The organism is Flammeovirga sp. EKP202, from assembly GCF_014534745.1.
Lineage (GTDB): Bacteria > Bacteroidota > Bacteroidia > Cytophagales > Flammeovirgaceae > Flammeovirga.
This window is the reverse complement of record NZ_JACVVP010000054.1, coordinates 1-52,491: the sequence shown is the minus strand read 5'-3', so window position 1 is coordinate 52,491 and position 52,491 is coordinate 1. Positions and strand designations below refer to the sequence as shown.

General features: G+C 32.4%; 40 protein-coding genes and 1 pseudogene. 14 read left to right on the top strand and 27 right to left on the bottom strand.

The window, feature by feature from the left end; genetic code table 11:
* Window positions 1-86 precede the first annotated feature (86 nt).
* The 15 genes from IC221_RS23995 to IC221_RS23925 are packed head-to-tail and all read right to left on the bottom strand — an operon-like array spanning window position 87 to window position 14,466.
* Window positions 87-518 (bottom strand): DUF2061 domain-containing protein, encoded by a 432-nt coding sequence (locus IC221_RS23995; RefSeq protein WP_188171380.1) that lies wholly within the window; start codon window positions 516-518, stop codon window positions 87-89.
* 46 nt (window positions 519-564) lie between these two features.
* Complete coding sequence (locus IC221_RS23990) at window positions 565-1,635, bottom strand: DUF1972 domain-containing protein (protein WP_188171379.1); 1,071 nt, start codon at window positions 1,633-1,635, stop codon at window positions 565-567.
* A gap of 5 nt (window positions 1,636-1,640) precedes the next feature.
* A complete protein-coding gene (locus tag IC221_RS23985; protein ID WP_188171378.1) occupies window positions 1,641-2,630 on the bottom strand; it encodes a sulfotransferase in 990 nt (329 codons plus the stop codon).
* A gap of 2 nt (window positions 2,631-2,632) precedes the next feature.
* Entirely contained in the window at window positions 2,633-3,625 is a 993-nt protein-coding gene (locus IC221_RS23980) for a sulfotransferase (protein WP_188171377.1), read from the bottom strand.
* A 1-nt stretch (window position 3,626) separates the two neighbouring features.
* Window positions 3,627-4,856 (bottom strand): glycosyltransferase family 4 protein, encoded by a 1,230-nt coding sequence (locus IC221_RS23975; RefSeq protein ID WP_188171376.1) that lies wholly within the window; start codon window positions 4,854-4,856, stop codon window positions 3,627-3,629.
* 2 nt (window positions 4,857-4,858) lie between these two features.
* Entirely contained in the window at window positions 4,859-5,947 is a 1,089-nt protein-coding gene (locus IC221_RS23970) for a glycosyltransferase (RefSeq protein ID WP_188171375.1), read from the bottom strand.
* Entirely contained in the window at window positions 5,944-7,125 is a 1,182-nt protein-coding gene (locus IC221_RS23965; protein ID WP_188171374.1) for a glycosyltransferase, read from the bottom strand. The genes IC221_RS23970 and IC221_RS23965 overlap by 4 nt, the downstream gene beginning before the upstream one ends.
* Complete coding sequence (locus IC221_RS23960) at window positions 7,112-8,347, bottom strand: hypothetical protein (protein WP_188171373.1); 1,236 nt, start codon at window positions 8,345-8,347, stop codon at window positions 7,112-7,114. Before IC221_RS23960 ends, IC221_RS23965 begins: the two co-directional genes overlap by 14 nt.
* A complete protein-coding gene (locus IC221_RS23955) occupies window positions 8,331-9,632 on the bottom strand; it encodes a lipopolysaccharide biosynthesis protein (RefSeq protein WP_188171372.1) in 1,302 nt (433 codons plus the stop codon). The genes IC221_RS23960 and IC221_RS23955 overlap by 17 nt, the downstream gene beginning before the upstream one ends.
* Complete coding sequence (locus IC221_RS23950) at window positions 9,610-10,599, bottom strand: sulfotransferase (RefSeq protein ID WP_188171371.1); 990 nt, start codon at window positions 10,597-10,599, stop codon at window positions 9,610-9,612. The genes IC221_RS23955 and IC221_RS23950 overlap by 23 nt, the downstream gene beginning before the upstream one ends.
* Window positions 10,589-11,134 carry a dTDP-4-dehydrorhamnose 3,5-epimerase gene (gene rfbC, locus IC221_RS23945; protein ID WP_188171370.1) on the bottom strand — a complete coding sequence of 182 codons (546 nt, stop codon included), beginning with the start codon at window positions 11,132-11,134 and terminating at the stop codon, window positions 10,589-10,591. Before rfbC ends, IC221_RS23950 begins: the two co-directional genes overlap by 11 nt.
* The gene (gene rfbA, locus IC221_RS23940; RefSeq protein WP_188171369.1) at window positions 11,131-12,030 is read right to left on the bottom strand and encodes a glucose-1-phosphate thymidylyltransferase RfbA; all 900 of its coding nucleotides are present in this window, start codon (window positions 12,028-12,030) and stop codon (window positions 11,131-11,133) included. The genes rfbC and rfbA overlap by 4 nt, the downstream gene beginning before the upstream one ends.
* 11 nt (window positions 12,031-12,041) lie before the next feature.
* Window positions 12,042-13,091, bottom strand: a complete 1,050-nt coding sequence (gene rfbB / locus IC221_RS23935; RefSeq protein WP_188171368.1) for a dTDP-glucose 4,6-dehydratase — start codon at window positions 13,089-13,091, stop codon at window positions 12,042-12,044.
* A gap of 2 nt (window positions 13,092-13,093) precedes the next feature.
* Window positions 13,094-13,948: a dTDP-4-dehydrorhamnose reductase gene (rfbD, locus tag IC221_RS23930; RefSeq protein WP_188171367.1), complete on the bottom strand. Its 855-nt coding sequence runs from the start codon at window positions 13,946-13,948 to the stop codon at window positions 13,094-13,096.
* A complete protein-coding gene (locus IC221_RS23925) occupies window positions 13,945-14,466 on the bottom strand; it encodes an ArsR family transcriptional regulator (RefSeq protein WP_188171366.1) in 522 nt (173 codons plus the stop codon). The genes rfbD and IC221_RS23925 overlap by 4 nt, the downstream gene beginning before the upstream one ends.
* Window positions 14,467-14,944: 478 nt before the next feature.
* On the opposite strand from IC221_RS23925, the gene IC221_RS23920 reads away from it, so the two are divergent.
* Complete coding sequence (locus IC221_RS23920; protein ID WP_188171365.1) at window positions 14,945-15,157, top strand: helix-turn-helix domain-containing protein; 213 nt, start codon at window positions 14,945-14,947, stop codon at window positions 15,155-15,157.
* A 110-nt stretch (window positions 15,158-15,267) separates the two neighbouring features.
* Window positions 15,268-15,966, top strand: a pseudogene (locus IC221_RS23915) (IS630 family transposase); the annotation flags it as partial.
* Between the two features lie 49 nt (window positions 15,967-16,015).
* Here the strand turns inward: IC221_RS23915 and IC221_RS23910 are convergent.
* The 4 genes from IC221_RS23910 to IC221_RS23895 all read right to left on the bottom strand — a co-directional run bounded on the left by IC221_RS23910 (window position 16,016) and on the right by IC221_RS23895 (window position 20,580).
* The gene (locus tag IC221_RS23910; protein WP_188171364.1) at window positions 16,016-16,516 is read right to left on the bottom strand and encodes a UpxY family transcription antiterminator; all 501 of its coding nucleotides are present in this window, start codon (window positions 16,514-16,516) and stop codon (window positions 16,016-16,018) included.
* A 121-nt stretch (window positions 16,517-16,637) separates the two neighbouring features.
* A complete protein-coding gene (locus IC221_RS23905; protein ID WP_188171363.1) occupies window positions 16,638-17,339 on the bottom strand; it encodes a hypothetical protein in 702 nt (233 codons plus the stop codon).
* 44 nt (window positions 17,340-17,383) lie between these two features.
* A complete protein-coding gene (locus tag IC221_RS23900; RefSeq protein ID WP_188171362.1) occupies window positions 17,384-19,756 on the bottom strand; it encodes a polysaccharide biosynthesis tyrosine autokinase in 2,373 nt (790 codons plus the stop codon).
* A gap of 5 nt (window positions 19,757-19,761) precedes the next feature.
* Entirely contained in the window at window positions 19,762-20,580 is an 819-nt protein-coding gene (locus IC221_RS23895; protein WP_188171361.1) for a polysaccharide biosynthesis/export family protein, read from the bottom strand.
* A 710-nt stretch (window positions 20,581-21,290) separates the two neighbouring features.
* On the opposite strand from IC221_RS23895, the gene IC221_RS23890 reads away from it, so the two are divergent.
* The 3 genes from IC221_RS23890 (at window position 21,291) to eat (ending at window position 27,875) form a co-directional block, all read left to right on the top strand.
* The gene (locus tag IC221_RS23890; RefSeq protein WP_188171360.1) at window positions 21,291-24,692 is read left to right on the top strand and encodes a hypothetical protein; all 3,402 of its coding nucleotides are present in this window, start codon (window positions 21,291-21,293) and stop codon (window positions 24,690-24,692) included.
* Between the two features lie 128 nt (window positions 24,693-24,820).
* Window positions 24,821-26,461 (top strand): AMP-binding protein, encoded by a 1,641-nt coding sequence (locus IC221_RS23885; RefSeq protein ID WP_188171359.1) that lies wholly within the window; start codon window positions 24,821-24,823, stop codon window positions 26,459-26,461.
* 79 nt (window positions 26,462-26,540) lie between these two features.
* Window positions 26,541-27,875 carry an ethanolamine permease gene (gene eat / locus IC221_RS23880; protein ID WP_188171358.1) on the top strand — a complete coding sequence of 445 codons (1,335 nt, stop codon included), beginning with the start codon at window positions 26,541-26,543 and terminating at the stop codon, window positions 27,873-27,875.
* A 63-nt stretch (window positions 27,876-27,938) separates the two neighbouring features.
* On the opposite strand, the gene IC221_RS23875 is transcribed toward eat, so the two are convergent.
* Complete coding sequence (locus IC221_RS23875; RefSeq protein WP_188171357.1) at window positions 27,939-28,430, bottom strand: hypothetical protein; 492 nt, start codon at window positions 28,428-28,430, stop codon at window positions 27,939-27,941.
* A 239-nt stretch (window positions 28,431-28,669) separates the two neighbouring features.
* Between IC221_RS23875 and IC221_RS23870 the strand changes: the two genes are divergently transcribed.
* Together IC221_RS23870 and IC221_RS23865 are read left to right on the top strand one after the other, a co-directional pair.
* A complete protein-coding gene (locus tag IC221_RS23870) occupies window positions 28,670-29,251 on the top strand; it encodes an NUDIX domain-containing protein (protein ID WP_188171356.1) in 582 nt (193 codons plus the stop codon).
* Window positions 29,252-29,347: 96 nt separating this feature from the next.
* Complete coding sequence (locus IC221_RS23865; protein WP_188171355.1) at window positions 29,348-30,712, top strand: MATE family efflux transporter; 1,365 nt, start codon at window positions 29,348-29,350, stop codon at window positions 30,710-30,712.
* 172 nt (window positions 30,713-30,884) lie between these two features.
* On the opposite strand, the gene IC221_RS23860 is transcribed toward IC221_RS23865, so the two are convergent.
* Window positions 30,885-31,790, bottom strand: a complete 906-nt coding sequence (locus tag IC221_RS23860; protein ID WP_188171354.1) for a hypothetical protein — start codon at window positions 31,788-31,790, stop codon at window positions 30,885-30,887.
* 229 nt (window positions 31,791-32,019) lie between these two features.
* Here IC221_RS23860 and IC221_RS23855 point away from each other — a divergent pair, with 229 nt between their 5' ends.
* Window positions 32,020-32,475: a TspO/MBR family protein gene (locus IC221_RS23855; protein WP_188171353.1), complete on the top strand. Its 456-nt coding sequence runs from the start codon at window positions 32,020-32,022 to the stop codon at window positions 32,473-32,475.
* A 55-nt stretch (window positions 32,476-32,530) separates the two neighbouring features.
* Here IC221_RS23855 and IC221_RS23850 read toward each other — a convergent pair whose 3' ends face one another.
* Genes IC221_RS23850 through IC221_RS23840 form a run of 3 tightly spaced genes read right to left on the bottom strand, consistent with a single transcriptional unit; the run spans window position 32,531 to window position 38,280 of the window.
* Window positions 32,531-33,856: a TolC family protein gene (locus tag IC221_RS23850; RefSeq protein WP_188171352.1), complete on the bottom strand. Its 1,326-nt coding sequence runs from the start codon at window positions 33,854-33,856 to the stop codon at window positions 32,531-32,533.
* A 58-nt stretch (window positions 33,857-33,914) separates the two neighbouring features.
* On the bottom strand, window positions 33,915-37,130 hold the full coding sequence (locus IC221_RS23845; protein ID WP_188171351.1) for an efflux RND transporter permease subunit: 3,216 nt from the start codon (window positions 37,128-37,130) through the stop codon (window positions 33,915-33,917).
* A gap of 22 nt (window positions 37,131-37,152) precedes the next feature.
* On the bottom strand, window positions 37,153-38,280 hold the full coding sequence (locus IC221_RS23840; protein ID WP_188171350.1) for an efflux RND transporter periplasmic adaptor subunit: 1,128 nt from the start codon (window positions 38,278-38,280) through the stop codon (window positions 37,153-37,155).
* A 236-nt stretch (window positions 38,281-38,516) separates the two neighbouring features.
* Between IC221_RS23840 and IC221_RS23835 the strand changes: the two genes are divergently transcribed.
* From IC221_RS23835 to cydB, 5 genes are all read left to right on the top strand, one after another.
* Complete coding sequence (locus IC221_RS23835; protein ID WP_188171349.1) at window positions 38,517-39,587, top strand: sensor histidine kinase; 1,071 nt, start codon at window positions 38,517-38,519, stop codon at window positions 39,585-39,587.
* Window positions 39,588-39,594: 7 nt separating this feature from the next.
* Window positions 39,595-40,338, top strand: a complete 744-nt coding sequence (locus IC221_RS23830) for a LytTR family DNA-binding domain-containing protein (protein ID WP_188171348.1) — start codon at window positions 39,595-39,597, stop codon at window positions 40,336-40,338.
* Window positions 40,339-40,514: 176 nt separating this feature from the next.
* On the top strand, window positions 40,515-40,970 hold the full coding sequence (locus IC221_RS23825; protein ID WP_188171347.1) for a CBS domain-containing protein: 456 nt from the start codon (window positions 40,515-40,517) through the stop codon (window positions 40,968-40,970).
* Between the two features lie 301 nt (window positions 40,971-41,271).
* Window positions 41,272-42,648 carry a cytochrome ubiquinol oxidase subunit I gene (locus IC221_RS23820; protein ID WP_188171346.1) on the top strand — a complete coding sequence of 459 codons (1,377 nt, stop codon included), beginning with the start codon at window positions 41,272-41,274 and terminating at the stop codon, window positions 42,646-42,648.
* Between the two features lie 12 nt (window positions 42,649-42,660).
* Complete coding sequence (gene cydB / locus IC221_RS23815; protein WP_188171345.1) at window positions 42,661-43,698, top strand: cytochrome d ubiquinol oxidase subunit II; 1,038 nt, start codon at window positions 42,661-42,663, stop codon at window positions 43,696-43,698.
* A gap of 77 nt (window positions 43,699-43,775) precedes the next feature.
* Here the strand turns inward: cydB and rfaD are convergent, their stop codons facing one another.
* Window positions 43,776-44,747 carry an ADP-glyceromanno-heptose 6-epimerase gene (gene rfaD, locus IC221_RS23810; RefSeq protein WP_188171344.1) on the bottom strand — a complete coding sequence of 324 codons (972 nt, stop codon included), beginning with the start codon at window positions 44,745-44,747 and terminating at the stop codon, window positions 43,776-43,778.
* 67 nt (window positions 44,748-44,814) lie between these two features.
* Window positions 44,815-46,734, bottom strand: a complete 1,920-nt coding sequence (locus tag IC221_RS23805; protein ID WP_188171343.1) for an OmpA family protein — start codon at window positions 46,732-46,734, stop codon at window positions 44,815-44,817.
* Window positions 46,735-47,088: 354 nt separating this feature from the next.
* On the opposite strand from IC221_RS23805, the gene IC221_RS23800 reads away from it, so the two are divergent.
* Window positions 47,089-47,229, top strand: coding sequence for a hypothetical protein (locus IC221_RS23800; protein WP_156152415.1), 141 nt, complete (start codon window positions 47,089-47,091; stop codon window positions 47,227-47,229).
* 150 nt (window positions 47,230-47,379) lie between these two features.
* On the opposite strand, the gene IC221_RS23795 is transcribed toward IC221_RS23800, so the two are convergent.
* Window positions 47,380-52,491 (bottom strand): T9SS type A sorting domain-containing protein (locus IC221_RS23795; RefSeq protein ID WP_188171342.1); only part of this gene is annotated, 5,112 nt, incomplete at its 5' end.

The following is a 52,491-nucleotide window of genomic DNA, read 5'->3' as shown; positions in this document are numbered from 1 at the left end:
AATGATTCTTGTTTTTTCTCTCTTGATAAAAGAGAATTAAAAATCGGATGTATATTTGTTGCTTCGCTCATACGTTTGTTTATTACTCAATTACTAACAAGGGCTTCATTAACATCTTCTTTTTTAATGAATAAATGCCAAACTCTTTCATGCAGATAAAAAAGTGCAATCTTTGTTACAACTTCAGCAATACCAACTTTTATTCCAACTAATGGATTACCAGATATGACCCATGTAAGAATCATAGTATCAAGAGTACCTATTGCTCTCCAACTTATGGCCTTTGTCAAATGTCGAATACTATTCTTTTTGTCTCTCCAAAAGTCATTTCTCGACCATTTTTCCCAGACCCATTCATGACAGTAATAAAGAGTGATTTTTGTTATTAATTCAAAGCCACCAACACTCAAACCAACAATAGAATCTCCAGAGATTAACCATCCCCAAAGAATTGTATCTAATGTACCCCAAAGGCGCCATGAGATAGCTTTAGCTAGTTTTCTATTTATTATTTTCATTTATTTAGAATTTCTGTTGAAAGTATTCAGAGGGTAAAGCTTATAATTAAAACAATGAAGCGTAATCATTACTTATTTTATTCCATGTGTAATACTTTTTTGAATAGTGACTATTTATCTGAGCCATCTTTTCTAAATCAGATGATTCTATTGAGTTTAAGAGTTGAACTAATTCTTCCTGAGTGTCAAAATATTTTGCTTGAAGGAAAGTAGTCTCTTTGTTATAGTTAACACCAAAAGCTAAAATTGGTAACGATAAGTACATTGCTTCGACTAAAGATGGGTTAGTACCCCCTGCACTATGTCCATGTATGTATATATAGCAATTTGACCTTATTTGATTTAAAATTTTTTGATCGTATATTGGTTGTATAAGATGAATATTATTTATATTTCGATACTTTTCAAGAAGTTTAACTCCGTAAGCACTATTGTTCCAATTGCCAATAATAACTAATGGAATATTTTTTTGATCCTTGAATGCTTCTAAAATTAGATGAATATTATTTTCAGGCTCAATTCTACATACTTTGAAAGCATAATTTTCCTTTAAAAAAGAATACTGTTCAATTGTTTCTTGATTTAATTTTTCAGGAAAAGAGTGATCAGCTCCATAAGTTATTAAATGGGCATCTTTTCCATATTCTTCTTTAACATATTGCTGTATAACCTTATTATCTGCAATAATTTCATCAGCATGTAGACAAGCAATTTTTTCTGAATATTTTAAGAACCATTTCGCATATTTATTCCATTTTGCTCTTTTCCATTCTAAACCATCTATATTTACTAAAAAACGTTTTTTAGTAAATAATTTAAAAAATGGTATCGTAATACAACCAGATACACCAAGTATTAATAAAGTATCACTGAATAATAATGCATGAAAAATTGAAATTATATCATAAGGTATACTTTGAATTCCATTTGCATTTAGAGGAATATAAAAAAGCTTACTTTTATTATGAGATGGTATTTTTTTTTGCGTATTCTTAGAACTACAATAAACTGTTATATCAAATTTATCTCCTAAGTATTTTGTGAGATATTCTGTTAGTGTTTCAAAACCGCCGTATTTTGCAGGAATACCTGCAGAGCCTATTATTGCAACTTTCATTTCTTTTAATATCCTAGTTTTTTATTAGTTTCTATGAATAAATTTTTAACTTCTTCGTGCATTGTGAAGTCTGATTTGGCCGGGTTTTCTTTCAAGATAGAAGACCCGTATTCAGTAGTTCTTTGATCACTTTCTAGTTCACAAAAACTAAATATGTTATTTAATTCTTTTACAGGGTCTTTCGTTAGGTTTTCGTATTTAACTCTATAAATAGAGTTTGGATATAATTTTTCAAACTTAAGTCCATAATTCATAGAAACAATCCATTCAATAGCCGCCATTTCTTTATGATTATTTACCTGATCAATGATAGGTAACAATGAGGAATAATCAGGGTCTTGCTTGATTATTTGGTCTTTCAAAAGGATCCATTTTCTATTATCTCTACCCCACCAATCATGTATTTCATTCTCATTTTGCTTGCCGAGTCTTTTAGACCATAAATCAATTGAGTTACATGTGTCATTTCCATTTCTAACAAGAAATAAAAATTTTGCATCTGGGACTAGCTTTAGCACATAAGGGACTCTGAATACAAGTTCAGGATACTTATCCAAAACTCTGCTATTTAAAGAAAATTTTAAATACGAATTATATATTCTATTTAAACTTCTACTTTGTTTCTTACTTGCATGACTTTCATCAAGAATAAAGGAAGCTTGTTTTTTTGAATAAGAACCAATAACATCTTCATTAGGGTTTATCGAATTCCAAATTATTTTAGGTTCATTTAAAAAACCAATTTGTTTGTGCATAGACATAATAACTCCTAAAATAGTAGTGCCACTACGACCTGTACCTATAATATAGATTGGAGCATCTACTTTTTTCAACGGAAGATACTTGAAAAAATTATGCAATGTCTTTATTATTGGATTAATCCACTGTCCTTTTGTTGTAAGAGGCCTTCCCTCAAACATAAAATAGCTTATTAATCTAGAGTAAGTTCTTCGTTTACTAAATTTTATATATAGATCATTTAATTGTGCAATCATAATTATAGACGTCTTGAAATTGAGTTTACAATATTTTTCATCCTTGATAAATTTAAAAGGACAGCAAAAAAAGTTTTTACAGGGAAGCTAACAAAATAATAAAGCATAGTGAAAGGATTAGGCTTTTCATTAGAGAATTGATAGCCTAACTTTACTAAGTTTTTATTAGTAACTTTTTCACAAATGTAAATTTCAGAATTATTTAGACCTCCGTAGCTAGATAATGCTTTCGTAGAATCGATACCAATATTTTTGGAGTCATTACCATGAGATGAACCAATTTGTTCCACATTTAATAAGTTTTCATTAAATGGTATGTTGATAAACTCACAAATTTTTTTTAGATTTTTTTTAGGGTCTGTAACAAGATCTTCAAAAGATACCGATATGAGTGAAGCATTATTTTGATTCTCATAATATGAATCAATACTTTTGTTCCAGAGTTTAGAAATAGTGAAAGGGTGATAGTTAATAAAAGATCTAACTGCTTCTTTCAATGGTATATTATTAGCTCCTAAAAAACGTCTCTTCCATTTTTTCTTTTGAGATATAAGTACATTTCGAGGATCTCTTGTAATATTAATAAATTTGGCTTGGGGGAATAATTTTGAAATTTCCTTTATGAATAAAACATTCCTTGGTGTTTGCTCACAAGGAATAATTTTATTTTTTAGGGTTGTTTCATAAATTAGAAAATCTTGAAAAACGTTATGCTTATAAAATTTATCTCTACTATCTTTTGAATAAAAGATTTTAGCTTCACTTAGATTGATATCTGTTTTGTTTTTTGCCAAATAACCAATTCTTTGTATGTTGAGAAGTTTAGAAAAAAGTTCTATTGCTTCATCTTTTGAAATAGGGTTATCGGTATCTTGATCCTCCCATAATTGTTCAAAAAAATGAATTTCTTTGAAAGTGAACACTTTTTCACTATTATTTAAAATACGGCCTAGCATAGTAGTACCGCTTCTACTGTTTCCAATAATAAAAATCATATTATAACAAACTTCGATAAGTTGTGATTAGTTTTTTGTAATGTACTTGTTCAGTGCAATTTTCTTTAAAAAAGTTAAAGCAGTTGTTTTTTAAATCATTGTAACGGTCTGTCTTACTATAATTTAATGCCATAATTAGTGTTTTATTAAGGTCAGCTTCATTCTTACTTTCGAATAAGAAACCAGTTTCTGAATCTTGAACTAGTTCTGGTATTCCACCAATAGTTGCACCTATCACAGGAGTTTTGAGAGCAAAAGACTCAATGACACTCAAAGGGTTATTTTCATACCATTCAGACGGCGTTATAGAGTAAAGAGCATTTGTTACTAAATTTTTTAACTCACTACCAGATTTAAACCCTAACAGTTGAATATTTTTATGATTAGCAATAAGTTTCTTTATTCTTTCTCCTTGATCACCTGTTCCAACTATTTTCAAATTAATTCCAACTGAAATGGCACTTTTGATCAAAGTAATGATACCTTTCTCTTTTGATAACCTTCCAAAATAAATAAAATAATCTCCGTCATTATTCTTTTGTCGTTCGAACTTTGAAAAGTCTTCGTAATTAAGAAAATTATACAATACAGATGTTTTGTTTTTTAATTCTTTTTTATATTTAAGATGAATATTATTAATAAAATTACTTACCATTATAAAATGTGTAATTTTCTTTTCATATGGAGTAAAGTAATCTCTGTAATAACATTCTAGTGCTGCAACTGAACTAAATGCTAGATTTTCCTTAACACATTTTTTTTTAATCGCATTTAAATAATTTCCATTACAACAATCATGACAAATTGATTTGTTATCCAATAATGTATACGCAGGGCAAAGCATTTTATATTCATGCACTGACATTACTGAAGGAATTTTAGATTTCTCAATAACGTTTAATATTGAGTTGGATAAAACATTATAAAAAATGTGTAAATGTATGATATCAGGTTTGATGTTTTGTATAACGTCATAAAGTTTATTTGCTACCTTCTTATTGTAAATGAAATCTTTTGTGTTAGTGATTTTTTGTAAAAGTGGAAGGTTTTTTTTGTCTTCGTATTTTATAAGAAAACCATCTTCACTTTCATAATATTCTTCTTCTATTTCAGCAGTACTGAAAAAATAGACTTCATGATTATTTTTTTTAAGTAGCTTGATTGTTTCATGATATACTTTTTCAGATCCACCTCTCAGTTTATGATGGTTATTTATTTGTAGTATTTTCATAATTAAACTAAAGATTCATAGAATTCTAAATATTTTTTTGAGCAATTTCTGATATCATATTCTTCAATTAATGCCTTTCTTGAGTTCTGAATGGTCTCTTTTGTGGGGGTAGTATTTAAACTTTCCATAATTTTATTATGAAACTGATCTAGTACAAACCTTTCAGGGATATAACAATAAGGGATGTCCTGTATAACATCTTTATGTTGAATGATTGGAGATGCTACTATCTTAATATTTGATCTTAATGCCTCTAATAAAGATATAGGCAATCCTTCAAATTTTGATACACTTAAATAAATTTCTGAGTAGGAAAGAAGTTCATTGATATATTCTGTTTTTCCAATAAAATGTAAATTAGATATTTTGTTTGTGTTTATATAATCTTCTCCTTCTTCATATCCGCCACATACTAAAAAATGAATGGATTTTTCTTTAGAAAAATAACTTTTCACAAGATCGACTAAGAAAGGATAATTTTTTTGATTTCTAAGTGCTCCGATCAATAAAATTATTTTAGAGTTCTCAGGTATCTCATACATTTTAAACACCTCACTTTTCGATAGTGCTAAACTACTACTTTGTTCTAAAGTAATACCATTATTAACAATAGCATTTTTACATTCAGGGTATTTATTCAGTTCATAAGAACTTTTAGAACAATAAATTTTTGGTGTTTTTTTATTTAATATTTTACTTAATATATTGATTCTTTCTGGTGCATTATGAATTGTCATTATATGACTTTTTCTCTTTTTTTGAGAAGTAAATAGTAATAAAGAAGTGAAAAAGTGAGCAAAAGGCAAGTGTGTATTTATAAAATCATACTTATTTTTTAATAAGAAAATAAAACCTTTGGTATAAGCCTTTATAACATTAAGACTTTTTCTTTTTCTACCTAAGCATTGAATTTCTATACCTAAATCTAAATACTTATTGTATAATTTGAGGTTATAATCATTACTTAAATCAATTTTATTAATGATTACTAAAGTTATTTGATTTTTTTTAGATTGTTCTTTTATCAAATCTAAAAGAAAAGTTTGTGCTCCTCCAGCCGTTAGTATAGGTATAATATGGCAGATTTTCATAGTTCGAGATACTTAGTGATTTGAATATTACAATTGTCGCTATTAAAGTTTTTAAACCCTATTTCATAACTTTTTAGGCCAACTTTTCTGTTATCATTATTAATTGCCTCATTGATACTTTTTGAGAAGTCAAGTTCAGTATATGTTTCTGATATAAATGCTGAATTATTATTTTCGAAATAATGATTAATTATACCATTATTTGTAGTTATAATAGGTGTCTTAGAGGCGGTATATTCACAAATTTTAAAAGGAAACCTAGCCATATCTTGTACGTTATCGCTTAAAGGAATTAACAAAGCTTTTGCTGATTTATAACTTGATATTAAATCTTCGTACGAAAGATTATTAAGAATTTCAATTTTATAATCAGAGTAATCATTATTGATAAATTGTTTTAATTTTAATATTTCATTTTTCTTGCCATGGGTAATAATTTTTAACGAGATATCCTTCTGTTTAGCCTTAGATGACTTGTAAGCTTTAAGAATAAATTTTATTACATGAATGTAAGCTATACCGCCACAGTATAAAATATAAGGTTCTGTTTCTTTCGACTTTATCTTATCCATTTCATTAAAACTGACAGATGGAGGGAGTTGTAAAGTTGGGATATGTGGTGCTTTTTTATTGATATGCGTATTCAGGTAAGGGCTTATTGTGATACAATAGTCTATGTAATTATAGAATTGATGATCAAAACCATTAGTAATATCGATATCTCTCTCTTCTCTTTTTTTTAAAGAATCAACATATTCGATATAATCATATACAATTTTGTAATTAAGAATTTTAGCTAATCTAGCATAATATTTTAGGGTTTGGAGTTTGGTAGAATAAACTATTAGAATTTTTGTACCTTTAAAAAACCTTTTATATATCAGATATATAATTTCTAATACATATCCTATAAGTTTGAAAATATTTCTAAAGATAAAATTATCATGACGAAATGAGACTAAAGAAGTATGTATATAACTTATATTATTTTCAATCTCATCTGCTACCTTTATATTTTCTTCAGTAGTAATTGCTCGAGAGTGTAAAGGAAAACGATTAACGATTGTACACCTCTCATTGTTTTGAGTAAATACCCTGCTTAATTGTAAAATTCTATATGTATCAGCAGAACCAAAAGGAAATCCGAGACTACCAACAATAAGACTATTCTTTTTCATGTATAGGTTCTTTTAAAAATGCAAAAAATATAAATGATAACAATAATGGACCTTCTATAATTGAGTAACTTATTGATATTAAAGCTATTACAATGAAAAATAAGTATTTATTTTGATATTTGAAATGTTTTGAAAATTCAATGGATGATTTTATTAACAATGAGTAAAAAAATATAAACCCAATAATTCCATATTTTGCCAAAATTTTTCCTATTCCAGATATTGAATATAAAGTAGCTCCAATCTGATTAATCCATTTAGCATTTATATGACCACCATAACCAAGAATTGGGTTATTAGTGAAGTCTTTCCAATCGATCATAAAGGATTCAAACCTTTGAGGGCTATAAACGTAGCCATATTTAACAGAATTGTAGGCTGAAGTTTCAATATCAAACTCCATTAATTCTTGGAACTTCTCTTGCATTATTGGAAGGGAAATAACACCAATTACAATTAAAATAAAGAATGGTAAAGATAGAAGTACAATTTTTCGATTACTTCGTAATAGTTTTGCACCATAAATCACTAATGCAATTCCATAACCTGTTGAAGAAATTGTAGTAATAAGAGTAAGTAATAAAACTAAATTTTTAAAACTTTTTATTCTATTATTATAAACTACTTGATTGATATAAATTCCTATAGATATTAATGATGCAAATACTCCTGGTTCCCAAGCAAAGCCTGAGTTCCGAAAAATGGATAATCCATCTTTACCTATGTTAACATTGAAAATTATAATATTTCCAAGGCCATTTCTAAAAGCGGGTTCTAATAATGAAAAGCTTTTTAAAATAATGACTAGATATTCATATGCTACTAGTTGAATTAGGTAAAACGGCAAACAAACACAACAGAGTGTTACGATAGTTCTTTCATATACTTTAAATAAATCATAGCGAAATACATTTACCAAAGTGTAAGCTATACCTATAGTTATTATCCAAATAGCAATATACCTAGGGTGAAATGCAGAAAATTTTACTGTTTGAAGGGTGAAGAAGAAAGCAAAAAATATAAAAATATTTTTTGCTTTCTTTCCAGGGAAAATTCCTTTGTACCTCGCGAAGATAATAAAAATTATTAACAAAAAACATATTCCGAATGGAGGTGCCCATGTGTAATATGAATTTGTAAATGTAGATGCATTACCAGTGAAAATTAGTAGAATAAAGAAAATGAATTTTGAAAAACTATCAATTTTATGAATTGATTCCATTGTATACTAATTTTAATTCTTTGTGTGCAAAAAATGACTTTATGATTCTAAATAGAATGGGGCATATCAATATTGCTCCAATTCCAAAAATATTAGTTTTGATTAATAAAATAGAACAAGGGAAAGTTAGTAGAATAATTAAAAATGATAATATCACTTGATTTTTAATACGTCCTATTCCATTTATAAACGTCATTGATGGTTGAGTAAATGTAAATACTGAAATATAAATTGTAACCCAAATCAATGTAGATGTAGTAATCTCTATGTTAATGAATAAAGGAATAATAAATGGAAATAGAAAAGAAGTCATGCTAATCAGTAAACACCCTAAAATTGAAAATTTATAAACTTTAAAATAAGATTTCTTGATCCATGATAATTCATTTAACTTATATTTATGAGTGACAGCAGACCAATATGGATTAATCACAATGAAAACTAAACTTTGTATGGCATTTAGATATTTTGTTATAATATTATATTCAGTTGTTGTTTCAAATCCTATATATTTTGAAATCATGACAGGTATTAAACTTGATAAAAATACTACTGATAACTGTATTACTAAGAAGTTAACACCTAATGACAAAGACGATTTGGCATACTTTATTTTAATTTGAGTGAAAGAAAATCTTAACATTTTATTTTGATAGAAAAATAAAATGTTAAATGCAAAGAGAATAACAATTGGAGTAATGGCAAATATGTAAGTTACATTTTTAAGATTTACATAATCATCTTTTTGTTTACTAATCAATAAAAGGAAAGCCAATGTCGTAACCTGAGTAACAGTATTTATAATTATATTTATAGAAGGTTTTTGTGTTGCATAATATAAATTATTGATTAATTTAAAGGTAAAGTTGAGACAAAAGCTCATTAATGTAATTGAAATTATATAATTTAACTCCTCTAGATTATATTTAGATATATTGAATAATTTCTGAGTGTCAACGTAAAAAACCGTTGTGTAAAGTATAATAAATAGTATACTAAAGATTAGAAATGATGTGAGATATGTGGCTCCGATCAGCTTTTTCCCCTCATCAAACTTTTTCTTTGATATTAATTCGGTTAATTTATTTCTTAATCCTAAACCTATTCCAAAGTCTAACATATTAAACCATTGTAGGAATGAAGTTATAGTAACCCAAATACCATAATCATATTTGTTCAGTATATTCAAGGTTATGGGGATTGAAATGACTGGTATTCCTAAGCTAATTATCTTAAAAACTAAAGAAATGTATGTTTGTGTATTAAGATTTTTGTTGAAGTCCATTTATTATTTTTTTTAACTGTCTTACTTTTTTTCTGCGATAATAAATAAGAGTTAATACTTTTCTTGAAAATTTGTTAAAGTAAAAAGAAAGGCTGAATGTAAAAAAAAGTTTAAGTTTTGAAGGTTTAATTTTAGCAACATCATCAATAGTTTTATCTAAATCATATCCTAATTTTATGAATGCTTCCTGATCTAGACTATGAATATAAGCATTCAGTAACCTCCATTCTTGAGGTGATAAAGAATTTTTCCATTTTTTTGTATTACTGTTGTCAATTACCTTCTTCTTATTCATGTTCGGATCTCCCAATCTCCATTTTTTATCTTGAGAAATATCAAGAATTTCTTTTTCAAATGAAATGCCTAAGAAATTACAAATGCGATTAACTTCAGTATTTGTTTCTTGTAAGAGATCTTCGTAAGATACTCTTAATATATTCTCAGCACTCTTTATTTTTTTTAAATAGGTTAGAGCTTTGAATAAATCATCTTGATATCTTGATAGTAAAAAATAATTTCCTTTTACCCATGTTTTTAATATTGAGTAAAATACATCTAAGGGGTTTCTTGTTAGTATAATAAATTTTGACTTTGGAAATTCTTTTACTAATGAATCAATGATATAGTAATAACGAGGAGTTTTATCTATAAAAATGAATTTATCGTTTTTTAAAGCTAAATCAGTAGTTATTTTTTTATATAATCCTAAATAATGCTGTTTCAGTATACATTGTATATCTTTATGTTCTTCTAAAAATGAGTTAATAGCAAGATTAGCCCAAGTAGCATTATAGAATTTTCGATTGTGTACTTGTAAATCAAAGTCGTTATAAATAATTGGTAATAAAAACCAAGGTTCTCCAACAGTATGGATTTTTGAATGATTTGATAATATCCTTTGCAAAAAAGTAGATCCTGCTCTGGGTTGTGATATTACAAAGACATGTTGGACTTCTTTATTCTTCATTACTGTTATAAAAATTGTTTAATAACATGTCTTTTTTAGAAAGTTTGATGTCATCCTGTTGTAATAACCAATCAATATTAAGATTAGAATCATTCCATAATATCCCTGAATCATGATCTGGAGCATAAGGATTATCTACCTTATAAGAGAATATGGCAGATTCACTTAAAACGATAAATCCATGAGCAAATCCTCTCGGGACTAAAAATTGTTTTTTATTATCACTACTTAGTATGATTGATTCATGTTGACCATAGGTAGGAGAGTTTTTTCTTAAGTCAACTGCAACATCAAGAACTTCTCCTTGTATTACTCTTACCAACTTTGTTTGCTCAAATGGAGGTTTTTGAAAATGTAAGCCTCGTAAAACACCATAGTTTGATTTAGATTCGTTTTCTTGAATAAATTTAATATGAGGGAAGTTCTCTTCAAACCAACCTTGTTTAAAAGACTCCATAAAATAACCTCTGTCATCTTCAAAAACTTTAGGTTCGATGATGACTAAATCTTTTATTTTTGTTTCTGTGATTTTCATTGATTGGAAGTAATAAGTTGTTTATTGTTTACCTTATTAATCAGATATTGACCGTAGCCTGTCTTTGCAAGAGGTTTAGCAAGCTCTATAACTTGGTCTGCATTTATAAATCCTTGATCAAAAGCAATTTCTTCAAGGCAAGCTACTTTAAGACCTTGTCTTTTTTCAATGGTTTGAATAAAACTACTAGCCTCAATCAATGAATCATGAGTACCGGTATCTAACCAAGCATAGCCACGTCCCATTAATTCAACCTTTAATTGCTTTTTATTTAGAAATTCTTCATTTACAGAAGTAATTTCTAATTCGCCTCTTTCAGATGGTTTAATATTTTGAGATATATTTACAACTTCATTGGTATAGAAATATAATCCAACAACTGCATAATTTGATTTAGGATTTGTTGGTTTTTCTTCTATGCTAATAACTTCACCTTTTTCATCAAACTCAGCAACACCATAGCGTTCAGGGTCATTGACATAATATCCAAAAACAGTTGATTTTTTATTGATAACTACATTATTTTTGGCTTTATGCAATAATTCAGTCATTCCATGACCATAAAAAATGTTATCACCTAAAACTAAACAAACGTCATCATCTCCGATAAACTCTTTTCCTAGTATGAATGCTTGAGCTAGTCCATCAGGAGAAGGTTGTTCTATATATGTAAATTTGACTCCAATCTCTTCTCCTGTACTTAATAGTTTTTGGAAATTTGGCAAATCGTGTGGTGTAGAAATAATCAAGATCTCTTTAATACCAGCTAGCATTAATACTGAAACTGGATAATATATCATAGGCTTGTCATAAATAGGCATTAATTGTTTTGAAACACCTTTTGTTATTGGGTATAATCTAGTACCTGACCCACCTGCTAAAACAATTCCTTTCATTTTACCAATCTTTATTTTTGATACTGAAGTTTATAATAATTCTGGTAGTTTCCAGAGGTAACACTCTCTAACCAAACTTTATTGTTAAGATACCAATCAATGGTAATACTTAGTCCTTGTTCGAAATTTACAGACGGTTCCCATCCAAGTTCTTTATTAATTTTTGAGGCATCTATAGCGTACCTAAGATCATGTCCTGGTCGGTCTTTCACATAGGTAATAAGTTGAGCAGATGTGCCTTTTTCTTTACCTAACTTCTCATCCATCTGTTCACACAGAACCTTTACTAAATCGATATTTTTCCATTCATTGAAGCCTCCAATATTGTATGTTTCATGATTGACACCTTCATGAAATACAAGATCTATTGCTCTTGCATGATCTACAACATATAACCAATCTCTTGTATAATTTCCATCCCCATACACTGGTAAAGGCTGATTTGTTAAGATATTATTGATAAATAGTGGAATCAATTTCTCTGGGAATTGATTTTGACCGTAATTATTAGAACAATTAGTGATCACATAAGGCATCTTATATGTTTCCCCATATGCTCTTACAAAATGATCTGAACTAGCTTTAGAAGCAGAGTATGGTGAATTTGGGTCATAAGGTGTAGTTTCTTCAAATAGACCAGTTTCACCTAAAGTTCCATATACTTCATCTGTGCTGACATGGTAAAAACGTTTGCCATCCCAATTGTTTTCCCAAGTAGTTTTAAAGGCATTAAGTAGAACCATTGTACCTAGAATATTTGTTTTAGCAAATGCTAGAGGATCGGTAATTGATCGGTCTACATGTGATTCTGCTGCAAGGTGAATTACACCTTCAAATTTGTGTTGTTCGAAAATTTTGTTTATGTAATCTTCGTCACAAATGTCACCTTTTAGAAAAGTATAGTTGTCTTTATCTTCAATGTCTTTTAAGTTTTCTAAATTACCAGCATAAGTCAATTTGTCAAGATTGAAGATCTGATATTCTGGATATTTATTTACCATTAGACGTACTACATGTGAACCAATAAAGCCAGCGCCTCCTGTAATTAATATTTTTTTCATTTTTATTTCGATAACATTTCTTCTAAAGCAACAGTCCAATGTTTTCCTTTAATGTTGAACTGTTTTTTAATTTTATTCTTATTGAGAACTGAATATGAAGGTCTTTTTGCCTTTGTTGGGTAATCTTCAGTTCCAATGGGGTTTATTGTGCATGAGATATTATTCTGTCTCATAATCTCAAAGGCAAAATCATACCAACTACATACACCATCATTTGAAAAATGGTATATTTCATTAGATTCACTCCAAAGCTGTTGGTTAGAAAGTAGAGTTAAACACACCTCAGCTAAATCTTTAGCATGAGTAGGTGTTCCAACCTGATCAGCTATAACTCCTAGTTCATCACGATCTTTTCCTAGACGCATCATAGTTTTAACAAAATTGTTACCAAATTTTGAATAAACCCATGATGTTCGAATTACAACACCTCTTGTAGATGAATTAATTACATGTTTTTCTCCATCTAATTTAGTCTGACCATATACTCCAATAGGAGAGGTTATTTCAGACTCTATATATGGGGAATGGTTGGTTCCATCAAAAACATAGTCAGTTGAAATATGTATAATGTAAGCATCATTAATTTCAGCCGCTCTGACAAGGTTGTTTACAGCATGATTATTGACTTTGTCTGCTATATCAAGTTCATCTTCAGCATTATCTACTGCAGTGTATGCAGCACAGTTAATGACCAATTTGATGTTATTCTCTTTAAAGTATGATAAAACACTAGATTTGTTTGTTATATCAAGCTCGCCAATATCAGTAAAGAAAAAGGTAAATTGCTGTAAATTATAACTCAGTTCTTGGATTTCGGAACCAAGTTGGCCGTTTTTACCTGTAACTAGAATATTCATTTTATTTTTTGAGAGTATATGATTAGAGATGGTTTGCTGATGGAACTACTATATTCAGGACTTATAGTATAATTAATTTTTCTTTCTAATGTTCCCTCTACTTTTTGTATTGCTTTTTTAAGGTATTCTTCATTAATGTTACCTTTGACTACTAAGTCAATGCTTTTACTATTTTTTCCTTCTGCTAAATTTCCAACAAGATGAACTTCTTCAAGGTTTCCTAGCTCATTGAGTACTTTATCAATAATTATATCTAATCCTACATATTTATGAACTATAGCTTGTAAGTCATTAAATAAAGGGTGAGAAGTATTAACCCTAAAAAATTTTTTATTTCCCTTGAAATTTGAAGCTAACATATTAGCTTTCTCTAAACGATTAAGCTCTACCCTTATAGAATTTGTAGATTCTGAAAGTTCAATTGCTAGACCTCTTAGGTAAGCAGAATTGTTAGGGTTTAGAAAAAATTTCAGCAATAGTTTTAATCTAGTTTTTGAAGTGATTAAGGCTTCTAGCATTATTTAAAGGTGCAATAATAATTTTGTTGAAAAAACATGGCTTCGCCACATCAGTCACATTTAATTTGTTATGACTGTATTAAAATGTATAACACTTGTAAATTAAAGGTGAGTAAAAAAATTATACAAATTTTCTGAGGTTAATTTATTTAATTGTGTTGTAAAATACTGGTAAACAGCGATAAATAAATAAGTGTCATTTGTACTTTATAAGTTTTATGTTTTAGATATAGGTAAAAGTTAATAAATAAAGAGATAGAATAATTAATTCATGAGTATAAGTACCAAGACAAAATTATTTAATACTAATTCTATTTATTGTTTTGCGATTACTTCCTTCAAAAAACTTTCAATAGAACCACTATTCATACGTTTTTTAGCGTTGTACTCACAAAAAATAAATTAGAATTAACTATGATATATTTTTGACTTAAGTATTAAGACAAATTAAAATATAAGCTATATTTATACCTAAATTATGGGTCGTAAATCAAAAGTTATAGAATTAACGGAAACAGCGAAGCACGAGCTTGAAGAAGGCTATAAATATTCTGAGTCCGTTCAATTTTCAAGAAGGTGCCATTATATTCTGTTGAAGAGTCAAGGCAAGACATCGGAAGAAATAGCCACTATTTTCGGTGTGACGATTCAACCTGTAAAAAAATGGTGTAAACAATATCAACAATATTGAATTAAGGGTTTACAGACAAAGTCTGGGCAAGGAAGAAAGACCATCTTCGACAAAGAAAAAGATGAAACCGTAGTCAAAGTCACCGTTCAGAAAGAGCGTCAAAGACTCAGGCAAGCCAAAGATCTCTTAGAAGAAGATCTAGGCAAGTCATTCAGCTTGAAAACTCTTCAGTGCTTTTTAAAAGCATTGGCTGCCGATGGAAACGAGTGAGGCGAAGGCTCAAGCATGAATGTTCACCAGAACTGTATCAAGTACGGAAAGAAATGCTGATATCTCTAGAAAAACAAGCTGAACAGGATCATATAGACGTTTTTTTTGGAGATGAGACCAAGTTTTCTGAGCAGGGGTACGTTCCTTACGCATGGCAATTTGATGATGAAGATGTTGCTGTCAAAGTTAGCAAAGGAAAGTCTATCAATTGCTTTGGACTCTTTTCAAGAACAAATCAGTTTCTATATCGGAATTCGGAAAAGAATATAGATGCTTCTTTTATTATTGAAACTCTAGATGAACTTTCTATCAAAATTAAAAAGCCTACAGTGGTCGTTTTAGACAATGCTCGTGTTCATACTGCACGTAAAGTCAAAGAACTTTTGAAAGTATGGCAAACAAGAGGCTTATATATCTTTTACTTGCCTCCTTATTCGCCACACTTAAATATTATTGAAAGACTTTGGAGAGAAATGAAACAATCTTGGATAAAGCCTGAAGATTATGTTTCTGTTGACAATCTTTTCTATGCCGTTGATAGAGTATGTTCAGGCATTGGCAAGCAGTTGTTTCTCCAATTTTCCAAAGCTCATTTTTAGTTATACTTTAATATGTTCCAGTACTTAGTATAATTAAATAGAATTAATTTTACAAAACTAAAACTTTACTTTGGTTGCATATTATTTTTAAGTTTAACTCTGCTAAAATTATTTTTATATTGCCTTTATGAATAGATTGGATAGTACCGCATTGTTTATCAAATCTATGATCCTTCAATATAACTCTATCACCTTCATTTAGGTTTTCTATTTTGATTAGAGAAGGATCGTGTGTATTGTTTATTAAATCTTTAAAAGCATTCAGCTGACTTTCTTGAATAACAGCAGGTTTTCCTTGCCAATAAATAAAGTTGACAATACCAGGGTCAGTCAAAACCTCCCATCGTTCAAATTCATTAAGTTGGATAAATATATAAGATGGGATTACAGGGACTGATACCTTCTTTTTGCGGTCTCTCCATTGTTTAATGCTAGTATAAGTAGGGCAATATGTGGAGAATCCTTTTCTATTTAAACGTTCAGTAACTTTTTTTTCAGACTTTGGTTTAGTATACACCACTAACCATTGTCTCGATTCTTTGATAGTCATTTAGAAGTTATTTTATTTAGTATTTATAATTGACAAAACATCATAGTCTTATATTTTCTTGTAATATAAGACTATGATGCTTATTATATGAGGGTGGTTGTGTTTGTTGAACTATTATTAGTTAACGCATGATACGCATACCTGGTATCCTGTAGGCAACACCTAGTTGACCTGTAATGTAAAGGTCTACTGGTAGTGCTTGAGATCTATAACCATCAATATCATTACTTGTACTCATCCTTCCTAAAGTTTCTGCGTTAAGTATCCAATTTTCTGAAATAGTATACCTGAACCCTATGCCTCCATTAAGTGTACCTCCAATTTTATTTGATGATATCCCGCCTAAGTTATTTTTAACGTTTGCAACAAATAACCCTGTTCCACCTACAAGGTACCAAGTAAATAATGAGCCTTTTCTTCTACTGTAAGGGGATCTTTTCCTGTTTTTCTTATTAACTCCTAAGTCATAAACAAAAAGCGGAGCAACATCAAAAAGATATGTTCTGAAAGCTTTTTGACCAGTTGTTTCAGAATCGGAACGTTTATCTTTTGCAGTGAGCATCATTAATGAACCTTGAGCTCTTATATGCCATCTTTTGGATATTTTAGTTTGAAGATAACCGGTTAAAGCAGGGCGAGCTGCAGTTATATCAATTTTACCTAAACTTTGATTTGCATAACCACCAGAGTGGTACGCAAGTCCTAGATTTCCCCCAATTAAGAAGTAATTTGTTTTCTCAATTAAGTTTAGCGATCGATGAGATTGTGCGAAAGCACCTATATTTAAGCAAAGTAGTATTGGAACTAGTAGTAAGGATTTCATTGTATATATCAATTAAATATTTTTTGTTCTAAAATGTATTAAAATTACTTTTCCAAGTAGGAAATATAGTCTTTTCCGTAGTAAGAGTATTGATATCCTCCTTTTCTACTCATATTTACATCCGTCATAAATAATGCCATTTTAATGTCTTTGGATGGTAAAAATGTTTGTAAAGCTCTTTCTAATTGGGATTTAGGTGTTCTTCCTTGTCGTGTAGCATAACATACAAGGTCCGCTTTTTCCATCATTTTTCTAGCATCTGAGACAATGCCAATTGGAGCGGTATCATAAATCACAATATCGTATTTTTCATTTAATTCAGCCATTAGATTGTTCATTTTCTCTCCTTGTAATAACTCTGTTGGGTTGGGTGGAATTGTTCCTGATAGTATCAGGTCAAGATTCTCATTGTCAGTTTTTTGAATGTAGTCTTCGATGTTTTTCCCGGAGCTTAGATAATTTGATAAACCAATATTTTCATTGTTTTTTGGGAAAAGTTTTTTAAATACAGGTTTCCTTAAATCTGCACCAATTAGGATTACTTTTTTGTTTAAAATAGTGTAAAAGTTGGAAAGATTAGCAGAAGTTACACTTTTACCTTCCCCACTAATCGAAGATGTGACCAAAATAGTAAATTTATCTTTATCACCTAGCATAAACTGCAAGTTAGTTCTGAAATTTCTATAACTTTCTGCTGCTAAAGAACGTGTAAGTGGGTCAAGTAAGTAAGTTGTGTCTTGTGTGATTATATTACCAATATATGGTTTATCACAAATTTCTTTTACATCCGCTTCATCTCGAACTTTTGTATCAAAAAGAACTATGATATAAAAAATACCTACAGGAAGTAAAAGACCTAAAGCTAAACCTATTAAAACATTTAATTTTCTTTTAGGAAAAACTGGAAATTCACTTACTTCTGGTACTGAAAGCATTGTATAGTCACTTATAGTACTAGCAGCTCTAATACTATATTCAGCCTGTTTTTCTAATAATAACCTGTAAAGTTGTTCATGTGTTTCAAAAAGGCGTTGGTAATCTTGTAAAGTCTTTTCCTCTGAAAGTAAAGTGTTGGTAGACTGAATTGACTTTTTTAATTCAGTATTCAATTCTTCTAATTGTATACTAAGTGCTTTCTTAGTACTTCCAATAGCATCAGTAATTTTTAAGCGCAAAGATTTAAGAGCTTTATCTCGTTCGATAGCTTCTTCTTGATATAAGATTGACTTTTTTAATCTTTGATTTGATAGCGCGTCTTCAAGTTTCATCTCTGAGTACTTACTTAACATATCAGTAAGTTGAGAACCAGTAATACCATATGCTTCAGGCATTAGGATTTCTTCTTGACTTCCTGAATTCATATTGTTAAGAAGATAGTCACAATATCGAATACTTAATTGAAGTTCATTACGTTTATCATCTAATCTATATATTTTTTCAAATACCAATTCTGCACCTCCCGCTAATTCAGTGTTTTCAGTTTTCAGTTTGTAAACCTGATTAGCAATTAATTGCATAGAGTCGGAGATGATTTGAAGCTGATCTTGTATGAACTTTGCTGATTGTTTAGTGGCGAAGTTTTTATCTTGTATGTCTTTTTTCTGTACTGTTGAAACTAATGTGATTAAGATATCTTTTTCTTTGTCTGGAATATTTCCTTCAGTTTTCATCTGAATTAGAGGGAGGTCCGTATTTTTTTCACCAAGAATATTAAATGATATTTTTTTTCTGAGTGTTAATGTCTCATCAGAATATGAATTTATAACAAATGATAAATCATTAAATTCTTCAACAGAATTTTCTTTAAATAATGTGAAGTTAAAACCATTTACTTTATATTCATTTCCAAATATGAATTTCTTATTTTCGAAATGAATTTGAGATGTATCATTGTCTAAAAATAGCTGATAAGCCTTGTTGTCTTCTGAGATAACAACTTCAACTTTTTCACCTTTAGGAATCCATGAAGATGATCTGTTGTATTCTATACGGAATGGTTTATTTTTATATAATTCAACTTCTTTTATTAGATTCTTATTGAAGTAGTGGACATTTAATTGTAGTTGGTCAATTAAACTGTAGAGTATTTCTCTAGAAGTAAAATATCTTTTTTCATATTCTATATTGATTTTGCTAAACTCTGCACCTAAAGCGTCAATAGGTAACATTGAAATAAAATCACTAGAACTACTACTGCTTGATTCAGTGCTTTTTTTTACAACTTCAGAAGTTATTTCCCACCTGTTACTTAAATATAAACTAAGAGAAACAGAAATGACTAAACCAATTGAAACTGATAATACAATCCATTTCCATTGTTCTATGCATAGATAAAACCACTTTTTTAGCTCTTTTATAGCTTTATCTTCGGGGTCGGATTGCACTTTAGAAAAATAATTATCTTTATCCTTTAGCATAACATTTAGCGATTAACAGTAATTAGGGTAACAATTGAAACTACAGCTGCGGTGATAGAAGCCACTATTGATACATTCTTTTGAACATACTCAAGTGTTGGTCTTCTTTTAAGTGGTAAAATTACCAAAACATCTTCTTGTTGAAGATAATAATATGGACTATTAATGAATGTTTCGTCATTTAAGTTTAGATAAACTGTTGTAATATTGGGTCCATTTTTTCTTAATAATTTTACTTTAGCTCTATCGCCAAATTCTTTAATACCTCCAGCTTTAGCAACTGCTTCCAGAATTGACATTTCTCTACTGTAAGTGCCATAAATCCCTGGTCTCATCACTTCACCAATGATTGAATATCTAAAGTTTAGATGTTTTATCCTTACGGCAGGATCATCCATCATATCATCTAATATTTCTTTGATTTTAAATTCTGCTTGAGAGAATGTTAAGCCAGCAAGTTTAATATTACCAATAAGTGGTAGGTCAACATCACCATCTTCATTAATAGTGTAACCTAATAAACTGCCTTGTTCAGGGTGCTGAATATTTGAAATGTTATTCATGCCACCAATAGTCTCAACATAAGCAAAAGGGTTATATTCAGGAGGAGTAACAGTCTTTACTTCAACTAAAATCTGATCAAAAGGTCGGATAGTATTTAATGCTAAAGGTACTGAAGGGGTAGTTCTGTAAACAGAATCGTATACTACCTCGTCCTTGAGTTCTCCTTCGTGTTTTAAGTAAGTTAATTTCTTGTTTGAAACACAGCTGCTTACACACAGGGTAAGTCCTATCAAAAAGTATAAAAGGTTCTTGGAATTCAAGTGTTTATTAATTTAAAAAGTTTATCCAAAAAAGTTTTTGTTTCTGAAAAGTGAAAAACAATATTGATAACTGAGAGCTTTTCAAGAACTATTCAAAGTTACAATAATCGGATATAAAAATCATATATTTTATCTTATAACAGATTACATTTAAAGTAATAGTAGAACAATTCAATTAATTGAAATGAAATATTAAGCTCGTTATCAGTCTCTTTAGTAAGAATTTTCAATCATCTGTAATATTTAAAGTTGCAATATATCCAAAAAAATTAATTTTGTTAAATACTTTGAAATAATGTTCATTTAAGTTTCACATTAAATTGCTGATTAAATAACGTGATTATTCAAAATCTATTATAAATCAAATTAGAGTCCATTTTAGTTTAAATACGATTCGTTTAAAAAAAATTAGCACTAACATCTTGTAGTATGTAATAAATAATGTTTTTTTAAGTCAATTTCTACGTCTTTTCAAGCCACTTTGAGTATAGGTTTTGATATTATATTTTACTTGTTTAAGATTGTGTTACATAAAGTTGATACTCATGGCTTATGTTTTAATTACTCTGGATGGCTTAAGTTATTAAACTTCATCTCTAAAATTCATCAAAAATCAATAAGGAAACTTGTCTAAATTTCTAATAGTCCTTTTCTTTTTTTTCATTTCAAACACCATAATCGCACAAACATCACTATTAAAAGAGAAATGGGTGGGAGTTCAAGGAGTGTACCTTGATTCGAATGCCATCTATTTATCTTCTATTAAAATCAAAAAGACATTTCCAGATGACTTAAATTTAACTTTTAAGTTAGGTGATTATAACTTTCTTGTGATACTGGATGAAAATGGTGATTCTATTTCAGATAAATCAATCAGAGCCTTAATTGAGTATAGAACTTATCCAGAGCATTTATCTAATATTTTGCACCATCGTTCTCAAGAGGTTTATGAATCGGGTGGGTATGGTGTGGATCATTCTAATGAAAGGTATATTTTAGAAATAGAGGAAAAACAAAAAAAAGAAGAATTATTTAGTGCTCCAAACATTGAGAAAACAGGTAGCATTTCAAGAGGAATTTCTATGGGTAATTCTCAGGATGTTTTTGTGAATTCAGCAATGAATCTTCAATTACAAGGTAATATTACTGACGATGTAAAACTCACGGCAATTTTAACGGATCAAGATTTACCTTTTCAACCAGAAGGAAATACACAACAAATTCAAGATTTTGATAAAGTATATATCGAACTGGAACATAAAAATGCACAATTAACTGCAGGAGACATTGTAATGAAAAATAGTCCTGGAGTATTTCTTCGTTACAACAAAAATGTTCAAGGGGGCCAAGCAAAGTTGATGTTGGGAAACGATTCTTCTAAAGTTAAAACAGTGACGAAAGGAGGTATTTCAATAGCAAAAGGACAGTTTTACTCTGCACAAGTAGCTGCATTAGATGGTGTTTTAGGTCCTTACAGGTTAAGAGGGCCCAATGGTGAATCCAATATTGTTGTCATTGCCAATTCAGAAAAAGTATATATTGATGGAGAATTATTAGAAAGAGGATTCGATGCCGATTATGTCATTGATTATAATTTAGCTGAAATCACCTTTACTGAGAAAATACTGATAACACAATATACTCGTATTAGAGTCGATTATGAATATGCCACCCAATTTTATAGTAGAACTATTACCGAAGCCAATCATTACATGACGAGTAAAAAGTGGGATGCTTACTTTAATTTCTATCAGGAGAAAGATGATAGAAATAGTAGTTTGTTTTACACTTTGTCAGATGATGAGAAAAGGGTTTTAGCAGGGATTGGTGATAGTTTACAAAATGCGGTGGTTCCTGCAATTGATACCGTTTTGGAGTTTGATCCCAATAGAATATTGTACACAACAGTGGATACTTTAACCATTGATGGACAAAACACACAATGTTTAAGAAGAGCAAATGCAGAAGACTCTCCGTTGTATAGTGCAGGTTTTTCAGATGTAGGTCAAGGGAATGGTGATTATATTTTAGATCAAGTAACCTCTTTTGGCCGATATTATAGATGGGTGTCACCAGAAAATGGTATCCGTCAAGGCCGTTACTTACCTGTCAGAAGGCTGATTGCTGCTAATAGTAAACAGATGATTACAGGTGGAGGAAGTTATAAAATAACAAGTCATGAGACTATTGCATTCGAAGGAGCTTTTTCAAATCAAGATGTTAATTTATTCTCATCAATTGATAATGAAAATAATCATGGAAGTGCAATTAATGTTAGCATAAAATCTGAAAACCGTCCGGTTGGCCAGAACTATCTGATATCATCCCATGCCACATTCATGCATATTGATAAAAATTTTAATAGCATAGACCGGTTTAGACCGATTGAGTTTGATCGCAGTTGGGCTTTAAATTATGATAACCTTCCTCAAGAAGAAGAAGTTTATTTTGAAGGAGGGGTGAGGCTGAATGATTTGAAGAAAAGGGGAGTATCTTATAATTATTCGAAAAGAGATAGAACCAATGTAATAGATGGGTACCAACAAGATGCAAATATAAATTATCATATCAGAAAGCTACATTTTAAAGGTGATGTGTTCAATATGCATTCCCAACTTTTAAATGAAGGTCAAGAGGCTAATTGGATGAAATGGAATGGAACTGTTTTCTATAAAGGTGACTATATTGTTCCTGGGTATAATTACAATTCGGATAAGCAAGCAACTATGATATCAAGAACCGATTCTGTTGTTTATTCTTGGATGAATTTCCATGAACATCAAGCTTACTTAAGAAGTGGAGATAGTTTAGATTGGAATTTTAATTTTAATTATTCTTACAGAGAAGATAATGCTCCTCGAGATGGTAAAATGGAGTTACAAACTATCGCCAATACTTATCAGTTAAATGTTGGAAAATCTGGAAAGAGGGGAAACATACAATTTGGAGCCACTTATAGAAAATGGTCAGATTATTTTACTACTACTCCGTCAAACGAAGAATCTGTACAAGGAAGATTGTTGGGGGGTATCAATTTCGGGCAAGGTATTGGGAAATTTAATGGTACTTATACTGTTTCTTCATCAAGAGAATTGTTAAGGGAGTTTGTTTATGTTCGAGTGGAAGACGGAAGGGGTACGCACACATGGAGAGATTTAAATGGGGATGGAATTCAGGATCAAAATGAATTCTTTTTGGCTCAGAACCCAGATGAAAGACAATTTGCTAGGTTTTATACACCAACAGATGACTACATTCCAGCGTATCGATCAACCCTTAACTTGAGATTAAATTTGAAAGCTCCTAAAAAATGGACTAAAAAAGATGCACTAAAAAAATTGGTATCGAAATTCTCTAATAATGCTTCAATACTTGTTGATAAAAAAAGTTTATCTGATGATATATGGGGTAGGTATTCACCATTTCCTGGAAGTGTGAATGAAGAAGAAATGTTGGCTTATAATTATGCTTTTCGAAATACCTTATTTTTTAATAGAAATAACCCTTTTTATGGAGCAGACTTTAGAGTTGTCTCTTTAGAAAATACGCAATTGCTTACGCAAGGAAGAGAACTAAGGCAAGATATCAGGTATACTCTAGGTGGTAGGGTAAATGTAAGTAAAATGTTGACATTGAAATTGGAAGGCTATCAAAGAAAGATTACTTCAGGTTCTGATTATTTAGAGGATCGGAATTATTCCATTGATGAGTTAGGAGTAACACCATCTATTTCATTTCAACCATCTATCTTTATGCGTTATTCTTTAGGTTATAGCGTAAAGAAAAAGTTAGGAGAGCTTAATTCAGAGACGCGACAGGAGGTATCCCAAATTCAAGAAACTTCGTTTGAAGCAAAATGGAATAAGGCTTCTCTCTTTTCAATTACAGGAAGATTTTCAGCTATTTTTCAAAATTATGATGGGGAGCCAAATTCAGCCATCGGCTATGAAATGTTAGATGCACTCAATGAGGGCGTTAATTTAAAGTGGAATATTTCCTGGACACAAAGTTTGTTTAATGGAATGCAATTAAGGGTGCAGTATGATGGACGAAAATCAGAAAATTCAAACAGTGTACACATCGGTAGTATGAATTTAATTGCATTGTTCTAACACTATTTTGTCTCTTTTTTTATGAAAAAGCCTTTAAATGATTTGTTAATGTTATTAAATATTAGCATTTTTAATTAAAACTTACTTTTCATAATACGTCCAAACTTACGTAAAATTAAATCATAACTATGAGTTTTATATCTGTATTAGATGCATTTCAGAAATGGGAAAGAGAGACACCCAACCAACCTTTTTTGCATCAAAATATTCATGGTAGAAAAATTACATTGTCCTTTCAAGAAGCCGGAGACCAAATCAGAAGAATGGCCACTGCATTGCAGGAGATGGGAATTGAAAAAGGAAATCATGTAGCGATCTTGTCCAAAAACTGTTCTCATTGGATAATGGCTGATCTAGCTATTTTAATGGCAGGTGGTGTCAGTATCCCAATTTATCCTACTACAGATAAAGCCACTATTCAATTGATTTTGGAGCATAGTGAGTCTAAAGCGATTTTTGTAGGTAAGTTGGATGATTATGCTTCTCAAAAAGGCGGCATACAAGGTATACCAAAAATTGGTATTGAGATGCATGGTGTAAATGAGGAATATGGATGGGATAAAATGGTAGAAGGTTCTTCTCCAATCCAAGACATTTACAAGCCAGCAAAAGACGATCTAATGACTATTTTGTACACTTCAGGTACAACTGGAAATCCGAAAGGGGTAATGCATAGTTATGGTAGTGTTGAATTTGCTGTTGCTGAATTTGAACATCATTTCACCTTACCAAGACATCCAAGGTTTTTCGCATTCTTATCTTTAGCACACATTGCAGAAAGAGCTGCTTATGAGTTTATTGGCCTTTATTTAGGAGGAAGTATTTCTTTTCCAGAATCATTAGAGTCATTCCCGGCAAATTTAGCAGAAGCAAAACCTCATATGTTCTTTGCAGTTCCAAGAATTTTCCAAAAATTCCAGGAAAGTATCTTGAAAAAGATGCCACAAAGTCGATTGGATTTACTGTTGAAAATTCCAATAATTAATAATGTAATTAAAAAGAAAATTACATCAGCTTTAGGTTTTCAAGAGGCAGTGTCGGTAATATCAGGAGCAGCACCAATTTCTCCAGATTTACAAGAATGGTTTAAGAAATTAGGTATTGATGTCAACCAAGGTTATGGTATGTCTGAAGATGTTTGTGTGTCACATATGAATTTCCCTGGCATGAATAAAATTGGTACCGTAGGTCAAAAATACGATCATATCAAAACGAAACTTTCAGCAGAAGGTGAAGTATGTTTATTAAGTGATTGTTTGACCTTAGGATACTTCAAAGATGAAGAAAAAACGAAAGAACTTTTTGATGATGAGGGGTATTTAAGAACGGGGGATCTAGGTGAATATGATCATGATGGTTACCTATCAATTGTTGGTAGAGTAAAAGATCAATTCAAAACAGATAAAGGAAAATATATTTCGCCAAATCACCTTGAATTACCACTTTCCGATAATGCTAATATTGAGCAAGTTTGTGTTGTTGGTACCGGAATTCCACAGCCTATTGCCTTGATTGTTCCTTCAGAAATAGGAAAAGAGCTTTCTCAAGATGCTTTGAGAACTTCCATTCAATCATCTTTAAAGAGTTTAAATGGAACACTTCCTAATTATGAAAAAGTAGCAAAAGCTATTGTGATGAAGGAAGATTGGACGATTGATAATGGTTTGTTGACTCCAACTTTAAAGTTGAAAAGAAATCATTTAGAAAAGATACATAGTCCTTATTACAGTCAATGGTTTGATAAATCTGAGACAGTAATATTCGAATAATACTTTATTATACATAATGAATCGCCCCATAGTTTTATGGGGCTTTTTTATTTTTTATCATATTTAATAACTATTTCAAATGAGCAACTCACAATTATCCAAAACCCTAACACCTCTTATGCTTTGGGGGTTAGGAGTCGGTTATGTCATATCAGGAATGTACTTTGGTTGGAATTTAGGTTTAGCAGAAGGAGGTACATTAGGGTTGGCAATTGCCACATTCTTTATTATTATCATGTATGTGACCTTTACACTCTCCTACACCGAGCTTTCATGTGCTATACCCAAAGCGGGTGGAGCTTTTGAATATGCACACAAAGGATTAGGAAAGCATTTTGGATTTATTGGAGGGATGGCTCAAAACATAGAATTTATTTTTGCTCCTCCAGCTATTGCTGCGGCAATAGGCGCTTATCTCCACCTTTTGTATCCCGACATTGATGTTATATACTTTTCAATGGGAGCATATTTTATTTTTACAGGCATTAATATTTTTGGAGTTCAATTAGCAGCTTCTTTTGAGTTAATCATTACAGTTTTAGCTGTATTGGAACTTCTCTTATTTGCAGGTTTTACATTACCCCACTTTGAATACGAAAATCTTCAATTGAATGCATTACCTTTTGGTTATAAAGGTATTTTTGCTGCTATTCCATTTGCAATTTGGTTTTTCTTAGCCATTGAAGGAATCGCTAATGTTGCCGAGGAAACCAAAAACCCGAAACGAAGTATTTATCTAGGTTTTGGTTCAGCGATTGCCACTTTGGTGTTCTTATGTATTCTTACATTTTTATCTGCTGTAGGAGTAGGTGGATGGGAGAAAGTAGTGTATCCATCAGGTTCAACAGTTGCTTCAGATTCTCCATTGCCATTGGCTTTGGGGCAGGTTGTCAATGAAGGCCATCTACTTTATAAGTTGTTAATTGGTATTGGTTTGCTTGGATTGATTGCTTCATTTCATGGAATTATTTTGGCTGCAGGAAGGTCAACTTTTGAGTTTGGAAGGGTAGGATATGCTCCTAAGCAATTAGGGAAAGTACATTCGAAATTTAAGACACCAATGAATGCCTTATTGATCAATATGTGTATTGGTATTGTTGCTCTTTTTACCGGTAAAACGGGAGAAATTATCACTATAGCCTGTTTTGGAGCTTTAACATTGTATATTATTTCGATGTTAAGCTTATTTGCTTTAAGGAAAAGTAAACCTGAGCTAGAGAGATCTTATAAAGTGCCGTGGTATCCGATCACACCTGCAATTGCATTAATAATTGCTACTGTATCATTACTTGCTATGACCTACTATAATTTAGTATTGGCAGGTATATTCATCGCAATTTTAGGAGGGAGCTACTTGTTATTTATTTTATCTCAAAAAGAATATCATAATGAAGAAATAGGAGAATTAGGCTAAACATAAAAAACCGGAATGAATACTGAATTTCATTCCGGTTTCTACGTCTAATTTTAATTATTTCTAATTGTGGTCGTAAGCTCTCATTTGATACTTAGCAACCCATTTTTTATTCCTCTTATCAATATAGTCATACCCTAAAGTTTGGAATTTGTAAGAGAAAATATCTTTTTCATAAGCAACTTTAGTTCCGCCAACTTTTTTCTGAACATAACCATGTTCGTTGACCAACTCTTGCATATAGGAAACAGAAATATCACGTACATCTTCCTTTGAGTCTGCAACAAATTGAATATCGAAGCCAATTAATTTTCGTTGAGCATTGAATTTACATTTATAAGCCACATAATAGCCCGACATATTTTTCTTGTATGCCTTTAATCCATCATAAATAATAAACTCTTTCTTATCTCTGTCATCTTCTTTTTTATAAAGCTTTTTAAACGCTTTATAATCCATTTTATAAGTATAATCTTTATCTAAGAGTAGTTTTTCTTGAGCAAATAAAGATGTTGTAAACAAGAGAAAGAAAGAAAATAGTGCTAATACTTTCATTGAATTTTGAGTTTTGTGAAAAATTAAATTTACTCCATTTCAATTACGTAATGTAAATATATTTGTTGAAATAATTGGAATATTTGTCCTTTAATGACAATTGATTTCCATCCTATGACAAAATATAAAGAATTCATAGTCAACTCTTAGTATCTCAATCCTTCCTGGTGTAAAAAGATTTGAAAATTTATGGAAGGAGTTGATTATTTTAGCGGTAAGAATCATTTAAAAAAAATATAATGATAAATATAAAAAAGCGAACAAGGGCCTATGATGGGTTTCTAAAAATAGATGTTGTTGAATTTGATCATCAAAAATTTAATGGATCCAAGTCTGATGAAATTTCAAGGGAGGTAGTCGTTAGAAATGAAGCCATTGCAGGTTTATTTTATCATGCAAAGGAAGAGAAATACTGGTTTGTTGAACAGATAAGAATACCAACACTGACGGATGATAATCCCAATGGATTGTTGATGGAATGCATGGCAGGGATGGTAGATGAAGGGGAAACTTCAGAACAAGCATTACATAGAGAAGCAAAGGAAGAGATCGGCTATTCTTTAAAAAATGTTCAGTATTTGTCTACTTTTTATTCAACTCCAGGAGGATGTAATGAGAAGGTAGCTTTATTTTTTGCCGAATTAGATGAACAAATTGCAGAAGGAGGGGGTAATTTGTCGGAAGGAGAAGACATTCGTATTGTGAAGTATACTTATGGAGAATTAGTGGATTTATATCAATCTGACAAAATAAGAGATGCTAAAACTTTGATAGCTGTCCAATGGGCAATGCTTGCAAAAATGACAGCTGAACATCTATAATGATTAGTACTTAACAAAGCTCAATTCTAATTTGATTTACCAAGTAAGAGATTAGTTTTGCAAAAATTTTAGGTCACTCAATATTTTGTGCTAAGCATGTTGTCATTAAAAGCCAATCAGAGAAAATTTTATAAAGAAATTTGGGACGTCGCATTGCCAATATCTATGCAAAGTCTTTTGCAGTATGCATTAGGGATGGTAGATCAGGTGATGGTTGGTCAATTGGGAGAAACCATTATTGCATCTGTTGGGTTAGGCGGAAGACTTACTTTTGTCTATATCGTGGGTGTAATGGGTTTAGCCAATGGCGCTGGTGTTTTTATAGCTCAATATTGGGGTAAAAAAGAAAAAGATAAGATCAGTTATCTTGTTGGAGATTTATTGAAAATTGGTTTTCTAGTTATGTTGTTGGGAATTGCTTTGAGTGTATTTTTCCCTTCACAAATTTTATCTCTTTTTTCAAATGATCCTGAAGTAATTCATTATGGAGGTCTATATCAACAAATTGTAGCGGTAGGTTTCCCGGCAATATTGTTGAGCGGAGCCTATAGTTCATCTTTGAGAAGTATTGGTAAAGCGAAGTTGGTAATGCAATTGAGTTTTATCAAAGTAATAGTCAATACTGTTGCTAACTATTGGTTGATCTTTGGAGGTTTTGGTGTTCCAGCTCTTGGGATGGAAGGTGCTGCTTGGGCTACAGTCATTTCAATGTGGGTCGAGGCTATAGCACTTTGGGGTATCATGCAATGGAAAAAATATCCTGGTAATGTAAAACGGATTCATCTTTTCCATTTTGATAAATCAACAATCTATCCTCTACTAAGTGTTAGTGCTCCATTAATTGTTGGTGATATGTCTTGGGCTATTGGTGAGACCTGTTATTCTATGATTTATGGTAAAATGGGAACAGTGGATATTGCCGCTATGACAATGACTTTACCATTACAAATGCTGAGTGTAGGTTTCTTTATGGGATTAGCCTCCGCAGCAGCCATTGTGATTGGGTATGAATTAGGACAGAATAATATTCTAAAAGCAAAAGTATACGCTACAAAACTCTTGAAACTGACATTTTTATCCTCACTGTTGGTCGCGTTATTTATTGCAGTTGTCACACCTTTTTATATCAAGTTATACCAGATTACAGATGAGGTTGCAATTATCACCATTGAGTTATGCTATATTTTTGCATTTTTACTCCCATGTAAAATGTCCAACTTTATACTTGCTGCAGGAATATTAAGATCGGGAGGTGATACGAAGTTTACCACTGGATTAGGGATGTTTAGCACTTGGATATTTTCAATTCCATTAGGAGTGATTGGAGCCTTTGTATTTGATCTTTCCATCTTTTGGGTCTACATCATAGTTTCCTTAGAAGAATACTTGAGGCTAGTGCTCTATTTATGGAGAAAAAACTCAGGAAAATGGGCGAAAAACCTAGTCGGGAATACACAATAAAAAAGCCTTTCAAGCAATTGAAAGGCTACTCACATTGGTCTACTATGCACCTGTAATACCAATTGAGCTTTTAATGTTTTTCTTAATTTAATATACCAAAAAAAATAACCAAAAGCTAACCCTCTAACATTAATTATAAATTTCTTTCAAAAGAAAATTACTTCAGTCTAAATCATTCCTCAAACCCACTACAATTTGATTTGGTCATTTTTAGATGTTCTGAAATTGCATTTATTTTTTTTGTGATTTTTTCTCGTGCTTCAGCTTTAGAATAATCAAACTTATCAGCAACAAAGTCTACCAAACATTCTGTCTTATTGTTGTAAATTTCCATGAGATACTCTGCATTTAAAACAAGAGAGTGACAGTTTTGTTCAATAAGTGCATCGTCATAAAGTCTTTCTGATTTTACAAATGCTGAAATGGCTTGTGTACAGCTCATTTCACTTACTGCTGTTTTGGCCTTGAAAAGATTAAAGGTTTTCAAAACATCAGGGTGACAGTTGCTTTCCAGAATGATTTTTCTAGCTTCAACAAATGTTGCAATTTCGGCGTCAACTTTTGCTTCTGAAGAGCTTTCTGCGATACAACTTCTATTTTCTTCGAGGTAAGTGATATAAGAATCGATTGCCGCTTTTATATCTTCACAATTACGACTATCAAAGGCATCATAATAAGCCATTTTATAATCGTATTTAGTGGCAGCGATAGAGTCTTCTGAACAGGGATTTGTATCTCCTACAGTACTCGAACCAGCACATTCATCGTATTGAGTTCTTACTGTTTTCCATTGTTCCAATTCTCCATTTACAAATTCAAGAGCATTAATTGTACTGTCTGCTTCCGTAAAAGAGGCAACAACACAAGCCTTATTATCTTCGACAAAAACAATGGCAGAATCAAGTGCTTCAGCAATAGCGATACAATCGGATGTATCGGCTTGTGCAATGTCATTAATTAAGATATTGTATTGTCTCAAAACGGGTGCAGTAGAGCAATCTGTTACTTCATTAATTAAATCGCAAGCCATCACAATAAAAGGAGTAATAACGAGAAGGAGTAGCTTTTGGTTTTTCATAAAAAAATTAGGTCTAACAGGTTTCTTACTTTCGTTAACAGTAAAGTAAGATGTCAAGTTTCAATAGAGTTGAAAGTTCTTCAAATCCCTATTAAGAGACTTCTTTTAATGCAATAAGTTCCATTGGAAGGCAGTTTTTTCAAATAGAATTAAAACATTATGTGGGTCTGTTGATTATTAATACATGTGGAAATATTTTTTGAGATAAGTTTTTTTACAATCAATGCTTATGTGGATTAGAGTAATTATTTTTTTAGTAATAAATTTTGCAGGCCTAGCAATTGGTGGATTTTTTACGGGCGACGGTGTGCCTTCAGAATGGTATCAGCAAATGAACAAAGCTCCTTGGACCCCTCCGGGGTGGGTATTCGGCGTGGCTTGGACTACAATAATGATCACTTTTTCAGTTTATTTGGCTTTGCTTTATAAGAAAGAGAACAGATTGGTGTTTATATTACTCTATGCTGCTCAAGTGATTCTTAATATTAGTTGGAATCCGGTTTTCTTCTACTTTAGAAATACGATTTTTGGATTAGTGATAATCATTGCCCTTACCGCTTTGATTTATATTTACCTTATTAATTACTATAAGTCACTTCGATGGTGGTCATTACTTATCATACCTTACTTTGTTTGGATTAATATTGCTACATCACTTAATGCTTATGTAGTACTTTATAATTAAGCAAAAAAAATCCCAACCGACACTGATTGGGATTTAAAATAAATCAATCTAATTTTTACTGATTTCCGTAAGCATCAATGATACCGCCGGTCAATCTAACGATCTCTGTGTTTGTTGAAATTAAATTAAATATGGCTGAAAGTCTGGAGTTTTGTGCGTCCAAATATTGAATCTGAACATCACGAAGGTTAAATGAATTAATCTGTCCGTTTCTATATCTTTCTGTCGACATATCTAAGTTCAATTGTGCGGTAGCTACTTGTTCTTCCGCAAGGTCTAAGATTTCTCTCTGAAGAACATACGTGTCATAGACCTGCATCATTTGATTATTCAAGCTATGTGACATCTGAGCGGTTTCTATGTCTGCAATTTGTTTGTTGATGGTGGCAATTTGTTTTGCTCTTCTTCTGCTTCCTCCCATATAAATCGGCAAAGAAAGTGTAACGCCTACTGAACCATTGATTCCATCAACCATAAAGTTTGGAATATTACCACCAACAGCATATTGGTCCGTGTAGTTAAGACTTGCATTACCAGTTACTTGAGGCATAAAAGCAGCTTTTGCCAATTCAATATCCTTTTGTTTGATAATTTGATTGACGTATTGATTTTTTAAAGTAGAGTTATCTGCATTTAACCTCTCAATCAAATCTTGAAGTATATAATCTTTTTCTACTGCCTCAAAATCTTCTGTGAGGTTATACGTTACTTGTTCTTCTTCAGGAACACCCATTATAAAATTGAGTTCGCGAAGCTTTACTTGTAATGTGTTTTTACGTTCTAAAGCTGTTTTTCGGTCTTCGAACCAAGCTATTTTGGCCTGAAGAACATCATACGTTACTTTCTGTCCTAATTCCTTTTGAGAATTTGTATAGTCATAACGCTCTTGTGACAATTGTGCTAAACGCTCTGCAACTTCAAACCTATTTTGCTCTAGCAATGCTTCATAATACCCCACAATGATATCTTTGATAGTATTCTCTATTACAACTTGAGCATTACCTTCAGAAAAGTGTTGTAACTCTTCGAGTTGAGCTTTATTAATCCACACTTGAAAGCCATTGAAAATGGTAAATTGTGTTTTTACATCTGGAGTAATACTTCCTAAACTTGAGTTGACAGCTTGAGACCACTGATGATTCCAGCCGGTATTAACACTTATAGAAGGATATAAACCAGCATTTTCTAGTGTATTGTTGGTTTTGGCGATTTCCACATTTTGTGCTTCAATACGAATGGAATAATTATTATCTAGACCCTGAGCAATAGCATCTGCTAAACTTAAGGTAATTGTTTGTGCAACGACTTTCTCTTGTTCTTGAGCTGTTACCTGAGAAAAAGTAAACAGAAACAAAAGTGCCGAAATAAATATATTTTTCATTATTATTTTCTTTTATCCCCGCTTGAAATTGAGGTTCAAGCAGGGATTCTCTTTTGATCTAATAGGTTTCTAATATTTTGTTGTCTTCTGCTTGTTGAGCATCTTTTGCCTTCATGGCTTTGGTAGCTGCGATCTCAGTAAAGACATTTTCTACTTCTTCTCTTGAAGGCTTCTTACCTGTCATCACCCATTTTTTACCTCTTCGAGCATCATTGATGACTTTCACCAATACAGGAAGAATTGTTAAGATGAACACTGTACCGATCATGATACCGTAGGCCAATGAAATGGCTACAGGAACAAGGAACCTTGATTGTGGTGACGTTTCCAAAATCATAGGGTATAAACCGATGGTCGTAGTAAGTGTAGTCAATAGGATCGGTCTGAATCTAGATTTACCGGCATTAATCAGTGCGTCATCGAATTTCATTCCTGAAAGTAAATCCTGATTGAATTTTGAAAGGTAAACTACCGCATCATTAATAATGGTACCCGAAAGTGCTACCATACCCAACATACTGAACATTGAGATGGTTTGTCCTTCTATACCGTGTCCCCACATTGCACCAATAATACCTAGAGGAATCATACCCAAAACAATAGCAGCTTGAGTGAATGAACGGAAGTGTAACATCAAAATCATAATGATCAAAAGGAATGCAATAGCATAAGTATTGACTAACTCTTGTGAATCTTCTTTTGAACTCTTTAATTGACCTTGGTATTCGTATCGAACTGAAGGATATAATGTCGCCAATTCAGGTAGAACCGTTTTTTCTAAATCTTCAATGATTGGAATAACGGGGTCTTGAGCATTAAGCATATAAGCATCAACTTTGATTTCTTTTTCACCGTTGTAATGATTGATGGCAACAGGGCCACGGGTAACATCAAAATCAGCTAATAATGAAAGTGGATACAAACCTTCAACGGTACGTATACGCATTCTTTCAAGATCACCCAAGGTATTACGGTTTTCTTTCTTATATCTTACATAGATTCTGATCTCATCTTTATTGACCTGTAAACGTTGTGCTTCAGCTCCAAAGAAACCATTTCTTACCTGAGACATCAACGAAGCCTCTGTAAAGCCCAAAGCATAAGCTTTAGGTTTTAAACGTAAACGAATTTCCTGACCACCAATCTGATTGTTATCCATTACATTGTAAAGCGAAGTGTGCTCATTCAATTCGGATTTTAGGAAGTCAGAAGCTTCCTCTAATTCATCATAATTATATCCTAATAAACTGATTGATACTGGTGCACCCCACATGTTATTGGCTCCAACAGAAAGTTTACGAGCGGTAGGTTCTTCACCAATGATCTCATTTACTTTTGCTTTAATCGTGGATGCATCAATAGGAGAGTCGGTGAGGTCTTCCATAATTACGAAAACCGAACCTGTATGTGTACCACTTTCGGAACCACTAAATGCACTACCCAAACTCACAAAAGTGTGTTCGAAAAATTCAAAGTCAGTATTGTATTCTTCTTTCAATGCTTCGTTGGCTTCCCATACGGCATCTTCATAACGCATTAAATACGTTTTCGTAGTGTCTTGATGAATACCTGGTTTTAGGGCTAAATCAATATTAAAGAAGTCGCCAGGAGGGCTAGGGAAGAAGGTTAATTCGATCACTCTACCACCAATTAATCCAACCGTAATGATAATGGCAGCAACAGGGATAGAGATACCAAACCACTTGTGATCTAATAAAAACTTAAGTATTGGGACATAAATTTTATCTCTGAAAGTAAAGATAACGCTGTCTAATGCTTTACGTACTTTATTAAATTTCGACTCATCTTTTCTTGGTGTCAATACCTTTGGAGAACTCACATGGGAAGGTAAAAGGAACATACCTTCAAACAGAGAGAACAATAAACAGAGAATCACCACCAGTGCCATTTCGGCCATCATCTCCAATCCAGATTCAAGGAAAAGGAATGGGAAAAAGGCGATGATTGTTGTCGATACTGATGTAAATACGGCAGGGATTACCTCCATAGTACCATCAATAGCGGCATTAATTGGAGATTTACCCATTTCATAATGCGTAAAGATATTTTCACCAATCACAATACCATCATCCACAAGGATACCAATAATCAAGATCATACCAAATAGTGAGATCATGTTAAGTGTTACTCCCATTAAACTGGCAAAAATAAACATCCCTAAGAATGAAGATGGAATACCCCAAGCTACCCATAATGAAAGGCGGAAACTTAAGAACAATGAAAGTGTGATGACCACTAGGATAATACCTAATAGACCATTTTCCACCAATGTATCTAAACGTGTATTGACTACTGAAAGGAAATCGAAACCAATAATCAATTCAGCATCATCGTGTGTGGCATTGAACTCCTCTTTGTACTCATTGATATACTCAGAAATGTTTTGTAAATCTTCTGTATGCAGTTTACTGATTTGAATTGAAATAGCATTTTTACCATTCATCCAAACAGCATTCGGTACATCCGCAAATTGATAATGAACATCAGCTAAGTCACCTACTTTAATGACACGACCGTCAATCGTGGCTCTTACCACAATATCTTTGATCTTTTCTGGATCAGAAGAACGGTATCTTGCTAAAACAGCAATTTCTTCTCTTTCATTCTTGATAGTACCACCAGTGATATCAAGGTTGTTATTAGAAATGGCAGTTTTGATATCGTCAATGCTAATATTGTAACGACGTAATAGGTCTTCATCTACCTCCACTGAAATTTCTGTATTCGGGAAACCTGAAATGGCGATCTGAGATATTTTACCAGAAGCAAGAAAATCATCTTCAATACGTTGAGCGTAGTTTTTCAAATCCCTTAAGTTATCACCCTTAAGGTCTAAGAACATAGCACTTGTTGTTGCTCTTGTTTTTGAAACCGAAGGCTTTTCAGCGCCGGCAGGGAAATTGGAAATCCCATCAACTGCATTTTTGACATCGGTCAATACTTCATCAATATCCGCTTTGGCTTCCGTAGTGACGGTTACTGTAGCTACGTTTTCAGCAGAGACCGATCGAGTTTCTTTAATACCTGGAATACCTCTGATTTCGTTTTCAATTAGTGTAGTGACACCCTCGTCCATTTCTTTTGGAGAGGCACCTTGATACATCACACTTACAGTGATAATACGAGATTCAATCAGCGGGAAAGACGCCTTTCTCATGCTGTATGTGGCAATACCTCCTAACAAAATGATAAGAAGTAAAGACATGTGTGCATAGAAAGGTTTCTCCACAAATGTTGTGATAAGCTTTTTCATAATTGATTATAATGCGTGGTGATTAGCTTCTGATGTTAACTTTCATTCCTTCTTTTCCATTGAAAACGGACTCCGTCACAATAATGTCATCAGAAGAAACCCCTTGGATGTAATAGCTATCACCATTTGTTTTGATGATGTCAATTTCTTTTTGTTTTAACTGATTATCTTTAACGATAAAAACATATTTAGCATCAGTAATAGCTTCTCTTGGTAATTCTACTACGTCTTTCAATTCATCCCCTTCAAATTCAACATAGACAAACTGTCCTTCGTAGATTTGATCGTTGTTTTTAGGGCTAATTCTAACGTAGATTTTAATTGTTTGTGATTGAGGATCAACAATTTTTGCTTTTCGAATCACTTTACCTGTAATAGCCGAATGATCTTCAGATTCAGTGACTACGTTTACTTGGTCGCCAGATTTGATCCACTTTGCATTTTTTGGCTCCACCTCAACGATAACTTCCAAAGCATCTGTTCTACTGATTATTCCAATTTCAGCACCTGGAGAAGCAATAGATCCCGCTTCTAAACGAACCGATTTAAAAGTCCCATTAAAAGGAGCGTAGATGTTGTATTTTGCAAGGTTGATTTCTGATTGTTTGATGGAGTAATATTCTGTAATCAAATTTCTTGAAGCTAAGAATAAACGCTCTTGTTCTGAGTTAATAGCTGGAAGTTCAGGAAGAGGTTCAGCAATGTTGACTTGTTTGAAGAATCCATACCATTTTTCGTATTCTGATTTATAGTCAATTTTTAAATCAGGAAGAATAGAGGCAATCGTATTCATAAAGCTACTTTTTTGAGATTTTAAAGTGGCCTCAATGTCATTGCTAAATATGTGAACTAACTTTTGTCCTTTTCTAAATGTATTTCCTTCTTTTAATGCAACATTCGTATTCATGATTCTACCTGAAACTTCAGTAGAAAGAATATAGGTTTGTGCTGCATTTACTCTACCGTGGTAAATCTGATTGTTATTGACATTAACGAAGTGAGCCTTTTCTGCTTTGATAGATAATACTTTTTCCTTTTTAATACCTTTAGCGGGAACAGGCTTATTCTTAAGCATTGTATGAGTACTGAAGCTAGCGATACCGATCAGTGTGATAATGCCCACAATAGTGATAAGGTGTTTACGAGACATAAAAATTAGATAGTTTGATAATGTTTTATTTATTTTCAAGCTCGAAATAAATCATTCAACTTGCCGTGGCATAATTAATTCAACCAACCAAGAGAACCTTTCTATGAATCAGGATATTTGATCAATAACCCTGTTTGTTGAGAAAATCAGACTGTTTATCGAGAAAAAATGAGGTTTTGTTGATAGAACTATTTTTTTAATTTTTATATCTATTCTTTTGAGGAAAATTTATCTAAATGAAAGAACGATTTAACTTATCTATACCAAGTAAAGCAGTACTTCCCTTAATCACCATTGCTTTATTTATATTTCTTTTAAGCACTGATTTTTGGTTGGGTGCAAAATTCGCACTCATTCGTGCAAGTATCACTACAGGTATCTTTTTATTTGTGGTGATTACGAATATCGAATTATTGGTTCCTCAATTATTAATTAAAAGAAATCGTAATTTATTTTACGTTATCGCTGCCATTGTGCTCTATATTGTAGCGATCAAGATATTATTGTTCCTTAGTAGAGAAACCTTTCATTTATTAGATCCCGAATTGTTTTTTGCAGAGCATATTGAATTAAGAGAAAAGCTCAACGGACAACTCACTTTTGAATGGATTTGGCCTTTTGGTTTTGGTAGTGTATTTATTCTTATTTCAATATTGGTCAGTACGGTATTAAAGTTAAGTAGCCATGACGAAAAAGAGCAATTAAAGAAAAAGGAGTTGGTGCAAGGAAAGATTGAGGCTGAATTAAAATTTTTAAGATCTCAGATTAATCCTCATTTCTTGTTTAATGCCTTAAATAACATCTACAGCATGTCTTACATGCAAATGCCTCAGGCGACGGATAATATTGCAAAACTCTCTGAAATGCTGCGTTACTTATTGTATGATTGTAATGAGGAAATTGTAGCCTTAGAAAAAGACATCACTTATTTACATAATTATATCGATTTTCAACAACTGAAAACAGAATCTCCACAAAACATTTCATTTCTCATTGACATTCAAAACCCTCAGTTTAAAATAGCCCCTATGTTGTTGGAGCCATTTATTGAAAATGCGTTCAAATACAGTAGGTTGGAAGAAAACCCAGAAGGTTTTGTGAAAATTGAATTAAAACAGCAAGAGGAACAGCTTACTTTAAAAGTGAGTAATTCAGTAACAGATAAAGTAAGTAGAATAGCTGTAGGCGGTATTGGTCTTAAAAATGTTCAGAAGCGATTAGATCTAATTTATCCAAAGAAGCATCAATTGGATATTAATGAAGGTGTGCAAGAATTTGAGATCAAGTTGGAAATTAAAAATAGCTGAAAGTAAAATGAAGATTAAAACAATAATTGTTGACGATGAGCATTTAGCAAGAAGTTTAATCAAGGATTATGCTTCAAAAGTTCCACAATTAGAGGTGTTAGGAACGTTTAAGAATGCGATTGAGGCCATGACGTTTATGCAAAGTAATGATGTAGATTTACTTTTCTTAGACATTCAAATGCCCAATTTATCTGGAATTGAGTTTGTTGAAACCATGCAAACCAAACGTCCAATGATTGTTTTTACTACAGCTTATTCAGAATACGCCATAAAAGGTTTTGAACTAAATGCTTTTGATTACCTGTTAAAACCGATTACCCTTCCAAGGTTTTTACAGACGATTAACAAAGTAATTGAGCAGTTTGAATTGATAAAATCAAAACAGAACGTGAGAGAAGAGTCACATCAATCTGAACCTCAAAACACCTCCTATATTGAAACAAAATCTGATAGCCTAACCATCAAAGCGGATTATAAGCTGTACAAAGTAAGGTTTGATAAGTTGCTTTATATGGAGGGGAAGAAAGAATATGTCGCTTTCCACACCAAAGAAAAAACAATTTTAGCCCTTGCTTCCCTTAAAAAACTTGAAGAAGTATTGTCGGACAAAGGATTTATCAGAATACATAAATCCTACATCGTCAATGTAGATGAAATAGAAACACTAGAAGGAAATATATTGGGTTTAGGTGAAGTGGAGTTACCAGTGGGACAGAGTTATAGAAGTGAATTGTTGAAGGTGTTTGAATAGAACAGAATTTTTTATTCGACAATTGGACAATTCTCATACGTCTGTATTATTTGGGGTTGTAATTAGCTTTTGATACTGATAATGTGTATATTATGAGACTAAATAAGATTATTAGTAGAGATTTTTTCTATTATCGTTTTAATCGCTCATCCTATAACCACTAAATAATTACTAAAATGAATTTTACACCCAAAAGAGTACTTGAAAATCCACATGACGTAAAACCTTACCCTAGTGTAGAGCAGTATATGACTAAACAACTGATCGTTTTCACTCCTGATCAAAACATTGAAGAAGCAATGGAAGTCTTGGTTGAAAAGAAAATTTCAGGAGCACCAGTAGTGAATGAAGACGGTGATTTGGTAGGGATGCTATCAGAGAAAGATTGTTTACATGTCATTCTTGAAAGTAGATATCTCAATTACCCCGCTAGTCAAGGAAAAGTAAGAGATTACATGACCAAATCTGTATCTTCTATTTCTGCAGACAAGGATGTTGTAGAAGTAGCCATGTTATTCGAAAATTCTTCTTTTAGAAGATACCCGATTACAAGACATGGAAAATTAATTGGTCAAGTATCAAGAAGAGATATTCTTAGAGCCGCAGTTGACCTGAGCTCTACAACTTGGTAAGCAAAAATTATATATCCAAAATGAGTAATACAATGCGGTTTCAGATCATGGAATCGCATTTTTTATGCCCTAAACTTTCGAATAACAAACTTTAGGATTTTATAAAGTGCTGTCGTAGTGGAGTCATTGTTTTTTGAATTCAAAATGTATGTGAACATTCAAAAATTGACTTACTCTTCAATTAATTTGGAGTATTTTTGTGCAACAAATTTATATTTCGACTTTACTATGAAAAAACAAAGATTATCAACCAAAAGTTGATTAAGTTAGTAAAGTAAAAACACTATGATATAGCCTAACTATGGATGTAGAAATACTATCAAGAATTCAGTTTGCGTTTACCGTTTCATTTCATTACATCTATCCTCCATTAAGTATTGGTATCGGATTGATGTTGGTAATTTCAGAAGGATTATTTTTAAAAACAAAAGACCAAAGGTATGAGGTTTTAACTCGTTTTTGGGTGAAAATCTTTGCACTTACATTTGGTATTGGTGTGGCCACCGGTATTGTAATGGAATTTGAATTTGGTACCAATTGGGCCACTTATTCCAGGTATGTTGGTGATATTTTTGGCTCAGCTTTAGCCGCTGAAGGGATTTTTGCATTTGCTCTGGAGAGTAGTTTCTTGGGCATTTTGCTCTTTGGATGGAATAAAGTAAGCCCTAGAGTACACTTTATGTCTACTGTGGGTGTTTTCTTCGGTTCTATGTTCTCTGCCATTTGGATTGTTGTCGCTAATAGCTGGCAGCAAACACCTGCAGGTTATAAAATTGTAGGTGAGGGAATGGAAGCTAGAGCAGAAATTACAGATTTTTGGGAGATGGTTTTTAACCCTTCTAGTGTAGAGAGAATATTGCATGTTTGGGTAGGAGCATTTTTAGCAGGAGCATTTCTTTTTATAAGCGTACATGCTTACTATTTAGTGAGAGAAAGACATCAGGATATTTCAAAACTAGGTATTAAACTAGGTTTAATGGCTGCCACTTTCTTCTCTTTTGTGCAGTTGTTTTTAGGACACATGTCAGCGGATGGAGTAGCTGAAAATCAACCCGCAAAATTAGCTGCTTTTGAAGGACACTATTATACAGATCATTCTGCTGATTTATATCTCTTTGGTTGGGTAGATCAAGAGAGTAAAGAGGTTTACGGAGTAAAAATACCTGGTGGTTTAGCCTTCTTGACTCAATTTAACTTTGATGGAAAAGTGGAAGGTTTAGATGCCTTTCCAGAAGATGAAATACCAACACAAATCAACGCGGTATTCCAATTTTATCATTTAATGGTGGGTATTGGAATGATGCTTATCGGTTTGTCTGTTTTAGGAACCTTCTATTGGTTCAGAGGAACTTTATTTAAACAGAAGTGGCTTTTATGGACTTTTGTTTTTGCGGTGATTTTACCTCAATTAGCCAATCAATTTGGATGGTTTGCAGCAGAAATGGGGAGACAACCTTGGGTAGTTTATGGCTTATTAAGAACATCAGATGCATTATCTAAAGCCGTACAAGCAGACCAAGTATTGTTCTCATTGATCATGTTTACCTTTATCTATACACTATTGTTTATTCTCTTTATTTACTTATTGAATAAAAAGATAAAACATGGTCCATCAGATACGCACTTGATTGATCACAGACCTCATCAACAAGGAATTAATGACTTTTTCTCAGAATAATAAAATACAACCATGGAAACGTTTTTAGGATTAGATTACCCTACACTTTGGTTTTTGGTAGTAGGCGCTTTATTCTCAGGATACGGCATTTTGGATGGCTTTGATTTAGGAGCAGGAGCCATGCACTTATTTATTAAAGGAGATAAAAATAGACGCGTTGCTTTAAATGCGGTAGGACCTGTTTGGGATGGCAATGAAGTATGGTTGGTAATTGGAGGAGGAACCTTGTTTGCAGGTTTTCCTGTTTTTTACGCCACTTTGTTTTCAGCGATGTATATTCCTTTTATGCTCTTTATTATGTTCATCATTTTACGAGCTATTTCTATTGAATTTAGAAGTAAAGAGGAAATGAAATGGTGGAGAACGATGTGGGATGTTTCTTACAGCATTTCTAGTGGAATGATTGCCTTTCTTTTAGGTGTGGTTTTAGGTAATGTGCTGAAAGGTTTTCCTTTAGATTCAAATTATGAAGCAATAGACCCTCACTTAACGATGTTCTTAAATCCTTTTTCAATTCTTGTAGGTTTGACAACATTGGCTTTAATGATGATGCATGGAGCTATTTATCTTACATTAAAAACAGAAGGAAAACTATTTGATAAAGTAGTGAAGATGTTAGAAAAATGTATGATCGGTTTTATTGTGATGTTTGGTGTATTGAGTGTATTTACTTTGATTTTTCAACCTCACTTAGCAGAGCGTTTTAAAGACCATCCGTCATTGTTTTTCTTGCCATTAACAGCGATTCTTGCCATCGCTAATATTCCTCGTTTGGCTAGAAAGAAGAAGTATATGCAAGCTTTTGTCTTCTCGTCATTGACTTTTAGTTTGCTCTTAATTTTAGTGGCAGTGCAATTATTTCCCAACTTATTGATTGCTTCTAATGACCCTAATAATTCTATCACAATTTATAATGCAGCAGCTTCTCAAAAAGGATTGGGATTGATGTTGACGATTGCGGCAATCGGTACACCTTTGGTACTAGCTTATACATTTATTGTGTATAAAATATTCTGGGGAAAAGTGAAGTTAGATGAACATAGTTATTAGACTACTTTTCATAAAATAAAAAATGCCTCCGCTTTCAATATCGAAAACGGAGGCATTTTTATTATTGCTGTTGATGACTAGTAGCGTGTAGTACTCATCAAATAATTCTTCACATAATCTTCTACACCTTCTTCCAAAGAAGTAAAAGGTTTGTCGTAACCAATTTTTCTAAGTTTTTCCATTGTAGCCTCAGTAAAGTATTGGTACTTATCTCTGATATCTTCAGGAGTAGGGATATAAGAGATATTTTCTTCTTTGCCCATGGCTTTAAAAGTAGCCTTCGTTAAGTCAAGGAATGTTCTCGCTTCACCTGTACCTACATTATAAATGCCAGAGTTTTTCGCCTGACGGTGGTACATTAAGAACATCATAATTTCAACTACATCTTTTACATAGACAAAGTCTCTTTGTTGTTCACCATCTTTATAATCAGGATTGTGAGATTGGAAAAGTTTCATTCCATCTGTTTTACTGATTTGGTTGAAAGCATGGAATACTACAGAAGCCATTCTTTCTTTATGGAATTCATTGGGTCCATAAACATTGAAGAACTTCAAGCCAGCCCAGAACATAGGTTTCTTTTCTTGTCCTAATGCCCAGATGTCAAACTCATTTTTTGATTCTCCATATGGATTCAAAGGCTTCAAATCTGGGATAATTGTTTCGCTGTCTTCATAGCCTAATTCTCCTAGACCATAAGTAGCAGCAGAAGAAGCATAAACTAATGGAATAGCATACTTAATGGTTGCATTCCACATTTTCTTTGTGTAATCAGTATTCAAATGAGCAAGAATTTCTCTATTGAATTCGGCTGTACTTGTTCTAGCTCCTAAGTGAAAGATAAATTCAACTTCTAAATGATTTTTATCCAACCACTCAAAGAATTCTTCTCTTTCCACTTTCTCCAAGATTTTTTTCCCTTCAAGGTTTTTATTTTTCTCAGGAAATGAAAAATCGTCTACTGCAACGATATGATTGAAGTTATCTTCGTTCAATCTAGAAATCATACAGCTGCCAATAAATCCGGCAGCACCTGTTACAACTATCATTGTTCTATATTTTTAATTTTATACGAAGATAACGGTTCATTTCCTTAGACCAACAAAATATCTTGAATTAGTTTTTAATGACCTTGAATTCAGTTCTTCTATTTTTAGCTTTTCCTTCTGAAGTAGTATTATCTGCTATTGGGTGCTCTTCACCGAAACCTTTACTTACAAGTCGTTCTTTCGAAATGCCCGCCTCAATAAGATAATTTACAATGGCATCTGCTCTTTTTTGAGAGAGCATCATGTTGATATCATAATCTCCCGTATTATCAGTATACCCTTCTATTTGGATAACAACATTAGCATTCACCTTTAAGAAACGAAGTATATTTGCTAATTCATTAAAGGAAGTCTTATTGATCTTACTAGAGTTGGTATCAAAAAAAATATTTTCCAAAGCAATATTATGATTTAACTCAATGGGATCAAGGTATATTGTATAGTCTTTTTGTAGGGAGTCAACATAGACTTTTTGTGAGAATAATTCATATCCTTTTTTAACGATATTAATACCGAAAGTATGTTCATTGGGTACAGCATTGATTTGTGCTATTCCTTTTTCACCCGTTTTTATTTTCCTTAATACATTATTTTCAGGAAAAGTATAAATGGTAATATGAGCATCAGATAATTGACTTGAATCCTTTTTACTAAGAATATGTAATTGAGTGTTCAATAGGTTTTCATCCAGGATAGCATCTAAAATTGCAGTTTGAGGCTTTTCAGATTCCGTAGAATTATTTTTAGTAATGACTTTCGAGCGTATCATTTGATATGAGCAGGTATAAATATCAAATCCACCTTTACCATTTGGTCGGTTTGAACTAAATAATATTAGACTCCCATCGTCATTGGTACTTGGTGTTTTTTCATCATAGGCTGAATTAATGGGTCTTGGTAAGCCTTCTGGTTTTGACCAACTATTTTCACCTTTTTTTCTAGCATAGAAAATATCATAGCCACCGATACTTTTGGGGCCATCAGAAGAAAAATAAAGCGTATCTCCATTGGCAGAGAAATAGGGATCAATTTCATTTCCTTTGGAATTTATGTTTTCGACTAAAATTGGCTCAACCCATTTTTTGCCATTTCTTATGGTATAATATAAATTAAATGTCCCGTCTTTTCTTTTTGATGAGAAATAAAAGGCTTTACCGTCTGGAGTAAAAGTACCGCCAATTACCTGATAGAAGTAATTATTAATAGGTGAAGGTAATTTCTTTTTGTTTTCCGGAAATTTAACCTCTTTGTCTAGATTAATTTTGGCGTAATAAAGACGACCAACTCCAAAACCATGATAAATCACCATTGTTTTTCCTGATTTTGAAATTGATGAAATACCACTGTTCCCTTTAATGTTAATTGATCTATCATTTAATATTTTACTTTCTTGAAAATGATCTTCTTCAAAGAAAGAATAATAGATGTTTGTACTTTCCTCATGAATGCTACTTAAAGATTTTCTATTTGAAGAAAAGTAAAGCTGTGTTGTATTTGGGATAAATAGTGGTGAAAAGTCATCATATGAAGAATTCAAGCTTTCTCTATTGTCAATCTGATATTTTGCAGATTCTGATTGAAGCAATGCATTGGCTTGTTTCATAAGTTTTTCAATATGCTTTTTATCAGGCGATGCAGGAGAAGCATATTCATCAATATATTTTTGGTAGAAGAATAATGCTTTTTCAGCATTTTCTAAATAATGATTTACTCTTGCATTAAGATAAAGAGTAGGTAATGTTATTTTGAGTTGATACGCTTTTGTAGCAAAAGAATCAGCAACAATTAAGTTTTCTTTTTGAAGATAACAATACCCTAATTGATAATTCACATTGCTGATATTGGGGCAAAAATCATTTACTTTTTCAAAATAGTGAATTGCACTATCTAAGTTGTTGTACCCATTGAGCCAATTCTCTCCAATTTTAAAGTTTTGCTTTGCGATATTCAATGCCTTGGTTTTCTTAGGAAAGAAAGTCTTGGTCAAAGTTGAATCATTTTGGCAAAAGGCAGAGACAGAGCAATAGATGAATAAGAAAAAACTAAAGAGAAATCTCAACATATTACAACAGGTATTGGTGATTTTATTTTTCAATCGAAAATGTAAGAATAAATATAATTCACTTTTTTATAAAGTTAAATTCTAGCTTTGAAATAAAACAAAAATGCTCATTAAAATTCAATTCATGAAATCAATTTTAAATGAAAATTAATAGAATAGTACTATTCGAAGATATTACATGTATTATTCAGTTATTTTATATAAAAGCGCATATTTTTTTGTCTTTCCCCCGTACCTATTTGTTATAAAGTTGATAGTAAATAAAAAATTAAATTCCCCATGAAAGCATTAATAAAAATTTTAGCATTGATTTTCTTAATTGGTCTATTTTCAATGTTAAATGCTATGCAGAGTGGAGAGGAAGGAGATATTACTGTCAAAGCAAATAAATCATCAATTGATGTAATTTCTGTAGAATAATCCATTATCAAATATAAGAATCATAATTCAAGACTGTTTTCTGTAATAAATAAAAGTCCTAGATGCATGGCTCGCAGCTAGGACTTTATTTTTGTCTAAATGTTGAAGCAGTAGTATAATCATTTTTGATTGGTACTACTGCTTCTTTTTTTAGTGAGCAATTAAAACTTTATGATAAGAAGTAACTCCGTCTTTTTGGATTAATTCCAGTAAGTAAACACCATTTCGTAGTGATTTAGTAGGTACTTCAAAGCTATTTTGATTCTGAGTGAAATCAACATTTATTGTTACACCTGATGTGGTAATCAAGTTGATTTTATCCACTTGTATAAAGGCATCAAATGTGATATTCAATAACTGATTTGCAGGTTGAGGATATAAACTAATTAAATCTTCAAGTGATTCATCAAGATTAGTGATAATATCAGAAGGTAGAACTGTAACCATATCAGAAGTTGCTGTACATCCAGCTTCATTTACAACTTCAACTGTATAATTACCACTTACCAGTTTAGGGATAATAGTACCACTTTCTTCGATTAGCTCTCCATCTACATACCAGAAATATTGTAAGTCAGTATTCACAACATCTACCATTAGAGAATCCTCTAAATTAACAATAGATGGAGTTGTTAAGGCTGCCGATATTCTTACTTCTATACTATCAGAAAAGGCTGTACATCCTTCCGTATTTTGAACTTTTACAGAATATTTACCAGCTTCATGAACACTTACAACTGCTGTATTGAGTAATGGAAGGAGCTCATTATCCTTGTACCAGATATAAGTAAGGTCTCCAGTGTCGCTCAATGCTTCCACCTGAACATCTATTTCATCTCCTTCGCAGAACCATTCATTAGAGTTGGTTTGTAGACTTACGGCTAAATTATCACCGCAATTAATACCAATACTAATTTGTACTGTTTGGATTGAAAGTTCTGTCCAATAAGGGTGTGACACAAAACAAGTATATACTCCAGCATCAGCATTTTTCATATCCACAAGATTGATGTCTTTCGTTTGAAGTGAATTAATGATCACACCATCCTTAAACCAGATGTAGATAAGATCATCACTTTCGAAGTTATGAGAATAGCTGTAGTTTTCTCCTTGGATCATTGCCACATTCTCATATTGGACTTCAAACCTTTGTGGAGAATAATTCACAAACTCTTTTTGATACCCTTCTAGATCATCATAGAATAATATGTTATCTGCAATATTGACGATGATATCATTTGGAATATTTGCCAATGAAGAAATTGAGTTAGTGTACAACAATAATTCTTCAACACTTGAAGGAAGCTCCATTGTCCATTCTGTTAGGTTGTTTCTTGAGAAATCTAATTTCTTCAGATTAACTAAACTAGCAAAGTTGGTAGAAATCACTTCAATATTATTTCCAGCTAATGATAGATCAATTAGATTTAATAGATTATCTAATTCACTTCCAATTGAACTGATATTGTTATCATCGGCAATGAAATATCTTAAATTTAAGTTTCCACTTATGTTAGGAATCACCGTTAAGTTGTTTAAACTAAGCCATAAAGTTGTTAGGTTACTTAATTGGCTTAATCCCATTACATCATGATCCTCTAAGTTATTATCCGATAAATCAAGATATTCCAATGAGTTGAGATTCCATAAGTTTTCACTGATATGTGAGATATTACTATTGTATAATTTAAGCGTTTCTAATGATTCAAATTGAGAGATCAAACTTGGAAGAGAATCTTCACCGTTTAGCTCATGTAAGAATAAAGAAGTAATCTCACCGTCGAGGTTATATTCCATTCTTGGCCAATCAATAATTCTTGTGTTATCATCAAATTCAACATTCATTCGTGTGAAAAGCTGATGAAGTGCAACAGAATCTTGTTCAGAAATCAAACTCTTATAATTCAGCGTAACTTCTCCGATTAATAATTCTAGCTCATCCCAAATAGTATTCGGGTCACTTTCAACTAATTGATAAACTCCTTCTTTCGTTGGATCAAATGATAAAACTTCAAGGATAGCATTATTGGACTTACTGAGTGTGTCACCATTAAGTACCCATGCATATTCTTTTGTATTATCTGAAGTATACTCTTTATTGAAATTATCGTATTGAGTCACGAAATAACTCTCAGTAAATGGAGTTGTCAATTGAGGATTGTAAGATGTGATCTCGAATAACGCATCAATTGAGGCTAAATCTTCAAAGTCTAAGTAATTATTTTCAATATTAAGAGAGGTGAGGTGCTCAAATACAAGTAATTGTGAAGGTAAACTACTCAATGTATTTGTGTTATCATCATTGATATTGAAGTTTGAAAGATCTAATCCTGTTACTCTACCGTAGTTATCAATAACAACACGGTCAGGTAACCAAGTTCTGAACTCAGCTGAAGGGTCGTAAGCAGTATGACCTATTTCAGTAAACATCTCATGTAACAATAGAGAATCTTCTTGACCAAGTGTAAATAGAAGATCTATTTGTTTTATGAAAATACTCAAGTTGCTTACAGCATCAGATGTAACATTTAATCTATAGCTATCTGCATTACTACTTTCCATAAATGAAACTTCAAGTAATGACGTCTGACTTTCGATCACTTCGTTGCTGACTCTAGTCCATGAATAATTAATAGCACTTTCATTTTCTAATATTCCATCAAAGCTAAAACTACCGCCATATGTCACTGTTGTAGATTCTGTATTCGCCCCGCTATACGTTTGACCATCATAACTGCTGATGTATTCGCTATTATCAATCAGATCATCGAAGAATAGGAGGTTATTATCAACATTGAATTGCGTTTTCTGGTCATTGGCATTATCAAATGAAGTCAATGCCACATCCTCTAATTGGTTATCTGCAAGATTTACCGTTTCAAGATAACCAAAGTTTCCAATTGTCAGACTTGTCGGCAGGCTTGTTAAAGCTCTATTCGAAAGATCAAGGTCGATCACTCTACCGTAGTTGTCAATTTGAGTAGCAACTGATTTTCCATCATTATCGACCCAATCACGCATTTCTATTGCTTTATCAGGCGTTGTGCCTAACTCTACGAATAGATTATACAATGCCACTGAATCTTCTTGACCAAGCGTAAATAGAAGGTCAATTTGTTTTGTGAAGATTGTCAGCCCAATGATAGAAGTTGAAGTGATATTTAATCTGTAGCTGTCCGCGTTGTCAATTGTCATTGAAGGAATGCTTAACTCCGCCGCTGAGCTTTCCGTTGATCCATCACTTACTTTAGTCCAGTTGTATTCAAGAGAAGCGATTTCAAATCCACCATCATAAGAGTAAGGATCTCCGAAAGTGACTGTCGCTGTTTCTGTATCTGCTCCGCTAAATGTTTGCCCGTCGTAACTGCTGATGTACTCGCTATTGTCAATTAGGTCGTCGAAGAATAGGAGGTTATTATCAACATTGAACTGCGTTTTCTGATCATTGGCATTATCAAAAGTAGTCAATGCTACATCCTCCAATTGGTTATCAGACAAGTTTACAGTTTCTAAATACCCGAAGTTCTCAATCGTCAGACTCGTCGGCAAGCTTGTTAAATCTCTATCCGAAAGATCAAGGTCGATCACTCTACCGTAGTTGTCAATTTGAGTAGCTACCGATTTTCCATCATTATCTACCCAATCACGCATTTCAATAGCTTTGTCAGGCGTTGTACCTAACTCGACGAACAAGTTGTATAGTGCTACTGAATCCTCTTGTCCTAGAGTAAATAACAGGTCGATTTGTTTTGTGAAGATTGTCAGACCAGTGATAGAATTTGACGTGATATTCAATCTATAGCTGTCCGCGTTGTCAATTGTCATTGAAGGAATGCTTAACTCCGCCGCTGAGCTTTCCGTTGATCCGTCACTTACTTTAGTCCAGTTATATTCTAAAGAAGCGATTTCAAATCCACCGTCGTAAGAGTAAGGATCTCCGTAAGTGACTGTCGCTGTTTCTGTATTTGCACTGCTATACGTTTGACCATCGTAACTGCTGATGTACTCGCTATTTTCAATCAGTTCATCGAAGAAGAGGAGGTTATTATCAACATTGAACTGCGTTTTTTGATCATTAGCATTATCAAAAGTAGTCAATGCTACATCCTCCAATTGGTTATCCGTAAGATTTACAGTTTCTAAGTAACCAAAGTTTTCAATGGTCAAACTCGTCGGCATGCTTGTTAAAGCTCTATCCGAAAGATCAAGGTCTATAACTCTACCATAGTTGTCAATTTGAGTAGCTACTGATTTTCCATCATTATCTACCCAATCACGCATCTCTATTGCTTTATCAGGTGTTGTTCCTAACTCAACGAATAAGTTGTATAGTGCTACTGAATCTTCTTGTCCTAATGTAAATAATAAGTCGATCTGTTTTGTGAAGATTGTCAGCCCAGTGATAGAAGTTGAAGTGATATTTAATCTATAACTATCTGCATTGTCACTTGTCATAGAAGGAATGCTTAACTCCGCCGCTGAGCTTTCCGTTGATCCGTCACTTACTTTAGTCCAGTTGTACTCTAGAGAAGCGATTTCAAATCCACCATCATAAGAGTAAGGATCTCCGTAAGTGACTGTCGCTGTTTCTGTATTTGCACTGCTATACGTTTGACCATCGTAACTGCTGATGTACTCGCTATTGTCAATCAGATCATCGAAGAATAGGAGGTTATTGTCAACATTAAACTGCGTTTTTTGATCATTGGCATTATCAAACGAAGTCAATGCCACATCCTCCAATTGGTTGTCAGATAGATTTACTGTTTCAAGGTAGCCGAAGTTTCCAATGGTCAAACTTGTAGGCAAGCTTGTTAAATCTCTATCCGAAAGATCAAGGTCGATCACTCTACCGTAATTATCAATTTGAGTAGCAACTGATTTTCCGTCATTATCTACCCAATCTCGCATCTCTATTGCCTTGTCAGGCGTTGTGCCTAACTCTACGAATAGATTATACAATGCCACTGAATCCTCTTGACCTAGTGTAAATAGAAGGTCAATTTGTTTTGTGAAGATGGTTAGACCAGTGATGGAAGTTGAAGTGATATTCAATCTATAGCTATCCGCGTTGTCACTTGTCATTGAAGGAATACTTAACGCTGCAACAGAGCTTTCCGTCGATCCATCGCTTACTTTAGTCCAGTTATATTCTAGAGAGGCGATTTCAAATCCACCATCATACGAGTAAGGATCTCCGAAAGTGACTGTCGCTGTTTCTGTATCTGCTCCGCTAAATGTTTGCCCGTCGTAACTGCTGAT

Bases quoted from the DNA above. Each gene is read 5' to 3' on its own strand.
- IC221_RS23995 (WP_188171380.1), bottom strand. From the start codon at position 518: ATGAAAATAATAAATAGAAAACTAGCTAAAGCTATCTCATGGCGCCTT.
- IC221_RS23990 (WP_188171379.1), bottom strand. From the start codon at position 1,635: ATGAAAGTTGCAATAATAGGCTCTGCAGGTATTCCTGCAAAATACGGC.
- IC221_RS23985 (WP_188171378.1), bottom strand. From the start codon at position 2,630: ATGATTGCACAATTAAATGATCTATATATAAAATTTAGTAAACGAAGA.
- IC221_RS23980 (WP_188171377.1), bottom strand. From the start codon at position 3,625: ATGATTTTTATTATTGGAAACAGTAGAAGCGGTACTACTATGCTAGGC.
- IC221_RS23975 (WP_188171376.1), bottom strand. From the start codon at position 4,856: ATGAAAATACTACAAATAAATAACCATCATAAACTGAGAGGTGGATCT.
- IC221_RS23970 (WP_188171375.1), bottom strand. From the start codon at position 5,947: ATGAAAATCTGCCATATTATACCTATACTAACGGCTGGAGGAGCACAA.
- IC221_RS23965 (WP_188171374.1), bottom strand. From the start codon at position 7,125: ATGAAAAAGAATAGTCTTATTGTTGGTAGTCTCGGATTTCCTTTTGGT.
- IC221_RS23960 (WP_188171373.1), bottom strand. From the start codon at position 8,347: ATGGAATCAATTCATAAAATTGATAGTTTTTCAAAATTCATTTTCTTT.
- IC221_RS23955 (WP_188171372.1), bottom strand. From the start codon at position 9,632: ATGGACTTCAACAAAAATCTTAATACACAAACATACATTTCTTTAGTT.
- IC221_RS23950 (WP_188171371.1), bottom strand. From the start codon at position 10,599: ATGAAGAATAAAGAAGTCCAACATGTCTTTGTAATATCACAACCCAGA.
- rfbC (WP_188171370.1), bottom strand. From the start codon at position 11,134: ATGAAAATCACAGAAACAAAAATAAAAGATTTAGTCATCATCGAACCT.
- rfbA (WP_188171369.1), bottom strand. From the start codon at position 12,030: ATGAAAGGAATTGTTTTAGCAGGTGGGTCAGGTACTAGATTATACCCA.
- rfbB (WP_188171368.1), bottom strand. From the start codon at position 13,091: ATGAAAAAAATATTAATTACAGGAGGCGCTGGCTTTATTGGTTCACAT.
- rfbD (WP_188171367.1), bottom strand. From the start codon at position 13,948: ATGAATATTCTAGTTACAGGTAAAAACGGCCAACTTGGTTCCGAAATC.
- IC221_RS23925 (WP_188171366.1), bottom strand. From the start codon at position 14,466: ATGCTAGAAGCCTTAATCACTTCAAAAACTAGATTAAAACTATTGCTG.
- IC221_RS23920 (WP_188171365.1), top strand. From the start codon at position 14,945: ATGGGTCGTAAATCAAAAGTTATAGAATTAACGGAAACAGCGAAGCAC.
- IC221_RS23910 (WP_188171364.1), bottom strand. From the start codon at position 16,516: ATGACTATCAAAGAATCGAGACAATGGTTAGTGGTGTATACTAAACCA.
- IC221_RS23905 (WP_188171363.1), bottom strand. From the start codon at position 17,339: ATGAAATCCTTACTACTAGTTCCAATACTACTTTGCTTAAATATAGGT.
- IC221_RS23900 (WP_188171362.1), bottom strand. From the start codon at position 19,756: ATGCTAAAGGATAAAGATAATTATTTTTCTAAAGTGCAATCCGACCCC.
- IC221_RS23885 (WP_188171359.1), top strand. From the start codon at position 24,821: ATGAGTTTTATATCTGTATTAGATGCATTTCAGAAATGGGAAAGAGAG.
- eat (WP_188171358.1), top strand. From the start codon at position 26,541: ATGAGCAACTCACAATTATCCAAAACCCTAACACCTCTTATGCTTTGG.
- IC221_RS23875 (WP_188171357.1), bottom strand. From the start codon at position 28,430: ATGAAAGTATTAGCACTATTTTCTTTCTTTCTCTTGTTTACAACATCT.
- IC221_RS23870 (WP_188171356.1), top strand. From the start codon at position 28,670: ATGATAAATATAAAAAAGCGAACAAGGGCCTATGATGGGTTTCTAAAA.
- IC221_RS23865 (WP_188171355.1), top strand. From the start codon at position 29,348: ATGTTGTCATTAAAAGCCAATCAGAGAAAATTTTATAAAGAAATTTGG.
- IC221_RS23860 (WP_188171354.1), bottom strand. From the start codon at position 31,790: ATGAAAAACCAAAAGCTACTCCTTCTCGTTATTACTCCTTTTATTGTG.
- IC221_RS23855 (WP_188171353.1), top strand. From the start codon at position 32,020: ATGTGGATTAGAGTAATTATTTTTTTAGTAATAAATTTTGCAGGCCTA.
- IC221_RS23850 (WP_188171352.1), bottom strand. From the start codon at position 33,856: ATGAAAAATATATTTATTTCGGCACTTTTGTTTCTGTTTACTTTTTCT.
- IC221_RS23845 (WP_188171351.1), bottom strand. From the start codon at position 37,130: ATGAAAAAGCTTATCACAACATTTGTGGAGAAACCTTTCTATGCACAC.
- IC221_RS23840 (WP_188171350.1), bottom strand. From the start codon at position 38,280: ATGTCTCGTAAACACCTTATCACTATTGTGGGCATTATCACACTGATC.
- IC221_RS23835 (WP_188171349.1), top strand. From the start codon at position 38,517: ATGAAAGAACGATTTAACTTATCTATACCAAGTAAAGCAGTACTTCCC.
- IC221_RS23830 (WP_188171348.1), top strand. From the start codon at position 39,595: ATGAAGATTAAAACAATAATTGTTGACGATGAGCATTTAGCAAGAAGT.
- IC221_RS23825 (WP_188171347.1), top strand. From the start codon at position 40,515: ATGAATTTTACACCCAAAAGAGTACTTGAAAATCCACATGACGTAAAA.
- IC221_RS23820 (WP_188171346.1), top strand. From the start codon at position 41,272: ATGGATGTAGAAATACTATCAAGAATTCAGTTTGCGTTTACCGTTTCA.
- cydB (WP_188171345.1), top strand. From the start codon at position 42,661: ATGGAAACGTTTTTAGGATTAGATTACCCTACACTTTGGTTTTTGGTA.
- rfaD (WP_188171344.1), bottom strand. From the start codon at position 44,747: ATGATAGTTGTAACAGGTGCTGCCGGATTTATTGGCAGCTGTATGATT.
- IC221_RS23800 (WP_156152415.1), top strand. From the start codon at position 47,089: ATGAAAGCATTAATAAAAATTTTAGCATTGATTTTCTTAATTGGTCTA.